The following is a 57,671-nucleotide window of genomic DNA, read 5'->3' as shown; positions in this document are numbered from 1 at the left end:
AGACCAGCTCGCCGAGGTGCTCGCCTTCGTGGCTGAGGCTGTAGCTCACCGAGTGGTGGCCACGGTGGCCGAACTCCAGGCGCAGGTCACTGGTTTCGTGGCGATATTGCAGGGCATCCAGGGGGACCAGGCGCTGGATCTCACGGAAAAACACCGCGAGGATACGCTGCGGTTCCAGGCTGGTCTGCAATTGCATCCCCAGTTGCTGGCGAAGTTGTGCGACGGTCGTCGGGCGGTGAGGTACGAGTGATGGCTGACCAAAGCCCAGGCGTTGCAATTTTGCACTGTCGAAGTCAATTGCGTTGGTCTGGGTGGGGGTTTTCATAAGCAAACGGCCTCTAAGCACTTAGCTGTCTTACAGGCTGGATGAGAGTGGCAAATGCCAGGCGTCTTACTGTTCCTTCAGTTCCGTAAAACATTGGAAACAGTTTAGACCGCTTTACTGGGGGTTTATAACCCCTGGGCACTGCCGCACGTCTTGTCATCGCTTGACCTGCTTGGAAGGTGTTAGAGCGAGATTCGTGCCATTTCGTTTAAATAAATAAAAAACCTTACAAATCAAAGACCGTTTTTACAGTAAAAAAACGGTCGTTAAGCACTGACGTCAGTTATTTGGCTGATTGCACCAGCGTGTTGTGGTCAATCTGGTCGATGGACGTGACACCGGTCAACGTCATGGCCACGCGCATTTCCTTGGCGAAGATGTCCAGCAGGTTCTCTACCCCGTGTTGCCCGTCGGCGGCCAGTGCATAGGCGGTGGCGCGTCCGAGCAGGCACGCCTTGGCGCCGAGGGCGAGCATGCGCACCACGTCCAGCCCGGAACGGATGCCGGAGTCCACCAGCACCGTCAGGTCATCGCCCACGACATCGGCAATTGGTGGCAGAGCCTTGGCGGTGGACAGCACACCGTCCAGCTGACGGCCGCCATGGTTGGAAACCACGATGCCATCGGCGCCGAAACTCACTGCGTCCCTGGCGTCCTGAGGATCGAGGATGCCCTTGATAATCATCGGGCCTTTCCAGAAGTCGCGGATCCACTCCAGGTCTTTCCAACTGATGGAGGGGTCGAAGTTATTGGCCAGCCAGCCGATGTAATCTTCCAGGTGAGTGGGTTTGCCGAGGTACCTGGAGATATTGCCCAGGTCGTGGGGGCGGCCCATGAGCCCTACGTCGAACGCCCATTGCGGCTTGGTGACGGCTTGCAACATGCGCCGCTGCGCCGCGAACGGCCCGGACATGCCCGAGTGGGCATCGCGGTAGCGCGCACCGGGCGTGGGCATGTCCACGGTGAACACCAGGGTGGTGACCCCCGCCGCCTGGGCCCGCTCCAGGGCATTGCGCATAAAGCCCCGGTCCTTGAGCACATACAGCTGGAACCAGATTGACTGCGGGCTCTGCGACGCCACTTCTTCAATCGAACACACCGACACTGTCGACAGGCAGAAGGGGATGCCCTTGTTCGCCGCCGCCTTTGCCGCTTGTACTTCGCCGCGCCGCGCATACATGCCGGTCAAGCCGACAGGGCTGAGGATGACCGGCATGTCCAGGGCCTGGCCGAACAGCGTTGTCTTGAGGCTCAGGTTATCGACATTGCGCAGCACGCGTTGGCGCAGGCTGATCTCGGCCAGGTCCGAACTGTTCGCGCGCATCGTGTGCTCGGCGTAGGCACCGCCGTCGATGTAGTCGAACAGGAAGCGCGGCAGCTTGCGTTTGGCCGCTGCGCGGTAGTCGGAGGCGGACGAGATGATCATTAAGCGTGTCTCCACAAGGCTGGGCGGGTCAGGATAGGCAAATATCTGTCATGATAAAAACAACTTTTATCGCTAGATACCAGTCGCTAAAGGAATACCCATGAACTTGAGAACGTTGCGCACGTTCGTCGAAGTGGTGCGCCAGGGCGGATTCTCCCAGGCCGCCGACGTGGTGGCCTTGACCCAATCCACGGTGAGCAAGGCGGTCAAGACCCTGGAGGAAGAACTCGGCATGCCGCTGCTCGATCGCCTGGGTCACCGCAACGAACTCACCGCTGCGGGTGAGATCGCCTACCGCCGCGCCCTGGTACTGCTCGCCGAACACCATGACCTGGTCGCCGAGATCAACGACCTGCGCGGCCTCAAGCGCGGCGTGTTGCGCATCGGCCTGCCACCGGTGGGGTGCGGGGTGTTGTTTGCGACGATGTTTGCCACCTATCGCAGTCGTTATCCGGACATCGACATCGAACTCACCGAATACGGTAGCAAGAGATTGCGCGAGTGCCTGGAAGCGGGGGAGGTCGACCTCGCTGCGTTGCTGCTGCCGGTGGATGCAGGTTTCGATTATCAGCCCGTGCGCAACGAACCGCTGATGGCCGTACTGCCCAAGGGCCACCCCCTGGCCCAGCGTCAACGCATCGACTTCGCCGACCTGGCGGACTCGCCGTTCATCCTGTTCGAAGCCGGCTTCGCCCTGAACGCCAAGATCCTCGCCGCCTGCGAGCGCAAAGGCGTGATACCCCGCGTGGCGGCGCGCAGCGGGCAGATCGACTTCATCGTCGACCTGGTCGCCGCCGGCCTCGGCGTCGCCTTCCTGCCCCGCATGCTGGCGCACAAGCATCAACACGCAGGCATCGCCCTGATCCCTCTCGACGAACCCCACACCGACTGGCACATCGCCCTGGCCTGGCGCGCCAGCGCCCACCTGCCCCCCGCCGTGCGCGCCTGGCTGGACCTGGCCAAGGAGCAGCAGCTTTCAGCCGGTCATCCGGATTAATCGTCAAGGCCGTCAGGGAAAGCTTGACTTCTCCTTTTCAATCAGTAACATACGGCGCATTCCGCGATAGCTCAGTTGGTAGAGCAAATGACTGTTAATCATTGGGTCCCTGGTTCGAGTCCAGGTCGTGGAGCCAGATAGGGAAAAGCCTGCAGCGATGCAGGCTTTTTTTTGCCTTGGATTTTTCCGGGGCGATCAAAGCGCGCAGCGTGACCCGCATGAATGCATCTCAAATCCTACGATTCCGAGGTCAATATCATGAAAGTCACTGCGGTCGTTTCAACCAAAGGCGGGCCGGGTAAAACTGCGGTTGGCGTCAATCTGGGCGCGTTCTGCGCCGATGATGGGGTATACCTCACTGGCCGCACTCCTCTAAAAAAGGCAATCAGCCAATAGCACCACCATTGAGCGGTTTTCTCCCATAAAAAACTGCCGGCTAAGCCAGAGGCGCGAATTTACCTCCCAATTGCGTTGCCAAGTACGGACCTGAATTGCATGTTCACGATTTCTGTTAAGTAATTGATGTTAAAGGCCTTAATTTTTCAGACTACAAGTGATCGTGTGTCACCACTGAAACAAAGTTGTACATTTAATTGACGCCACTAAAACGCCACCATAAGATCGCCGCCAAGTGATGGCACAAAGCCATGTAGAGGGATCTAGAAATGTGGCGTTCGGCACACCGGACCAGGCTCAGTCTGCTGTCCGCTTTTTTTTGCCTGGGCTTTGCTGGGACAGCTCAAGGCGCTACCCCGCAGAACACGCCCGGCGTTACTGATCTGATCCGTGACCGCCAGGATCGCCTGCTCGAAGAGCAACAACGCCGACTCGAAGAACTCAAGGACCTGCCCGGCAAAGCTGCTACGCCTACCAAGCCGACAGCGCCCGCCGACACGCGCTGCTTTGCGATCAACACCATCGAACTTGCCGGCGCCGATGCCTTGTCCGATGGCGAGCGCGCCAGTCTGATCAAACCCTATATCGGCCAATGCCTCGGCGTGGCGCAGCTCAATGATCTGCTCAAAGTCATCACCGATCACTACCTCGCCAAAGGCCTGGTCACCAGTCGCGCCTATCTGCCGCAGCAAAACCTCGCCAGCGGAAACCTCAAGGTACAAGTGGTGGAAGGCCGGCTGGAAAGCTTGAAGGGCGCCGAAGGCAGCGGCATCACCGGCCGCCAGCTGTTTATGAGCTTCCCAGGCAAACCAGGCGATTTGCTCAACCTGCGCGAAATCGAGCAGATGGTCGACCAACTGAACCGTCTGCCCTCCAACCAGGCCCAGATGGAATTGGCCCCCGGCAAGGAAGTCGGCGGCAGCGACGTGCTGGTCAAAAACACCCCGCAAAAACCTTGGCGCGTCGGCCTGTCCCGCCACAACGGTGGCCAGCGCGCCACCGGCGAACAGCAGTGGGGCGCCAGCCTGGATTGGGACAACCCGCTGGGCCTGGCCGACCAACTCTCCCTGCGTGGCGGCCACGATGCCGTCAGCGACCACCAAAAAACCTCGCGCAATTCGATGCTCAATTACAACCTGCCATTTGGCTGGTGGAACCTCAATTACAGCTACAGCGAAACCGAATACCGCTCGCTGGCCCAGGCCAGCGGTTTCAACTTCAAGCAGTCCGGCGACAGCCAGAACCATCAACTGCGCCTGGAACGGGTGATTCGCCGCGACGCCCTGAGCAAAACCTCCCTCAGCACCGGCGTGGCGTACCTGCGCACCAACAACTTCATCGAAGACAGCAAGCTCGCGTTGAGCAGTAACCGCCTCAGCGAAACCCAGTTCGGCATCAACCATGGTCGACGTATCGGCGGCTCATTCCTCAACATCGACCTGGGCATGCAGGACGGCATTGGCGCATTCGACGCCCAGGCCAACCACAATCCGCGCCCCGGCCAGGCCGATGCGCGCTACCGCAAATACACCGCGACCCTGAGCTACCTGTACCCGTTCAAGCTGTGGGGCGAGTCGTTCAGTTTCAGCAGCCTGATGACCGGCCAGCGCAGCGAAGACGTGCTGTTCAGCCCCCAGCGCATGAGCCTGGGCGGGCAGTCATCGATACGTGGTTACAAGGATCAAAGCCTGGCCGGCGATAGCGGCGGCTACTGGCGCAACGACCTGCGCTGGAGCCGCCCGGTGACCATCGCGTGGTTGCAGCCGGTGTTCAATGAATACGGCACCAGCCTTGGTTATGACCAAGGCGTGATCAGCCATGGCCGCTACAACGCCGAACAGCACGGACGCATGAGCAGCAACTCCGTGGAGTTGTTCGCGCGCGGCCAGAACGTCGCCGCCACGGTGACCTTTGCACACTCTTTGGAACGCCCGGGGCCGATCACTGAACGTGAAGCGCCGGTCTATTTTCGCCTGGATTTCTTCCTTTAAATTTTTACCGCCCCTTGGGCATCGAGACATCACATGGACGTTCGCCAGTTCGCCTTTCTTGCGCGCCAACCTTCTGCGGCCTTGAAAACGCGCTCCACTTTCCTGGGACTGCCCAAGCGCGGCTTGGCGTTGATCCTGGCCAACGCGATGTTCTGGCAGCCGTTGCTGGCGCAGGCGGATGGGATTGTGGTCAGCGCGCCGGGGACTACGCTGGGCCAGGCGGGCAATGGCGTACCCATCGTCAATATCGCGGCGCCCAATGGCAGCGGGTTGTCCCATAACCAGTTCCAGGATTACAACGTCGGCCAGCAGGGCGTCATCCTCAACAACGCCACCAGCCGCACCCAGTCGACCCAGTTGGGCGGGATTATCCTCGGCAACCAGAACCTCAACGGCACAGCAGCCAGCGTGATCCTCAACGAGGTCAACGGCGGCAGTCCGAGTCAGTTGCGCGGGTACACCGAGGTGGCTGGGCAGTCGGCCCACGTGATCGTGGCCAACCCGTATGGCATCACCTGCAATGGCTGCGGTTTTATCAATACCCCGCAAGCCACGTTGACCACCGGTAAAGCAGTGATCGAAAACGGCCAGGTCAATCGTTACCAAGTCGACGGAGGCAGCGTCGCCATCGAAGGTGCGGGCCTTAATGCCAACAACATCGATCGCTTCGAAATCATCACCCGCTCGGCCAAGCTCAATGCGGAGATCCAGGCCAAGAACCTGACGATCATTGCCGGCGCTAATGACGTTGACGCCAAGACGCTCAAGGCCACCGCGCGTGCCGCCGACCCGGCGACTGCACCGCAACTGGCGATCGACTCTTCGTCCCTGGGTGGGATGTATGCCGGGGCGATCAAGCTGGTCAGCAGTGAAGCTGGGGTCGGGGTAAAGCTTGACGGGAAAATGGCCGCCAGCGCGGGCGATATTCAGATCGCCGCCAATGGCGACCTGACCGTTGCGCAACTCGCTGCCACTGACGCAGTGACCGTCAAAGCTGCCAGTACCGATATGCAGGGCACGGTTTACGGCAGTAGCGTGAACTTGCAGGCCCGCGATGCGCTGAGTATCCAGCAAAACATCGCGGCTCGTGACCAGATCGTGCTTCGTACCCAGGGGCGGTTGACCAACAACGCGATCATCGAAGCGGGCGTCAACGACGACAACACCCGCAATACCACGGGCGATATCAAGATCCGCGCCCAGGACATGCATAACAACGGCAGTGTGGTTGCCAGCCATGACGTGCGTGTTTCGGTGGATCAAGCCCTGGATAACATCGGCGGTATTGTCAGCGCGCAACGTCTCGCGAAAATTACCGCAGGTACGCTGGATAACCGCAATGGCGGCAAGGTGCTCAGCGCTGATAAGGCCCGCATCAACGCAGATAATCTCCTCAATGCCCAAGGCAAAATTTATAGCCAGGGCGACTTGCGCATTGTCAGCGCAGACCTGGATAACCGCGGCGGTGCAATCGCCAGCAAGGTAAGTATCCGGCTGACTGGCGGCAGACTCAACAACAGCGACAACGGCAGCTTGATCGGCGAGCAAACGCTCACTATCAAAGCCGATCAGGTGCTTAACCAACTGGGCCTGATCTCTGGGTTGCAGGGCCTTGAAGTCAAAGGCGGCAAGCTCGACAACAGCAACCACGGCAAGCTCTCCAGCCTCAACGGCGAAGTCAGCGTCAAGCTCAGCGGCGATCTGGACAACAGCAACGCAGGCGCGCTGGTTAGCCAAAAAGCGCTGATGGTCAGTGCGGACAACATCGATAACCGGCAGGGTAGCCTGTCCAGCGGAGCAGGACAGACGCTCACCGTCAACGGTGTGTTGGATAACAGCGACAAGGGCCAGATGGACAGCGCAGAGACGCTGGTCGCCGCCGCCATGACGCTGCGCAACGTCAGCGGCGCCATCAGCTCCCAACTCGGCCTGACCGTCACCGGTACCGATGTGGACAACACTGCCGGCAGCATCGCGACCAACGCAGAGGCCACCCTTGATCTGCTGGGCACCCTGACCAACACCAAGGGCACAGTCGCCAGTGTGGGAGACCTGCTGCTCAAGCGAGCCGATCAGGTCGATAACCAGGGCGGTCAGCTCGCCAGCCAGAGCATGATGACGCTGCTTATCGGTGGCCTGGACAACCGTAACGGCGGCACAGTCGCCGCCAACGGTCAGCTTCTGTTGACGGCCACCGGCAAGGTGCAGAATGACAACGACGGTCTGATCTACAGCAAGAACGCAAACCTCAACCTGCATGTCGCCAGCGTGGAGAACAGCAACGGCACGCTGCAAAGCCAAACGACGCTGGTGCTTGAAACCAAAGGTGATGTCGACAACCTCGACGGCAAAATCATCGCCCAGGACGGCGAACTGAGCGTTACCGCCGACAACGTGGATAACCGTGGCGGCACGCTGTCCAGCCTGAAAAACGCCTTCACCGCACGCCTTGTTGGCGTACTCAAGAACGGTTACGACCTCGACGGCAAAGGCGGCACGGTCCAGGCGAGCGCGCTTGATTTGCGCGCGCTGGCAGGTATCAACAGCAACGGCGGACGCATCGCTGCACAAGATGGTGACGCGCTGATCGACACCCGAACTGCTGACTTCGATAACCGCAAGGGTGGGCTCTATGCAAAGCAGGGCGTGATCGTCACCGGCAACAACTTCGACAACAGCGGCGATAAAGGTGGCCAAATCTCCGGCCAGATAATCGACCTGACCCTCGACGGTGATTTGAACAACCGACTCGGCATTATCGAAAGCGACAGTACCCTAACGATCACAGCGGCCAGCATCGACAACCAGACCGGCAAACTGCGCGCACTCGGCAACAGTGGCATCACCCGCTTCCAGATTGGTGGGCGGCTGAATAACCAGAGCGGCATGCTGGAGACGGCAAACAACGATATCAACCTCACGACCGGCAGTTTGCTGAACACTGGCGGTAGCATCGTGCATGCCGGCAAAGGCAACTTTGGTGTGGCCAGCAGCGATGTAATGAACGCCGGCGGCAGCTTCACCACGGGCGGTGACCTGACTCTGGATGCCGAAAGCTGGACCAACAGCGGGGTCATTCAGGCCGGCACGCTCAACGTCAACATTAAGGACTTCACACAAACCGCTACCGGGCAATTGTTGGCGTCGACGGCGTTTGTCGGTACAGGCGACACCTGGGTCAATGACGGCGTGATCGGCAGCGACGGGACGCTGGGCCTGAAGTTGACCGGTGGCTACTCGGGCAGCGGCCGGATGAGCAGCCTGGCCGAGCTGAAAGTGGCTGCCTCTCAGCTGGACCTCGGCGCTACCGCCAGTATCACGGGCGGCGGTAAAACCGATATCAATGTCATCGGCCAGTTGAATAACTACGGCCGATTGACCTCTGGCAGCGATATGACCGTGACTGCCACGGGCCTCGCCAACTACGGGGCCCTGGCGGCCTCGCAAGACCTGGTCATCAACGCTGAGACACTCCTTAACGATCAGGCCGAAGACGGCAGCCGCGGCTTCATATTCAGCGGTCGGAATATGAGCCTCCAGGCGAACAGCATCAAAAACCGCTACGCCGACATCTACAGCATTGGCAATCTTATCGTCACAGGCAGAGCGCCAGGCAGCTCAGCCCAACGCCTGGAAAACCGCTCCGGCAGCATCGAGGCCGGCGGCGACATCAACGTCGACGCCGCAAACTTCGCTAACCAGCGCGACAAATTCAGCATGGAGCAGGTGGTCGTAGGCGGCTTCATGACCATGTCCTGCGTACAACACTGTGACGGCCCTCAAAGCCCACGTGTGCGTGGCCCGGTATTCATTTACAAAACAGTTGAAAGCACCGTGAGCGTTGACTCACCCATGGCCACATTTGTGTCTGGGCACAACCTCACGGTTAACAGCACAAGCGTCCTCAACCAATACAGCCTGCTGTCGGCGGCAAACGACCTATCCATCACCAGCACCAACATCACCAACCAGGCGGCTCTTTCCGCATCGGGCACATCCGGTCACGAGGTGGGCGCCGGCAACTGGGTTTCGGGGAGTGACTTTTACCGGTTGATGAGCGATGTACGCACCTACAACAACCAGCATCCGAGTTCGGGGCCGTTTGATCCCGTGGCGTTTGGCCAACTGGTCGCGAAGTTTGATCCTTCCTTGTTTTATGGCATCAACGACCCTGTGACGGTACAGGCCGATGGCAAAGCGGCTGCACCGGCCATCATCCAGGCTGGCGGCGCCTCCAAAGTCTCAGCAAGTAACGACATCAGCAATCTGGTGGTTCAGAAAACCACGACGGCCGTTGAGGAGCGGTCAGTGAACACCAGCGTTTTCAGCGTGACCCAACCTTCAACCGTCTTGCTCAACCGCCAGTTGCCGCCGGACCTGGCAGAACTGCAAGTTGACCCAACTGCGTTGCCGGGTTTCAGCCTGCCGACGGGTCAAAACGGCTTGTTCCGACTAAACGCCCAGGACACCTCGGGTGCGGCCGTCAGCCAAATCGTGGGCGTGCAAGGCCTCCCTAACAGCGTGACGGCGGTCAAGCCGCCGAAGTACCTGATCGAAACCAACCCCGCACTCACCGACCTCAAGCAATTCATGAATTCGGACTACTTGCTCACACGCCTTGGCTACGACCCCGATACCAGCGCCAAGCGCCTCGGTGACGGGCTCTACGAACAACGCTTGGTACAGCAAGCTGTGGTCGCTCGCACCGGCCAAGCCTTCATCGATGGCCAGACCTCCAATGAGGATCAGTTCAAGTACCTGATGAACAACGCGATCGCGAGTAAGAATGAACTCAATCTCGCAGTTGGTGTGACCCTGACGTCGCAACAGGTCGCGGCGCTGACTCACGACATAGTCTGGCTTGAAGAACATGAGGTTAATGGCGAGAAGGTGCTGGTGCCGGTGTTGTACATGGCGCAGGCCAATAATCGGCTGGCACCTAATGGGGCGCTGATTCAAGGCACCGATGTGACGATGATCGCCGGCAAGAACCTGACCAATGCCGGTACATTAAAAGCCACCAATAACCTGTCTGCCGTTGCTGGCCAGGACATGGTCAGCAGCGGGCTGGTGCAGGCGGGTGGTCGATTGGATCTGTTGGCCAGCAAGGACCTCACCAACAAGGCGGGCGGCGTTATCGCCGGTAAGGATGTGGCGTTAACGGCGCTTACAGGCGATGTAACAAACGAGCGCACGGTGACTTCGTCGCAGATTGCTTACGGAAAAGATCAGGTTCGTAACGATTACGTCGACAGCGCGGCTCGCGTCGAGTCGGCCAACGACCTGAATATTTCGGCGGGGCGAGATATCAATAACATCGGTGGCGCACTGCAAAGTGGGCGTGACGTGATCTTGGGCGCCAGTCGGGACGTGAACATCGCTTCCGCGCAGGCCACCAATAGTCTGGGTCGCGGCGTCAACCGCAACAGCAGCAGCACTACTCAGTACAGCGCCAGTATCAGTGCCGGGAGGGACGTTTCGGTTCAGGCTGGCCGCGATGTTACGGTTGTTGCGGGCGACATCGATGCTGAGCGGGATATCGCCATGGTCGGGGCGGGTGACGTAACTATTGCTTCAGCCGCAGATGAAAACCATTTTCTCTTCAAAAGTAAAAAGCTGACGATTCAGGAGGACCACGTCCGGCAGGTCGCGAGCAGTATAAGCGCTGGTGGGAATGTGGCCGTGACGGCCGGTAAAGACATGGCGGTGATCTCCAGCAGCATTACTGCTGGCAAGGAAGCGTATCTCGCAGCGGGTAACAAACTTGGAGTTTTCGCCGCTCAGAACAGTGATTACTCCCTTTACGATGAAAAGAGCAAAGGCTCTTTCGGCGCCAAGAAAACCAAGCGTGACGAAGTCACGCAAGTTACCAATATCAGTAGTCAGATCACCTCTGGCGGCGACATGGTGCTCGCCAGCGGTGGAAACCAGCGCTATCAGGCAGCGAAGCTCAACAGCGGCGAAGACCTGATTATCAACAGTGGCGGTTCAGTGACCTTCGAGGCAGTCAAGGATCTGCATCAGGAGAGCCACGAGAAGAGCAGTACTAGCCTGGCTTGGACATCGATGTCGACCAAAAGCGCGACCGATGAAACATTGCGTCAGAGCCAGATCACCGCGAAGGGAGAACTGGTGATCAATGCTGTTGAAGGCCTACACATTGACGTGAAACAGGTCGATCAGGAAACCGTTAGCCAGGCCATTGATGCGATGGTCAAGGCCGATCCAGCTCTTGCGTGGATGAAGGAGGCAGAGAAGCGCGGTGACGTGGACTGGCGCATGGTCAAGGAGGTGCACGAGTCCTTCAAGTACAGCCATTCCGGGCTGGGAGCTGGTGCTCAGGTAATCCTTGCCATCGCTCTATCTCTGGTAATGGGGCCAGCAGGTCTTGGGCTTAGTCCTATGCAGGCAGCAGTGGCTGTCAGTCTATCCAGCACAGCAATCAACAGTACGATTTCCAACAAGGGCAACCTGGGTATCGCGCTCAAGGATACTTTCAGCGGCAGTAGCCTGAAAAATGCTGCTATCGCAGGTGTTACGGCAGGTCTTATCGATTATGCAGACACCAAATGGTTTTCCGGCACTAGCGGAGCGGCGAATGGTGGATCGAAAGTCATCAGCACTGGGCCGTTGCAGAACCCAGGTTATGCTTCCAGTATGCTCAGCCCGGAAAACTGGGCGGATACCCTATTGCGCAGCGGCACTCATGCCCTGATCAATAGTGGTGTGTCTACTGCTATCAATGGTGGAAGTTTTGGCTCGAACCTAGGAGATGCGTTGATCGGTGAGGGCATCGATCTTGGCGCCGCTTTAGGTAACAAGGCAATTGGTGATTTGGCGGCGGGCCTGGAAGTAGCGCCTAAGATTGCTGAGAAGCTGATCCTGCATGCGGCGTTGGGCGGTTTGATCGCCAAGGCTCGCGGTGATAGTTTTGCCAGCGGAGCCATCGCAGGCGGTGTGGCTGAGGGCCTGACGCCTATTGCGAATGGTCTACTGTCAGAGTTCGTCAGCTCCCGCTTTGATGCGACTGACTTGAGCGCCGCAGGAAGCCAACTGAAAATCGGCACAGCGCAGATCATTGGATTGATTGCGGCCGGTGTGGCGGGTGGAAATCCAGCGACGGGCAGCCTGATTGGTGGGACGGCGGAGAAGTACAATGACCAAGGGTTCCACCTTGATCCTACGGATCAGTCTGATGACAACGGAATGTCGATGCAGCAGTCGGTATCCGACATTGACAAGCTCAAGAAAAATATTTCTCTGCTGATACTGACTGGCCTCTTCCCAGAGTTTTTCTTGGAGGAGGGAGCCGCCGGCAGCGTTGGCTTCCTGTCAAAAATAAAGGGAATGTTCAGTGAGTCTGCTGAGGGAGAAGCATTAGCTGGAGGGGGCACAAGCGCCGGGAAAGGCGGAGCTATTGAGGCTGGTACCGATGCCCAAGTCACTGGGAGCTCCGCAACGGCTGCTGCCAATGCGGGAAAACGAGCGCAGGAAATTGCTGAAGAAATAGCTGACGGTCATGCATTTGATAAGCATGTGGTTGATCAAGAAGAATATAAAGACCTTGGGATAACTACACGTGAGGAGTTTTCGAAGCATATTAAAGAAGTTGTTAGCAAGCCTACGTCGTCTCGCGAACTGAGTGGAGGAAGAAGTGCCTTTTGGGATGAGGCTAGTGGTACAGTTGTTATCAGAAACCCCAACGCTGTTGATGGTGGAACCGCATTTCGTCCTACCGGTGGGCGTGCATATTTTGATAATTTGAAGTGAGAATAATGAAAATCATTGAATCTGTATCTAATCAGACTAGCATCAGTATCGAACGTGAGGAGCTTTTGCTCATTTATGCGGCTCTGAATGAAATATGTAATGGTATAGAAGTTTTTGAGTTTGAAACTCGAATCGGGGTTAATAGGGAACGAGCTTTAGACTTTATGAGTGAGGTTGGAGTACTGCTTGATCAGATTGAAGAGTGAACAGAGTAAGGGGTTGACCCTCCGCTTCCTCGATTCTTCTTAAGAAAAATTAAGAAGTTGGAGTTATGGGAGAAGCCTGCACGAGTCGGCAACTTGGTTTGCACCACATAAAACTAAGATCCCGAACCCATGCAGGCCATTCGATTTTTACACTGAGCGTACGCCCAAGCACTGTAAGCTTCCGGAAATGCCGTCTTGTGCAGCTAAGCCGGTTGCCATCGATGCGGCAACAACTCCCCACTCTCACTCGCCCGCTGCGTCGGCAGGCGAGTAAGAACATCCTTCAGATAAGCATACGCATCGTGACCGTTGAGCTTGGCCGACTGGATCAAACTCATTAGAGCAGCAGCGCGTTGGCCACTGCGTAGTGACGCGGCGAACAGCCAGTTTTTTCTTCCAAGAGCCCAAGGTCGAACTTGCTGCTCGATATGGTTGTTGTCTATGGGCACCGTGCCGTCGTTCAGATAACGGCTCAACGCAGCCCTACGTTTTAGGCTGTAATCCAAGGCTTTGGTAATCCCCAAACCTTCATGCAAAAGCTCGCGCTGGGCGGTCATCCAGGCATGAAACGCGTCCATCAGGGGCGCTGCTTTTTCCTGACGTATTCGTCGCCGGACATCCGGTTCCAAATCGCGGACTTCGCGTTCAATTTCATATAGGGCCGCGATGTACCGCAACGCTTGCTCGGCGAGCACGCTTTTATTGGTGATGTGCAGATCATAAAACTTTCGGCGGGCGTGGGTCATGCAACCGATTTCAGTGACGCCAAGTGCAAAACTGGCTTTGTAACCACTGTAATCATCACAGACCAATTTGCCTTTCCAGTCGCCGAGGAAGTTGCGGGCATACTCGCCCGAGCGGCCAGGGCTGAAGTCGTACACCACCGCACTGATCTCAGCGAAGGCAGTCGTGGCATAGCCCCAAACATAAGCACGATGGGTCTTCTTCTCGCCCGGTGCGAGCATCTGCACCGGCGTTTCATCGACATGCACCACGTTGTGCTCAAGCACGACGTCGCGCAGAGCATCCACCAGTGGCTGCAATTGCACACCGCAAGCGCCGACCCAACTGGCCAGCGTTGATCGAGGAATTGCGAGACCGGCTCGCCCGAAGATTTGCTCCTGGCGGTACAGCGGCAAATGATCGGCGTATTTCACGATCATCACCTGAGCCAGCAGCCCGGCAGTCGGGATGCCTTTGTCGATAACTTGCGCCGGCACCGGCTCTTGAATCAAGGTTTCGCAGTTGTCGCAAACCCATTTGCCACGAATATGGCGTTCGACGCTGAACACGCCAGGCGTGTAATACAGCTAGCAAATGACTGTTAATCAGCCGTCGCTGTCGTCGTTCTATGCGCTATCGCATGAGGCGCGCGGTGGAACCTATCAACTGATCGCGAACAACGAGACCCGGGCCGACCAGGTCATTTCGCACACCTGCATTCCTAATCTCTCACTGATCCATTCCAATGGTTCGTTCAATCAGCTGACGCCACCGCTTACATCCGGTGATGCTCCAGCAAGAAGTCTACGAACAATCGCACCCGCGCCGGCATTGCCGAGCCGCCTACGAACACCGCATGAATCGGTTCCCGGTCGCCGGGGTTCCAGGCTTCCAGCAGCGGTATCAGGTCACCGCGCTGCAGATCCTCGCTCACGCTGAACTCGCCGATACGCGCAATGCCCGCACCTACTCGCGCAAGTTGTGCCAGCGCTTCACCACTGCTGCATTCGATGTTGCCGCAGACCTTCAGGGAGAACTCTCTTGCGTCGCGGATGAACGGCCAGTTGGGTTCGGCACGCCGGAAGTTGAAGCGCAGGCAGTTATGCCGTAGCAGGTCTTCCGGTTCGCGAGGGATGCCGTGGCGTTGCAGATACTCGGGCGATGCCACCACTACCTGGCCGGTGTCGCCGATCCTGCGCGCGGTCAGCGGGCTGTCGGGCAGATGGCCAAAACGTACCGCCACATCGGCCTGGCCGCCGAGAATATCGACCACTTCGTCGCCGAGGGTGAGGTCGACCAAGATGTTCGGATGGCGGGCGCTGAATGCCGCCACCAAGGGAACGATGGCCAGCCGCCCGTGGCCAAGGGCGGCACTGACCCGCAATCGGCCCCTGGGTACGCCCTGGTCGGCGATGGCTTCTTCCACCTCGGCCATATCGGCCAGGATACGCCGGGCGCCGCGCAGGAAAGCCTCGCCCTCGGCAGTGAAGCTGATCGCTCGGGTGGTGCGCAACAGCAGTCGGGTGCCAAGGCGCTGTTCGGTACGCGCGATGATCCGACTGACCGCCGAGGGTGTGAGCCCTAATGCACGCGCGGCAGCCGATAGGCTGCCTTCCTGCGCCACGGTGGCGAACACGAGCATGTCACCGGATCTGCCGTTGAAGTCCATTTGTGCCCCTTACGCATAGGTGATTGCCAAAAATGCTATCTACCGCCTTAAAACGCTGGATCGTAGCATTGGCAGCATAGATAAGGAGCCTTCCATGCGTATCAATCCACCACTTGTCGCACTTGCCATAGGTGCCTTTGGCATCGGTGTTACCGAGTTCGCCCCCATGGGCATGTTGCCGGGCATCGCTGCGGATCTCGGCGTTTCTATTCCCGCTGCGGGACTGTTGGTCAGTGCTTACGCCTTGGGTGTACTGCTCGGCGCGCCGCTGATGACCCTGACTACCGGCAGGATCCCCCGGCGCTATCTGCTGATCGGACTCATGGCGATTTTCACCCTGGGTAATCTGATGTCAGCCCTGGCGACCGATTACTACAGCCTCATGATCGCCAGGGTGGTGACCTCACTGAACCACGGTGCGTTCTTTGGCGTTGGCTCTATCGTTGCTGCCAGCGTGGTCGCCCCTGAGAAACGTGCCGGAGCGGTCGCGGCAATGTTTATGGGCCTCACCCTGGCGACCATTGGCGGTGTGCCGCTGGCCGCCTGGTTTGGCGAAATGTTCGGTTGGCGCACTGCATTCTGGGGCATTACCGGCCTCGGCGTGGTCGCCATGGCCGCGTTATGGTTCGCCCTGCCCAACCTGAAGGCGCCGCCAGGCGTCGGTGTAATGGCCGAAATTCGCGTACTGGGCCGTGGCCCGGTGCTGGGCGCGTTGGCCCTCACGGTAGTCGGCTCGGGCGCAATGTTTACCGTCTTCACCTACATCGCGCCGATCCTTAGCAGCGAGACCCACGCGTCCACCGCCTACATAACCGCCATGCTGGTTCTGTTCGGTGTGGGCCTGACACTGGGCAACATGTGGGGCGGCAAGGCCGCTGACCGCTCGATAGATCGCACACTGATCGTTTCGCTGAGCGTGCTGATTCTCGTCTTGCTGGCGTTTACGGTACTGATGCGTTGGCCGCTGCCGGCGGCCGTTGCCATCCTGATATGGGGTATCGCTAGTTTCGCCCTGGTGCCGCCGCTACAGATGCGCGTCATGGAAGCTGCCAAGGACGCGCCCAATCTGGCCTCGGCGGTGAACATCGGTGCGTTTAACTTCGGCAATGCGATTGGTGCGGCACTGGGCGGTGCGGTGATCAATGCAGGGCTAGGTTATCCGGCGATTTCCCTGGCTGGAGCGGCAGTGGCGGGGCTAGGGCTGCTGATGGTGCTGGGATTTGCCTGGCGTTCCAGAAAGATTGCAACTGCATTGGTGTGAGCTTGATGGGAGAGCCAGTCACTCAGTTGCTCCGTGACTTCCATTGTGATTTTGGCATGACCAAATTGGATGGCTGAATCGCCGAGTAACACACGCTTTGCTTGCCCGCGGGAGTACTTAGAGTGGAGCCCAATATAGCGTTTGAACAAGGAGTCTAAGGTCAGCGCCTACACCCTTTACCTTCCTCCCATGACGCCTCATTAATGAACGTAGCCTGGCAGGCTGGAGATGTCTACGGTGCCGGGGCGATTCAGAATGCTTGAATGAATCCCCCTCACAGCGACGTGAGGGCCGTCTTCATAGAGGTGCTGAGCCGCGTTTACATTCGAGGCTTTCACCTAAGCCACGGATCATCTCCATCAATGCCTTCACCCGCAGCGGCAAGTTTCCGGCCGGGTATACCGCGTGCATCTGTGGGCTCTCACCGCTGCTGGAGGTGAGCTTGTACTCAGGACACACCCGGAGCAGGCGCCCAGTTTCCACTTCGGGTTCCGCCATCCAATCCGCCAGGCGGGCGATCCCGACGCCCGCCAGGGCTGCCTGGAATACCGCCAGGCCGGAGCTGAACCGAAATTTTGGATGAACCCGAAAGCTGATGGCCTGCTCCTCACTGCGAAAATTCCACTCCTTGAGAATCCGCGGCGCCGTATGCAGGATCAGCGAATGCGCCTCCAGTGCCTCGATGGAGTCGGGCATGCCGTTGCGCTCCAGGTAGCCGGGGCTGGCATACAGGTAACGTGAGTAACTCCAGAGCGCAAAGCCGATCAAGTCGCTGGATTGTGGAAACGCACCGCGAATCGAGAAGTCCAGCTTGCTCTTGGCCGGGTCGATGATCTCATCGGTGAAAATCACATCGATGTTAACGTCTGGATAACGCTCGCAGTATTGCGCGATCAACCGGGGTAATACCCCGTGTCCGAGCACCTCGGGGGCGGAAAAACGGATCCAGCCGGAGGCCAGGCCGCTGAGGCCGGCCAGGTCTTCATCCACCTCACGTTGCAGATCGAGCATTTTGTACGCGTGGGGCAATAAGCATTCGCCCGCTTCGGTCAAGCTCACGGCATTGGACGAGCGATTGAACAACTTGAGCCCCACACTTTCCTCCAGGGCTTGAACGGCACGGGTCAGTGCGCTGGGGGAGCGCCCCAGCGTCCGTGCCGCGGCGACGAAGCTGCGCTTGCGAGCCACGGTCGCGAAGGCTTCAAGTTCCCCCAACATATTCAATGCCACTTTCCACCTCATTGCATTTTTCACAACGCGGCATTGCAACACAAAAAAGGCCCTTCCGTTAACCTTCCCGTTCAACCCACAAGGATGGTGCAAACAGGAGCGCAAGGACGTGTCGAAGCTGGATGAAGTAATCGGGAAAGCCGCAGCGTGTATTGATGAAGTCATTCATGAAAGGCTGGAAAAAAAATCAGTGACTTCGACCCGACGGGAGATACCGCAAATTCATCTGTCGCTGGAAGAACAACGCACACTTCAGGCCGGGCTGGCGTCGCTGGACGTGACCGATAGCGCCTCGGGTATCCGCCGCATGCCGGTCCTGGGGCGGTTGCTGGAAAGTGTCCTGGGCACCGAGAAAATCCAACAGCTGCGCAATTTTCCACAAGCCCGTGACGTGGCGATGATCGTCAGGGGGCTGCCGCTGGACCCGCAACTGCCTGCCACGCCCTATGACCTGGAGCCGGGTATCGAGAACCTGTCGATTCTGGCCGGGGCTATTTTGTCCGTGCTGCACACTCTGCAAACCCGTCCGCTGGCGTACGAGGGCGAAAGCACCGACACCGTGTTCCGTCACGTATCGCCCAAGCGCAAGCGAGAGACCGAAAAGAGCTCCTATGGCTCGCGCGCGGATCTGGACATGCATGTCGACAACCCTCACCTGCCTTTGACCTGCGAACCCGTCTCGCAGTTGTCGGCCTGTCCGGAGTACCTGTCCCTGACCGGCCTGCGCTGCGAGCTCGAGGTGCCGACGCGCATCGTCGCCATTGACGAGGTGCTGGCCATTCTGCCGGCCTACGTCGAAGAAGAACTGTCACGACCGAACTTCACCGTTCGCCGACCGGCCTCCTTCGGCAAGCAGGGGAATGTGCTGGAAAACGTCCCCTTGCTCTACAGAAGCGCAACCGATGGCTTGTATTGCCGCTATAACAAAGCGAGTGTCGAAGCGACCTGCGCCCCTGCGCAGTTTGCCCTCCAGCTGTTTGCCGCCGCCGCCAATCATCCCGATGTCGTGCACCACATCATGCTGCAACCAGGGGACATGCTGATCTTCAAGAACCAGCAAACCCTGCATGCCCGGGATGGTTTTACCCCCCGCTACGACGGCCGTGATCGCTGGATGTTGCGTGTCTTCGGGGTCAATGATCCGGCACGCGTGGTGCCGCTGGACCCTCATCAACCCTACATAGTCAGAGCCTGATTTCATGGTCGATATTGTCATCCTTTGCGTGTTCGCCTTCGCCGCCGGCCTGATCGATGCGGCGGTGGGCGGCGGCGGACTGATCCAGATTCCCGCGCTATTCAACGTGCTACCCACCGCTCAACCGGCGGCGCTGCTGGGTACCAATAAGGTCGCGGCCGCCTGCGGTACTGCATTCGCGGCCCGGTCCTTCGTGCGCAAGGTGGTGATCGACTGGGGACTTGTGATCCCCGCCGCCTGCGCGGCCTTTGTCATGGCCTTCTTCGGAGCCGCCACGGTGTCGTTCGTACCCCAGTCGATGATCCGGCCGGCGGTGCTGGTGTTGATTGTGCTGATGGCGATCTACACCTTCTGGAAAAAAGATTTCGGCGCCCTGCACAAACCCATGCGCATCGGTACCAAGGAAAAACTGCTGGCGATCGTCATCGGCGGCGCCATCGGTTTCTACGATGGTCTGTTCGGTCCCGGCACTGGCAGCTTCCTGATCTTCCTGTTTATCCGCTGCTTCGCCTTCGACTTTCTCCATGCCTCGGCATCGGCCAAGCTAGTGAACATCGCGACCAACGTAGCGGCACTGATATTCTTCATTCCGACGGGTAACGTGCTCTACCTGATCGCAATCCCCATGGCGGCATTCAACATCCTGGGCGCGCTCACCGGCACCTGGCTGGCGGTTCATAAAGGCGTGCCATTTGTCCGGGCTCTATTCCTGGTGTTACTGGTGATTCTGATCAGCAAGCTGTCCTACGACCTGTTCCTGTAAACCAGAGCAAAACTCCATGCATCCCATGTTCGATCGCCTCGTGGCATTACTCGATGCCCGCTCAGCCTCTTACCGGGTGTTGATGCACGATGCCGAGGGCCAGTCGGCGCGCGTCGCCGAAATCCGTGGCACCGAGCCCGGCCAAGGCGCGAAGGCCATGCTTTGCGCCCTCAAGGGTCAGGCCGGCCCCTATGCACTGGTGATACTGCCAGGCGACCAAAAGCTGGACATGAAGAAAGTCGGAGCGGCCCTGGGCGGGAAAAAAGCCGAGCTGGTGAAGGCCGAAATCGCCATGGAACTGACCGGGTGCCGGATCGGCGCCATCCCTCCTTTTGTTTTCGATGAGCGGATTCAATTGATCGTCGATCCGGCCTTGACCACAGGCTACGCCGAAATAGCCTTCAACGCGGGGCGGCTGGATGCGTCGATGGTGCTCGATACGCAGGACTATCTGGCGATCGCCATGCCTCGATTGCTGGATATCAGCCAGGCCTGAGCAGGCGTTTTCACAGGCGCTGCAAAAAAACGGATAGCCGCCTTGGCCTGTTATGCACTGTAACTGGCCGGTCTTCAGGCTCGAACGACGGGTCGGTCACGTCATTTCCAGAGCACCCGCATCAGGCATGAACCGGTGCGCTCATTCCCTGGCGTAGATTTGCGGGAATTCGTCGGGACCAGGCCGTCCTTTAGTCCATCCACCGTGCAGGTATTGCAGTCTGTGTCTATGCTGCAGTATGGGCGTCGAGACCCGCTACGAACCTGTCTCGACGCCGCACTCTCGCTGTCCGCAGTCCGGATTTTCACCATTACAGCATCAAAACAGCACAGCGGAATGTGCGTGAGCATGAGCTTGAACGCCTGAGCGATTCAGCCACTTATCGAATAGGGAAATAGGCTTGATGTGTCGGTAAAAAAAATTCTTTGCGTGGTCGGAACGCGTCCCGAAGCGATCAAAATGACCCCGGTCATTCTGGCCTTGAAGCAGCAGGGCTGGGTCGATGTGCGTGTGGTCGCCACGGCACAGCATCGCGACATGCTGGATCAGGTCCTGGCGTTTTTCGGCATCGAGCCCGATATCGACTTGGACGTCATGCGACCCAATCAAACCTTGGCCACCCTGACCGGGCAGTTATTGCTCAAGCTGGATGTTGTCCTGCTCGAAGAACGGCCCGATGCGGTTCTGGTGCAAGGCGATACCACCACGGTGATGGCCTGTGCCCTGGCCTGTTTTTATCGGCGTATACCGGTGGGGCATATTGAGGCCGGCCTGCGCACGTGGGATCTGCAGCATCCGTTCCCCGAGGAAGCCAACCGGGTCATTGCCGGTAAATTAGCGCACTGGCACTTCGCGGCAACGCAAGGCACTCGGCAAAACCTGCTGAAAGAAGGCGTAGCCAGTGGGGACATTTTCGTCACGGGCAACACGGTGATCGATGCCCTGCTCATGACCGCGGCCAGTGAGGTGGAGATCGGCCTTGATCTTGATCCGAGCAAGCGCCTGGTGCTGGTGACGGCCCATCGCAGGGAGCATTTTGGCGCGCCGTTTCTCGACATCTGCCGAGCGCTGCGCACCCTTGCCGAGAACAACCCTGGGGTTCAGTTTCTCTACCCTGTGCACCCGAACCCGAATATCCAGGGCGTCGCCCAGGCGTGCCTGGCAGGCATACCGAACTTCAGGCTGTGCGCGCCGCTGGGTTACGCGGCGTTCATCGCCGCCATGAAAGCGGCGTATTTCATCCTGACCGACTCGGGAGGCGTCCAGGAAGAGGCGCCGGCGCTGGGTAAGCCGGTGCTGGTCATGCGGGATGAAACCGAGCGCCCGGAAGCGGTGGAGCAGGGCAGCGTCAAGCTGGTGGGGGCCAACTATGAACGTATCATCGAGCAGGCGCAGCGCCTGCTTGACGATGAATCGGCCTACCGTGGCATGGTACGAGGTGTTTCGCCCTACGGCGATGGGCAGGCTGCAGGGCGTATCGTGAAGGTCCTGCGCGAGCACTTTTCTTGAAGCGCCTGGTATTTCTCTCGCCGTTGCCCTGGCACAGCTTCGCCCAGCGGCCGCACAAGTTTGTCAATTGGGTGCACAGCCGCACAGGGGCGTCGGTGCTCTGGGTCGATCCTTATCCCACGCGGCTGCCCAGATGGAGCGATCTCAAGGCGGCTGCGCCCTGCGCGCAAACGAGTCCACCCAGCGGTACGCCGCCATGGCTCACGTTGATCAAGCCTGGCGGTCTACCGATAGAACCTCTACCGGGCTCGGGCTGGGTGAACCGCTTTTGCTGGCGGCATGCATTGAGCAGGATCGATCAATTCACCCACGCCTCCCCAGCCTTGCTCGTGGTCGGCAAGCCCTCGGTCCTGGCACATCTGTTGTTGCAGCGGCTTCGTCACTGCGCGTCCTTGTATGACGCGATGGACGATTTCCCGGCGTTTTATACCGGCCTCTCGCGATCGGCCCTGGCGCGCCGTGAGCGGCTGATCGCCCAGCGCGTGGACGTCATCTGGACGTCGAGTTCCGTGCTCGACGCGCAGTGGCGGCGTTATCGCAACGAGGTGTGCCTGGTGCTGAACGGCCTGGACTTGGCGGCGATCTCTGCCGTAAAGCGGGCGTCGACGTCATCGAGTCGAAAGGTTTTTGGCTACGTGGGCACCCTGGCCACCTGGTTTGACTGGGCCTGGGTGGCGGCTTTGGCCGAAGCCAGGCCCAACGATGAAATTCGTTTGATGGGGCCGATCTTCGGCGCCGTGCCCGCGCACTTGCCTAGCAACGTAGTGGTGTTGCCTGCCGATAATCATGGCGCGGCGTTGGCCGCCATGGCCGAGTTCGACGTGGGCTTGATTCCTTTCAAAAAGACCCTGCTCACCGCGTCGGTCGATCCGATCAAGTACTACGAATACCGCGGCCTGGCATTGCCGGTGATCTCGACTGACTTCGGCGAGATGCATGGCCGTTCAGGGCTGCCGGGTGTTTTCATCAGTCACTCGCACAGCGATATTGCCGGGCTGGCCGAGGCCGCCTTGCAGTGTGAGCGCAATGCGGATCAAGCCCGTGCATTTGCACTGCAACACTCATGGGAAGCGCGTTTTGATGCGGCCACGCTTCATCCATGACTGCGACGTGATCGTCGTCAACTACAACGTCGGCACGCTGCTCGGCGAATGCGTGGCGTCGGCCTTAAGGGAAGGCGCGCGGCGGGTGATTGTGGTGGACAACGCCTCGAGTGACGGCAGCCTGGCGTACCTGGATGGGTGCCTGGCCGATACGCGCCTGAGCATCATCCGGAATCAGCGGAATATGGGCTTTGCCTCGGCCTGTAATACCGGTGTGGGGGTGTCGAGTGCCGGCGCATTGTTGTTCCTGAACCCGGATTGTGTCCTGCTGCCGGGCTCATTGCAGGGCATGATGGAAGCGCTGCACGCGGATGCCGCCACGGGCATGGTGGGGGGCTTTCTATGCAACCCCGATGGGTCCGAACAGCCGGGCGGGCGTCGGGTGTTTCCGACCCCCAGGAGAGCATTCGTCCGGGCTTTTGGCTTATCGCGCCTGGATGGAGTGTTTCCCACGCTGTGCGCCGACTTCCTGTTGCATCGTGAGCCGCTGCCCACCGAGCCCGCCGCGGTGGAAGCCATTTCCGGTGCCTGCATGCTGGTCAAGCGTGAAGCGTTGAAGTCTGTGGGCCTCTGGGACGAAGGCTATTTTCTGCATTGCGAGGATCTGGACTGGTGCATGCGCTTCAAGCTGAAACAGTGGCGCGTCGTGTTTGTTCCACAGGCGCGCGTCATGCACTGGCGGGGCGCCTGTAGCCGGAATCGACCGTTTTTCGTCGAGTGGCACAAACACCGAGGGATGGTGCGGTTCTACGCAAAGTTCTTCAGGGTCAACTACCCCAAGGGGTTGTGGTGGTGGGTGGTCCTGGGGGTGTGGCTGCGCTTCGGTTTGGTCTGCATCTACCATGGATTCAATTGGTTGCTGGGACGATCCCGGGGTGGGCATGCCTGAGGTCACGGTCGGTGTGCTGGGGGCCAGTAGCCTGGTAGGCCGCTGCCTGCTTGCGTTGCTTGTGCGCGAACAGTTCAAGGTCGTCGCTTTTTCCCGCCAGCCCCGGCACGGCAGCGACAGTGACACGGTCAGTTGGCAACGGCTTTCTGAGACGGGTGTAAGCGCGTATGCCGCGCCGATTCCCTACTGGATCTGCGTGGCACCGGTTTGGACGCTGCCGCAGCATTTTGCGCTGCTGCAGGCCTGCGGAGCGCGCAAAGTCGTGGCCTTGTCTTCCACCAGTCGCTTTAGCAAAAGCCACTCCGTCGACTCCGCAGAGCGGCGCCTCGCCAACCTGTTGGGCGATGCCGAGGCGCGTGTTGAGCAGTGGGCGCAGGACCACGGGGTGCACTGGGGCATCCTGCGTCCGACCTTGATCTACGGCCAGGGCCGCGACAAAAACATCACCGAGATCGCACGCTTTATTCGGCGCTTCGGCTTTTTCCCGCTGTTGGGTGGCGCGATGGGGCTGCGTCAACCCGTGCATGCCGAGGATGTGGCGAGCGCCTGTGTGCGTGCGTTGCAGGCACCCCAGGTGTGCCGCCATGCCTACAACCTCAGCGGCGCAGAAACATTGCCCTATCGGGAGATGGTCTCCCGCGTGTTCACCGCGCAGAAGCGCCGCCCGCGTTTTCTCACGGTGCCGCTCTGGGTGTTCCGGATGACGTTGTGGCTGTTGCGAGTACTGCCACGCTACCGCCATTGGTCGGCGGCGATGGCGCAGCGCATGAACCAGGACCTGGTGTTCGAGCATACCGAGGCTGCCCGGGATCTTGGCTTCGCGCCCAGGGGATTTTTATTGTCACAGGACGACCTGCGTTAGTTACTCATATTCATGGGGCTCCCACGGACCCCACTTGGCTTCATAGATCGCCTTGTTGCGCTCGAACAGGGCTTGGCGTTCATCCTGGTTCATGAGCGCGAACGATGCCGAAAGCTGGTGATGGATAAACACATCGCGGGCGCAGGCATTCACCAGGCCGGCGTGTTCGACACGTCGGCAGTAGTCGTCATCCTCGAAGAATCCACGGCCATAGACTTCGTCGAGCGGGCCGATTCGCGTGTAGGTACTGCGCGGCATCATCACGCAGAAGAACGCCAGGGTCGGCAGCCGGACCACCTCGCCAAGGTGGCGGCAGGTAAAGCGCCGAGCCGCTTGTGGCATGTCTGCGAGGTTGGTGTAGTCGATGTCGATCCTGGCCTGGTTGCCGATGTTGTTGGTCACCGGGCCAATCAGGCCAAGCTCGGGATTGCGTTGTAAATGCCGGCGCAAGGTACTCGCCCAGCCGCTGGTAACCTGCGTGTCGTTATTGAGCAGCACCAGGTACTCACCGTTGGCGATCGCCAGGCCCTGGTTGTTCGCGGCGGCGAAACCGCGGTTGTCGGTGTTGAGTACGATCGTCTGGCCGCTGTCGGCCGCCCATTGCGAGAGAAATTCAGCGGTGCCGTCACTGGATGCGTTGTCCACCACGATGATTTCCAGTTCAGGCCCCTCGCTGTCGTGCTCGAGGCTGTCCAGGCACGCCCGCGTCAGCGCCAGGTTGTTGTAGGTCACGACGATCACGCTGATGCATGCCGCGTGGTCGCGGCGTTCGGCCAGGGTGATGAGCGCATCGGCGCGGTGTGTCCAGGTTTGTCGGGCAGCGAACGCCTGACGCTGGGCAATCTGTTCGGTCGTCGCTGGCAGCAATGCCCGCGTGATTGCGGCAATGAACGCCGGGCCGTCGCGGCCAACCTGCACCAGGGAGCCGAATTGTTGCATTTCTGGCAGGTCGACCGAGACCACCGGTTTCCCGGCACTCAGGTACTCGTAGACCTTGACCGGGTTGGTAGCGAGCGTCAGTGCCGTGATGTGAAACGGCACGATGCCCACATCGAAGCCATGCAGGTAATAGGGCAGGGTGGCATAGGGCACTTCGCCGGTGAATTCTACGTTCGCATAGCCACTCAATTGCGCCCGCGCGCCCACCGTATCGGCGCCGATCAGCAGCACCACATGCTGTGGAAACGCCTCGGCGATGCGGGCGACGAGTGCCTGGTCGAACCAGTGTGCAATGGCGCCGTAGTAGCCAATCACCTTACGTTGCAAGCGATCCCGGTAGATCGAGACAGGTGGGGTGCAGAACTGGGTGAAGTCGGCGGCATTGCGCAGGATGGCGCGAGTTTCATTGGCCTGGGCCGGCCATTGCTCGGCCAACCAATCGGAGGTGAACAGCCGAACGTCCGCGTTGCGCACCAGCCGTTGCTCCAGCTGCAGGATGCTTGGGCCGTTGTCGCCGAAGCCTTGATGATGGTCCATGCAATCGTAGATCAATCGGCTGTTGGGTAATTCACCGGCGATGTCGCACCAGAAAGGGTGCTGCACCAGTGAAATGACCCGGGCTGAGCCGGCCCAGAGGAGTACCTCGCCAATACTGCAGCACAACTGCCGAACCTGCGCGGCGTCAGGCGCTGCGGTGTAGATAAACGGTGCACCACGGGCAAACAGCTTGACCTGGAACAACCGCTGGGTCTGGTCCAGCGACTCGAGTTCAAAGCCGGCCTGGGGGGCGTGTATCAATGAGGCCGACACATAGATGACCCGCCGCCCGGTGGCGCCCAGTACCTGGGCCAGTTGCTGCGGGCGCTGGTGGCGCAAGTCCCAGTCGATAGCGCCCCAGATAATGTAATCCGCCAGTCCGGCCTGTTGTGGCTGAGGCGCAGGCTGAGACGACGGCGCTGGGTCGGCGAAGGTTTTCATCGGTTGCAGTACGCCGCGCAATGCGCGCGCAGCGGGCAGCAGTGCACGTCGGTAGATGACTGCCAGGAGTTTTTTCGCGCTGGCCGGCAACGGCAGCCGGTGATACACCGCGCGCCAGCGCTGCCGGCCAGATGGGCGTCGCTCGATCAGCATGGGCGGGGCGACCTCATCCTGACATTTTCGGCGATGCGGCGACCACCACAAAGTCGCTTTTCAGCGTGCCCGACTCGATCAGCCCGTCTTCGATGTCGAACAACATCTGCAGCACCCTGAGGGACTGCGGGTTGTCCGCGGTGAAGTTGCCGGCGATACCGTGCAGCAGAAACTGCAGCAGCGAACCGCCGCAGAGGTTCAGCGCACGCACATCAAAGTGCTCCTGCACCACCTGCAGAATATCTGCCGAACGCACGGCTTCCGACGGGTCGACTTTCACCACCTCGGCGGGGTCGGGCAGTGGCACGACCTGTTGAACCTGGCCGTATGAACCCTTCACGAATGAGCGGCGCAAATGCTCGGGAATCAAGCCGAACGCATGGCTGATGGCCGCCCTTTGCTGGGCATCAAAGGCAAAGTGATTGGCCCCGACATATTCATTGAAAAACAGCCAGCCGCCGGGTTTCAGGCTATGGCGAACCCGCTGGCAGACCACTTCCAGCTCGCGGATATGGTGCAGTGAGCCATTGAACCAGACTGCGTCGTAGTGATTGCCTGGCAGGTCAGTGCGTTCGATATCACACAGGGCGTACTGGATCGTCGACGCGCCCATCGCCAGCGCCTCGGCTCTGGCCACCTCGAGGGCGGCAGGCGCTATATCCACGCCGTCACAGTGCTCGAACGCCTTGAGCCTGTAGAGTTCGCGCTCCAGGGTGCCGGTGCCGCAGCCGATGCTCAGCATCCGTGTGCCTGGCGCCGGGTTGCCGAGAAACTCCTTCAGGCAGTACTGCACCCAGCCCGGATGGCCGCTGCCCGCCGTTGCCTTGTGCTGATGGCGGCGTTGTACGGTCGGTACCGCCAGCCAATAGACATCCGCAGAAAAGGCGTCGGAGCCGGCCATGTTTTCTGACCAGTGATCCGCTGTGACTTGCTTGTCGGCGCCGATCCCTTCGCGCTTGCCGTTGAGCTTGTGCATGATTCGCTTGAACACGGTGTCTTCCTTTGGTTGGTCAAGGGTTACCCGATTTGCGCTGCGGTTCAGGGCGCGTCCATGTGCCCCATTTGCTTTCAAAGTACGCCTGGTTCTTGTCCCACAGCGCTTGATACTCGCCGCTGGCAATCAGCTTCTTGAAGGACGCCTGCCCGTAGTGGTGGATAAAGGCATCCTCGGCACACACGGTCCTGAGGCCGGCCGCCTGGATGCGCCGGCTGTAGTCATCGTCTTCGAACATGCCGATGCCGAACGCCTCATCCAGCCAACCGATGCGTTCCAGCACCTCGCGGCGCATGGCCACGCAGAACATGGCGAGCATGCTGATATCGAAGGTGCGACCGCGATGCCGCGCGACGTGTTGATCGGCGAAGGCCTCCATGTGTTCGAGGCCGACGTAGTCGACGAGCACTTTCGCTTCGTTGCCTACCGAGTTGGTCATCGGGCCGACCAGGCCAATCTGCGGGTCTTGCAGGTGGCGCAGCAACGGGTCGACCCAGCCCTTGGGCACCACGGTATCGTTGTTGAGCAGCACCAGGTATTCCCCGGCCGCCAGGCGCAGCCCCTGGTTATTCGCGGCGGCGAAGCCCAGGTTGCGGTCATTGAGCACCAGAGTGACGTTCGCGTGGGTGCGGCCCAGGTAACGCAGGTAGTTGCGCGTGTCGTCCGAGGACGCATTGTCGACAATGATCAGTTCGTAATCGGGGTACGTGGTGTTGCGCAACAGGCTTTGGATGCAGCCCTGGGTCAGTTCGACATTGTTATAGGTGACGATCACGATCGACACTTTCGGGTGCAAGGACTTCAGCGCACTGAGGTTGGCGTCGAAGCGGTGGCGCCAGTCATTGGCGCTGGCGAGTGCCACGCGCCGGCTGGCGGCCTGGGTATCGGTTTCGTTCAGGGCGCGCTCGATCTGCTCGATGAAGGCCTGCGGTTCGCTGGCGAAATACACGAAATCCGCGTAGATCTGCATTTCTTCCAGTGGCACCGACACCACCGGTTTGCCCGCGCTGATGAATTCGTAGAACTTCACCGGGTCGACCGCATGGGTCACGTTATACAGGCGAAACGGGATCAGGCAGACATTGAAGTGGTAGAGGTACAACGGCATCTGTGCATAGGGCTTCCTGCCGAGTAAATGCACATTGGGCAGGCGGTCCAGCCCGGCCAGGTCCTTGACGAAAATGTCGCCGATCAACACAAAGTTCCAGTCCGGCCGCAGCCGGGCGATGCCCGCGATCAAGGGCAAATCGACCCATTCGGCCAGGGCACCGTAGAAGCCGATCAGCGGCCGCTCGATCTCCGCCATCAAGGGGTTGGGCACACAATTGCGCTCGAAGAACTCGACATCCACGCCATTGCGCAGCAACAGGCAGTTGCGGCTCATCGCGGCCCATTTTTCCTGCAGCAGCGCGGCGGTGACCGTCACCAGATCGGCGTCTCGGACCAGGGTGTGCTCTTCCTCCAGCAACGTCGCGCCGATCCCCGGAAAGCCCACCCAGTCATCCATGCAGTCGTACTGGATTTTCCAGCCGTGGGTGCCGCGCAACCGATGCGCGAGCGCAGACCAGAACGCCAGGTGCACCACGCTGACTGCGGTTTTTATGCGCCAATCCTTGGCCAGCGCATCGATTGCGTTGGCGTAGGTTTGCAGGTGTTTTTCCGACATGCGCTGGGTGTAGCAGTCTACGAACTCGTCGCGCTGCAATGTCACCTCGAATACCCCGGGTGCCACTTCCAAGGTGCTGTAGGCCTGGCCAGGCTCGGCGCTGCGGGAGGGCATGATGTAGAACACGCGGTGGCCGTGACGGGCGAACTGGCTCATCAACTGCTGGGGCCGCTGGAAGCGTGCGGCCCAGTCGATGTTGGCGAAGCAGAGGATGTCGAAGCGCGCCTCTGGTGATGCTGAATCAGCCGATGGCGACAGTGTTTTTTTCGATGCAGTGTGCAACGGCAGATATTGCCCGTGCAGGAAGTCGGGCGTGTCGGCTTCTGTGTGCGGCGCCCGATACCTCAACCAATGCAGCAGCGCCCGCAAGGGCTTGGTGATCCGCCACGAGCGGGTATTTTTCAACATGGCGATGTAGGCCAGCGCCGCGTCTCGCTCCCTGATGGCCGCATCGCGTTCCATGCGAACGCTTTCGCGCTCAAGGGTGGCCAGAGTGTCCTTATCCATGATGCCGTCCTTCATGAAAACCTTGTGTTGTGCTGTTCGCCGTAAGCGTGCAGAGGTGTCGGGTCGTTGTCCGGCCACATCGAGCTGGTAGAGCCGGGGCGGTAAAACGTCACCGTCACGCTGCGCCTGGAAGAACGACAACCCTCGACCACCCGTGAAACCGCATGCCAGGAGTTGTCGGCGCGCACCAGAATCGCCGAGTTGCCGACCTCGGGCGTCACTTGCGCGACGATATCGGTGGGCCTGGCAGAGCCGAGGATCTGCAGGCAGCCGCCATCGGCGGGGTCCCAGGTCTGATTGAAGTACAAAATGTGCGTGACCAGTTTGTCGTCCAGGTCCGGGTGCGGCCCGAGGTTGGCCCCGGGGCCGTAGTGGAACAGGTTGGCCTCCATGGGGACCTCGGTCACGTCCACCCCGGTCAGCGCGGAGAGGGCCTGGCGGTACTGCGGCGAACAGAGGCTGTGGGCCAGTGCCAGCCATTGCGGGCTCAAGGCTTGTGGATTGACCACTTCGTGGCTGCCCATGGCGATCAATTGCCGCGCCTCGTATTCGTAGTCCTTGGCCCCGCCGTAGCCGGAGACCGTCTTGAAGTGGTCGTGCGGGTAGGTTTCGGCCAGCGCCTTGGCATCGTCGGGGGTGTAGAGCGCACCGATTTGCGCCCAGGAAAAAGGCACGGTCTGCAGGCGGTGGGCCGTCAGTTTGCTCAGGTCAATCATGTCGAAGGGCTCCCAGCCATTTGTTCAGGGTTCGGCGCAGATGGCGCAATGGCGCCGTCAGCTTGAACGAGTTGGAGCGGTACAGCGTTTCCAGTGCCTGTTGATGTTGCTCGCGTTCGTGTTGCCGCTCGGCGGCCTGGCTTTCGAGGAGTGAGTGCAGGTCTTCGAGAACACCCGGCAAGGCTTGCCAGTAGCGGTTGAGCGCGGGCTGCGTGGGCCTGCGACCTTCGCGGATCAACTCGGCCACGCGGTCCCAATGTGCGTCGATCTGTACCATCGCGTCGGCGGTCACCTGGGACACCGGTTGCTTGCCCAGCTGTGCGCGAAACCACTGCGGATCAATCGGCTGGTCCCGGCGTAATTGGAATATTCGTCCATGGCTCGGCAGCGCAGTGTATTTGCCGGTGCCCAGGTCCGCCGAGCAGAAGATCGGCACACCAAAGGCCAATGCACTGATCGCCAGGTGGTAGCTGTGTCCGATTACTCCTTCGGCATGGGCGAGCAGTTCTGCCAGCAGCAGGGGCTCTGGCCAGAAGGGCAGGCAACGCGCGCGCGCAAGGCCGTCGCCCAGTACGGATTCGTGATCACCCAGTACTGGCCCTATGGGCAGCAGCAGCAGTTGCACGTCCTCGAACTGCCCGGCATGGGTTTGCCACAGCTGCAGGAAGCTGTTCAACCCCCACATCGCATGCACCACCAGATAGGGTTGGGTCAGGCCGGCGCTGCTGCACAGCTCCAGGAACGGGGCAGAAGGCGATTGAGGGTCGAGCAGGCGTGGCAGGCCAAAGGCCGTGTCGGGAAGCACCTCGACCTGGGCCGTCGGTGACAGTTGGGCCAGGGCCGATTGGGACAGCGCATCGCGTACCCTGATGTGCGGGCTGTGTTCGAGGGTCAGTTGCACCAGTGGTGCGGCCCACGGCGGGATGTCGTTGCAATGCATGCCCGGCGCATTCCAGATCAACGGGATGCCATGTTGCAGCGCGATCAGCGCGGGCGTCAGCCAGTAGCCGGTGGGGTGGTGAATGGCAGCATCCGGGGGGTAATAACCGCTTGCCACCAGCTTGTCGAAACGCACAATGAAACCACCGCCGATCAATACTCCATCCAACTGACCGGCGATGTCCGGCAAACGGCTCAGTGAGGTGACCTCGTACGGCCATTCGGACGGCGTTTTCCCGTGATAGGAAAACCGGTGCAGCGTTATCGTGCCCAGGCGCCGGGTCAATTCCGCCTCGGCGAGGATGGGAAACAGCAAGTCGCCATAATTGGCGACATCGAATGTGCCGAAGATCCCGACCTGCCACTCTCGGCTCATTGCAGCACCCCCGGTTCATTCGTGTGAGGGGCAGGACCGGCCTCTATTCCCAGATCGACGAAACCAAGGAATTCCCGGGGGCCCGGCAAGGTGTCGAACGCCAGCAGCGCGACCTGCTTCTCGATAAGCTGCGCGGTTTCTTCGAGGTGGCCATTCATCAGTTTCAGCGTGATGTGGTACTTGCCCGCCGCAAGGTTGGCGGGGAAGCGGACGTTGAGCGTCGCCTTGCGCCAGCCCTCGTGCGCTGCCTCCAGGTGCAGCGGCAGGTTGGCGCCGCCGATCACCAGCAGCCGGGCCTCCTGGATCGTCACGCTGAGGGTCGGCAGCTCGATGCTTTCGCGTACCCGGGTTTCGATGCGCAGCTGGATGGTCTCGCCATACACAAAGCTTGAATACAGGCTGTCCGTGTTGGTAAAGCAGGCCGCAACGATATGCCCCTCATCGGTGCCAAAGGCGATGCCTGCCTGTTGGGCAAGAAACGCCTTGGGGGCGACCGCCACCGCGCCGCCGCTGGCCCAGCGACGCTGTTCGTCACGCATCTCCAGCAGGTAGAGTTCGGCCATTTCTTCGGGAGAGCCACTGGCACGCACCTGGCCTTCGCGCAGGTAAATCACTCGATTGCAAAAGCGCTTGACCATGGCCATGTCATGGGACACGAACAGCAGCGTCGTGCCTTGCTGGGTGAGTGCTTCCAGCCGATTGAGGCACTTGAACTGGAAGGACGCGTCGCCCACTGCCAGGGCTTCATCGACGATCAGGATGTCGGGGTCCACGCACACCGCGACGGCGAAGGCCAGTCGCACCAGCATGCCGCTTGAGTAGGTCTTGGTGGGTTGGTCGATGAAGTCGCCAATATTGGCAAAGTCGGTGATCTGGGCAAAACGGGCGTCGATTTCCGCGTGACTGAGCCCCAATACCGCACCGTTCATATAGACGTTTTCACGCCCGGTGAAATCGTGATTGAAGCCCGAGCCCAGCTCCAGCAACGCCGCCACGCGGCCATGGCTCTCAATGCTGCCGGAGGTGGCACTGAGCGTGCCGCAGATCAGTTGCAGCAGCGTCGATTTGCCGCTGCCGTTGCGACCGATGATCCCTACCGTTTCACCTTTGCACAGTTGCAGCGACACGTCCCGCAGTGCCCAGAATTCTCGATAGAACTGCTTTTGCCCGCGAGACAACAGCTGCCACAGGCGATCCCTGGGCGTGTCGTAGATGTGATAGCTCTTACTCAGGTGGGCCGTTTGTACGGCGATGTCAGAGCACATCGGCAAATCCTTTGCGGGCTTTCTGGAACCAGGTGAACCCCAGCCAGGCGATACCCCCGGCCACCAGCAGGCCGCAGGCCCAGGTGAAAGGGTCCGGTATCACGCCCCAGAACAGCACGTCACGGGCCTGTTCGACCACCAGGGTGAGCGGGTTGAGGTGAAGGATGCCCTGGTAGGCCGGCGGAAATGCGCTGGTCGGGTAAAAAATCGCCGAGACAAACATCAATGCCGTGGTCAGCACGCCCACCACCTGGCCGACATCACGCAGGTAAACCCCCAGCGCTGCCAATAGCCAGGTGACTCCCAGTGTGAAGAGCGCCAGCGGCAATAACACCAGGGGCAGCAACACACTGGTCAGGGGCGGCCAGCCGAAAAACACCAGGTGGAAGACCAGCCAGATCACCAGGCTGGCCAGGGTGTGGAACAACACGGCGCCCAGCACCACCCACGGCAGGATCTCGAGGGGGAACACGACTTTCTTGACGTAGTTGGCATTGGCGATGATCAGGCCCGGCGCACGCCCCACGCATTCGGCGAACACGTTGAACACCAGCAGGCCGGCAAATACCAGCAGCGCGAACTCGGTGCGCGAACCGTCGCCCGCGGGCCAGCGCAGCTTGAACATCACGCTGAACACGAAGGTGTAGACCAGCAACATGAATAGCGGGTTAAGGAACGACCACAACAGCCCCATGATGGAGCCTCGATAACGCCCAATCACTTCCCGCTGGACCATGGAAAACAACAACTCCCTGTGTCGCCACGGGCTGGAAAACATCCCTGCCCGCGCGTTTGTTTCACTCATGCAGCGATTCCCATTGCCAGTGCAGTGCGCCCATGAGTCTAGTCAACAATTGTCGTTTCGCTATGTGGCGTTGAGTGATTGTTCGACCTAGGGGGATGCTCATTGCGTCAGCCTGTCTGCACGCAATCACAGCAGCGGATAAATTTTTTTGCTGGCGCTGCTTGAAATTTTTTCCCCTGAACCTACTTAGGTTTTACGCGATGCCGAATACGGGTCGCGTGTCAAATCACTTGGAGAAAACTCAGGAGATTTTGCAATGGCTACTACTCTTTCGTTGGCCCCACTGTTCCGTCATTCCGTCGGCTTTGACCGCTTCAATGACCTTTTTGAATCGGCGCTTCGCAGCGAGGCCGGTACCACCTACCCACCTCACAACGTCGAGAAGCACGGTGAAGATCACTACCGGATCGTCATCGCGGCGGCAGGCCTGGTGGAGGATGACCTGGAGATCCAGGTGGAAAAAGGCGTGTTGACCGTCGCCGGCGGCAAGCGCGAACACGATGAGGGCATCACCTACCTGCACCAGGGCATCGCCCAGCGCGCGTTCCGTTTGTCGTTCCGCCTGGTCGACCACATTGAAGTGCAGGGCGCACAACTCGCCAACGGGTTGCTGAGCATCGACCTGCTCAGGGTGGTACCGGAGGAAGCCAAGCCTAAGCGCATTGCGATTGGCGGTGCTGCCAAGGCCGAGGTGAAATCCATCAGCGAGCAGTAAGGCTGGAATGAATAAAGGCGCTCTTCGGAGCGCCTTTATTCGATGTGGCGAGGTCAAAATGTGGCGCCTTTGTAGTGAGCGGGCTTGCCCCAATGCCGGTCAGTTAAAGAGGAACACTGTACCTGTGGCGAGCGGGCTTGCCCCGCGTTGGGCTGCGCAGCAGCCCCAAAACCAGGCGAAGAGGAGTGCCTGATACACCGCATTCGTCTTCATCAGGGGCGCTTCGCACCCCAACGCGGGGCAAGCCCGCTCGCCACAGAAGCCCAGCAGCCACTTCATTCCATCTGCACATTTTGCGCTTTCTGCTGCCGCCCAGCCCGCCCCTCACGCCCCTCCCACTTGGCAATCACCAACGGCGCCAGCGCATTGCCCAGCACATTCAGCGCCGTGGTCGGCATCTCCATCAAGCGATACACCCCAGCGATAAACGCGATGCCTTCCAACGGCAAACCCGCGCTGGCCAGGGTGGCCGAGAGGATCACGAACATGAATCCCGGTACTCCGGCGGCCCCCTTGGAGGTGAGCACCATGGTCACCACCAGCAAGGCCTGATCGCCCAGGCTCAGGTCGATGCCGTACAACTGCGCGACGAACAGGGTGCCGATGCCGAGGAACAGGGAAGCGCCGTCGAGGTTGAACGAGTAACCCACCGGCACCACAAAGCTCACCAGCGAAGGAGGTACGCCGTAGGTTTCGAGTTTTTTCATCAGTTGCGGCATCACCGCCGCCGAGCTGGCGGTGGAGAAGGCCAGCACCAACTCATCCTTGATATGGCGCATCAGCGCGAACAGGTTGATCCCGCACACGCGCGCCACCAGGTTGAGCACCACCAGCACAAAGAACGCGATGGCCACATAGCTGACCATGATCAGCTTGGCCAACGGCAGCAATGAGCTGAAGCCGAAGTTGGCCACGGTCACGGCGATCATGCCGAACACGCCGATGGGCGAGTAGGCCATGATCATCGAGGTGACCTTGAACATCGCGTCGCTGACCCCACGCAACAGCGCGATCACCGGGTCCTTGCGCTCGGCGGGCAGGCGCGCCACGCCCAGGCCGAACATCACCGCAAAAAACAGCACCGACAACAGGCTGCCCTGGGCCATGGCGTTGACCACGTTGTCGGGGATGATGCCGACGATGATCTGCCCCAGGCTATGACCGGCGCCGTTGCTGGTGGGCAGGGTGATATTCGCCGCGTGCAGGCTGGACAGTTCAGTGCCGGCGCCGGGCTTGAGCAGGTTGCCCATGACCAGGCCGATGATGATCGCCAGGGTGGTGATGCAGAAAAAATAGCCCAGGGATTTGACCCCGATACGGCCCAGGGATTTGCCGTCACCGTGGCCGGCAATGCCCACCACCATGCAGGCAAACACGATAGGCACCACGATCATCTTCATCAGCTTGATAAAGATATCGCCCGCCGGTTGCAGGAGATTGTCCACCAGCCACGGTCGGGACTCGGGAAAGCGGTGCAGCAGGGCACCAATGGCGATACCGGCGAGCAAGCCGATCATGATTTGCCAGACCAGCGCGATACGGGGCGTGTGCATGGGAATGCCTCATTTGAGATCAATGATTTTTAAGTTGTTGTTCTAGGCAGTCAAAAGGCGACCGTCCGCTGGTCGCCGGGTGTTACGGGTGGCCGTCAGCGCAGGTCATGGCATGCGTCTTTGAGGCGACGGCACCCTTCTTCGATCACGTCCAGGGCGCTTGCGAACGACAGGCGCACATACGGCGACATGCCGTAGGCCGCGCCGCTGACCGTGGCCAGGCCGTAGTCGCGCAGCAGGTAGTCCACCAGTTGGGTGTCGCTGTCGAGGCGATCACCCTGGGGGGTGAGCTTGCCCATCAGGCCGCTGACGTTGGCGAACACATAAAACGCGCCATCGGGCGGGATGATGCCCAGGCCTGGAATACCCGCCAGTCGCTCCAGCATCAGGGCACGACGCTGCCGGTATTCTTCGCGCATCGCCGCAATAGGCGCCTGGTCACCGGCGAATGCAGCCACGGCGGCTGCCTGGCTCACTGAGCTGGGGCAGGTAGTGGTCTGCGACAGCAGCTTGGCGATGGCCGCGATCAGCCACGCCGGCCCGGCGCCAAAGCCCAGGCGCCAACCGGTCATCGCATAGCCCTTGGACGCGCCGTTGACGATCAGCGTGCGTGGCTTGAGGTCGGGCGCCAGGCGTGTCAGCGGCACATGTTGGGCGTCGCCGTAGACGAAGTGTTCGTAGATCTCATCGGCCATGACCAGCACATGGGGGTGGCGGCGCAGCACCTGCGCCAGGGCCAGCAGCTCGGCTTCGCTGTACACCGCGCCGCTGGGGTTGTTCGGGCTGTTGAGGATCACCCATTTGGTGCGTGGGGTGATCGCCTCTTCGAGGGCGGCGGGCGACAGCTTGAAACCCAGGCTTTCATCGCCCGGGATGATCACCGGCGTGGCATCGTTGAGCCGTGCGATGTCCGGGTACGAGACCCAATACGGCGTGTGCACGATGACTTCATCGCCGCGATTCAAGGTGGCGGCCAGGGCGTGATAAATGATGTGCTTGCCGCCGCAACCGGCGACGACTTCGTCCAGGCCATACACCAGATCATTGTCGCGCTGCAGTTTCAGGCAGATGGCCTGGCGCAGCGCGAGGGTGCCGGTGGTGGCGGTGTAATGGGTGTCACCGCTGTGCATCGCCAGGCTGGCGGCCTCGAGAATGTGCGCCGGGGTGTCGAAGTCCGGCTCGCCCACGGTGAAGTTGACGATGTCGCGGCCCTGGGCGCGCAACTCGGTGACCAGGGCGTTGGCGGCGATGCTGGGGGAGGGGGCGATGCCCAGGACGCGGTCCGACAAAAATGCAGTGCTCATCTCGGACTCCTTCACGCCAGGCCGGCGTTGTTGAGGGCCTTGTCGATCCAGCTCTGGCGCACCGCACCGCTGGCGATCTCTGCCTTGACCGCTTCTTCATGTTCGGCATGTTGTGCGGCACGGCGCAGCACTTCGGCGGCGTCGGCCTGGGAGAACGCGACCAGGCCGTCTTCATCACCCACCAGCAGGTCGCCGGGGTTGATCACCATGCCGCCGATGGACACCGGCACGTTCACTTCGCCGGGGCCGGTCTTGTACGGGCCGGTATGCACCACGGCGCGGGCGTAGCAGGGGGTGTCCTCAAAGCTGGCGACATCGCGAATCGCGCCGTCGATCACAAACCCCACGCAACCGCGCTGTTGGGCATACAGCTTGATCAACTCGCCGATCACCGCGTTGTTGGTGTCGCCCTGGCCGTCCACCACCAGCACATGGCCGGGTTGCAGCAGGCTCATGGCCTTGTAGATCAGCAGGTTGTCACCGGGGCGGGTCTTGACCGTGATCGCCGTACCCACCAGCTTGCCGCTGCGGTTGTAGCGGGTCAGGCCACGGGCGCCGATATGGCGGCCTAGGTTGTCGCTGATATGCGGGGTGACGACATGGGCAAACGCCTCGACCAGTTCGGCCGGCGCCATGGGCGCGTTGGGAAGGATGCGTGAACCGGGCAAGGACATGGCAAATCTCCAGAATTGTTGGATAGCGATGGGCTATGGCCGGATCTTAGGAGTGATGACGGGAGAGTTTTAGCGATATTTTATGATGTGATAGCATCGCTTTTTTTCATGAGTTGGCCGCCATGATCACCTTCAAGCAAATCGATGCGCTGTATTGGATCGCCGAACTCGGCAGCTTCGAAGCGGCGGCGAACAAGCTGAACATGTCTCAGTCGGCCATCTCCAAGCGCATCCAGGAGCTGGAAGACACCTTCGACGTCGAGATTTTCGACCGCAGCAAGCGCAACGCCCGGCTGACGGAGAAGGGCGGTGAGCTGCTCGACTATGCCCGCGACCTGCTCGACAGCCGCGACCAACTGCTCGAACGGGTCAGCGCCCGCGAGGTGCTGGTGCGCCGTTTTCGCCTCGGCGTCACCGAACTCACCGCCTTGACCTGGCTGCCGGCGCTGGTGGAAGCGTTGCGCCAGGCCTACCCCAAGGTGCAGATCGAACCGTCAGTGGAACTGAGCAGCGAACTGTTTCGCAAGCTGGAAAGCGACCAACTCGACCTGGTGATTGTGCCGGACGTCTACAGCGACCCGCGCTTCCACAGCACCGTCCTGCAAAGCGTGGAAAACGCCTGGATCTGCGCGCCTGGCCTGATCCCGCACCCCGACCCAGTCAGCCTGGAAGTGCTGGCCGATTACACCGTGCTGACCCAGGGTTCGCAGTCGGGCACCGGCCTGATCTACGAGCGTTGGCTGGCCGCGCACAATGTGCAGATGCCGCGCACCCTCACCAGCCATAACCTGCTGGTGCAGGTGGGGTTGGCGCTGTCGGGGATCGGCGTGAGTTATTTGCCCAAGGCGTGTTTGTCGCACCTGATCGAGCACGGTGCATTACGCGCGCTGGTCACGCAGCCGGAGTTGCCGAATATCCAGTATGTAGCGTTGCATCGCGTGGATCGACAGTTCGGCTTGAACCAGGACGTGGCGCGGATGGCGCAGGTGTGCTGCGATTTTTCGCGATTGTTGTTTTAGAGCAAGTGTGGCGCGATGCTAGTGTATTGGTGCGGTTGAACACCCTTTAAAGAGGCTCACAGGTATGGCATTCACCACCCTGATACTGGATGCACCCGGCCCGCCGTTGCTGTTCGAGGAAGTCGACCGATTCCTTGAGTTGGGCCTGGTCGTTACCCTGAATCTCTACTATTTCACCGATAAACACAGTATCCGCGAGCATTATGGCGAGCGCATCCGGTACACCGAGATCAATGGCCACGACAGGCACGCTTTCATCGACGCCGTGACCCAGGCCGGGGGGTATAGCGTGTTCAAGACGCGCCTGAATATTCCCATTGAGCGCGAGCTGATCCGCGCCGCTGCATCACCGGCCCTGCCAACGCCGCTGCGCGCCATCGCCCAGGCGGGTACAGGCGTTAACCATATCGACCGGCAAGAGGCTGAACGGTGGGGCGTGAGCGTACTCAACACACCGGGCTCCAACGCGGCGGCGGTGGCCGAATACGTCATCGCCCAGGCGTTGTTTTTATCCAGGGACCTGGACCACTACAACGCCGAAACGCATAACGGTCGCTGGGCCAAGGGCACCCTGGCGCCAGGCCGCGAATTCGGTGAACTCACGCTCGGGTTGGTCGGTACCGGCAGCATTGCCCAAGCCGTCGCACGCAAAGCGGGATCGCTCGGTATCAAGGTCATCGCCAGCGGTTCAGAGCGTTTTACGCAGCAGGTCGCGCACAGCCTTGGGCTTGAGCGACGGCAAACCCTCGAGCAATTGCTGGGGGAGGCCGACGTGGTGTCTATCCACGTACCGCTGACACCGCTGACCCAAGGCCTGTTCAGCCTTGCCCAGTTCAGGCAGATGCGCCAAGGCTCGATACTGATCAATACCGCTCGCGGCGGCATCGTCGACGAAGCCCAGTTGGCAAGCTTCATGACCGCGTTTCCCAGGCATATAAAAGCGGTTGCCATCGATACCTTTGTCCACGAAAAAGACCGCTTTGACTCGCCACTGGCAGGCATCGGCAACGCCCAACTGACACCGCATATCGCCGGCAGCACGACGACGGCGATCCGTAAGGCTTCACGGCAGATTGTCGACAAGATCCACGCGCTCAGCCTGGCTGCGGACCCAGGCTGAACATTGCCGAGCCGCTGCCGGTGCGCCTTACCAGCGATACGTCAACGAACTGACCAACTGTCGCTCATCGCCATAGCGGCAAATCGCGAATTCGCAGTAGGTGTAGCGCTTGTTGGTGACGTTATTGGCGTTCAGCGCGACTTCCCAATGCGGGTCGATCTCGTAGCTGGCGCGGGCGTCGTACAGGGTATAAGCGGGCATCGATGACGGCACGCCGGAGGCCTGGGTAGTGCCTTTGTAGCGGGCGCCGCCGCCGATGCGCAGTTGCGGGATGCCGAGCGCCGCCAGGCGGTAATCGGCCCAGAGGGCGGCCTGGTGGTAGGGGGTGTCTTCGCTGCGCTGGCCGATTTCGCTGGCGATATCGCTTTTGGTGATGCGTGCGTCGATGTAGGCGTAGGACGAGATCAGGCTGAGGTTGGGGGTGACTTCGGTCTTGGCTTCCAACTCGAAACCACGGGAGCGCACTTCGCCGACCTGTACCGAGAAATTGAGGTCGGTGCGGTCCTGGCTCAACACGTTGCGCTGTTCCAACTGGTACACCGCCGCACTCAGCAGCGTGGCGCTGCCTTCGGGTTGATAGCGGATACCGATCTCATATTGCTTGCCCTCGGTGGGCACAAAGCTTTGCTCTGCCTTGTTGGCGCCGGCCACCGGGAAGAACGATTCGCTGTAGCTGATGTAGGGCGCCAGGCCGTTGTCGGCCTTGTACACCAGGCCCGCGCGCCAGGTGGTGGCTTCATCGCTTTTGCCGCTGTCGGCGCCATTGCGGAACAGTTCGGTGTGCTGGTCCGCCCAATCATGACGGCCACCGAGCAGCAGTATCCAACGTTCGTCGAACTTGATCTGGTCCTGGAAGTAGATGCCTTTTTGCAGAGTATCGATCTGCGAGCCACGGTCGGTCGCGGGGTTTTTATTGACCACCACCGGCTGGCCGTAGTTGTAGGTCGCCAGGTTCAGCGACGGTGCGTTGCCACGGAAGTTGTGCGAATCGTAACTGGTGTCGTAGCCATCGAAACCCAGCAGGAAGGTGTGCTGCCAGTCGCCGAACTGCCATTTGCTCTCGATATTGGTGTCGCTGGCCAGGCCTCGCGAGCGTTCCTGGCGGTCGCTGTATTGGCGTCGCAGCAGGCCGGTGGTTTGTGCGGTGCCGATGTTGGTGCCGGCGATGTTGACTTGCAGGTAACGCCAGGTCACATCCGACTGGTAGTAACGCAGCTTGTTGCTGATGCGCGTGTGTTCATCGAAGCGATGTTCGAACTCATAGCCCAGCGCCGACATCTCGCCGTTCATTTCGTCGTAGTCCGGCTCGCCGATAAAGTCGTGGCGGCCGATCTGGAACCGGCCTTCGCCGACGCCTTTGGTCAACTGATAGGGCAGGGGCGCGGAGAAGCCGGTTTCGGTCTTCTGGTAGAACGACAGCAGGGTCAGCGAAGTGTCGTCGTCGGGCCGCCAGGTCAGGGCCGGGGCCACGTAGATCTTATCGTTGTTGATATGGTCGGCGGCGGTGTCGCTCTTGCGATCGAGCAGGGTCAGGCGGTAGCTCAAGGTGTCGCTGTCGCCCAACGGGCCGGTGAAGTCCGCGGACAGTTGCTTGCGGTCGTTCTGCCCGGCTTGCAGGTTGATCTCGTGGTAGGGCGTCTGGCTGGGGCGCTTGCTCACGGTATTGATCAGGCCGCCCGGCGACAGCTGGCCATACAGCACCGACGCCGCGCCGCGAATCACTTCCGCACGTTCCAGGCCATAGGGTTCCTGCACGCCGTCGTAGGAGTTGTTCTGCAAGCGCAGGCCGTCGCGCAGGGAGCCGCCGGTGGCCGATTCCACATCGAAGCCGCGAATGCGGAAGCGGTCCGAGGTGCGGTTGAAGCTGGTGGGTTGGCTGGTGAAGCCCGGGGTCAGGTCGAGGGTCTGCGACAGGGTTTCCGATTGGCGGTCGCGGATCTCGTCGCTGGTGACCACCGACAGCGATTGTGGGGTTTCGATGATCGGCGTGTCGGTCTTGGTGGCGCTGAGGTTGCGCGTGGCGACATAGCCCTGGACGTGATCGGTGCTGCTCTCTTCGATCCGTCCGGTGATCGACGTGGGCCCCAGTTCCAAGGAGCCTGTGGTGTCGATCGGCACCAGCACGTAGCCATTGGCGCCTTGCACCGCCCGCAAGCCACTGCCGCGCAGCAACTGGGCAAAACCCTGGGCCACCGGGAAGTCGCCTTGCAGGCCGGTGGTGTTGAGGCCGGCGACGGTTGTGCTGTCGAACAACAGCGCCACATGGGCCTGCTGGGCGAACAGATTCAGCGCAGGTCCCAGGGGGCCGGCGGCAATGGCATAACGCGCCGCCTCCTGCGCCGCCACCGGGCTGCACACGCCTAAGCTCAGCGCAGCCAGGCTGGCCAGGTTGATCGCCAGGGCGAGGGGTATGGGAGAACGCTTGAGGTGGCGGGGCATGGAAGAAATTCCTGTTATTGAGGTGCTTTCTTCCTTGACGGGGCAGGCGTGAAAAGCGGAACCCGGCAGGCGAAACTATTTTTCCAGGCGTTCGACCTGCAACCACAACGGGCTGAATGCGCGGATACGCACCGGCAGGCCGTCGGCAATCAATTGCAGGGCGCGCCGCGGGTTATCCAGCGGCAACACCGCGGACACGCGCAGGTCGGCCAACTGCTGGCGATCGAACTGCACGTGGCCGCCGTACTGGCGCGCGAGTTCGTCGAGTACCTCCGGTAACGGCCGGTCCTGCACCACCAATTGATGGTGTTTCCAGGCGTCGTCCGTGGCGCGTGGGTCGATCTTGCCCAACAGCGTGACCGCGTCCGGGGTGATGCGTGCCTGTTCGCCGGCGCTGACCTGGACGGCGTCATGCCGGCTGGCGTCGGTGGCGGCGACGGTGGATTCGAGCATACCCAGCAGTGTGCCCGGTGCTTCGCGCTTGACCGTGAAGCGCGTGCCGAGGGCACGCATCTGGCCGTCGTCGGTCACCACCGTAAACGGCCGCGTCGCATCATGGGCCACTTGCACGAGGATTTCGCCGCGTAGCAAGCGCACCTGGCGCTGCTGGCCGTTGAAAGTCAGGTCGACGGCGCTGTTGCCGCCGAGGGTCAATTGCGAGCCATCTTCCAGGTCGACCCGCTGCCATTGCGCCGGGGCGGTGCGCTGGTCGGCCAGCCAGTAACCGGGCGGGTAGGTTCGCAGTGCCAGGGCCACCGGCAACGCCAGCAACAGGCCCAGCAACACGCGGCCGGCCGGGTTGCGCCGACGTACCCGTGCCGCTTCCAGCGCGGCCTGCACCGGCGCCTGTTGCGGGCGCAACGCCTGCAAACGCCCGACAAAACCCTGCAAGCGCTCAAACGCCGCCACGTGCCGTGGGTCGGCGGCCTTCCAGCGTTCGAATTGCTGTTGCTCGCGCTCGCTGAGGTTGCCTTCATTCAGGCGAATCACCCAGTTGGCGGCCTGCTGGTCGAGGTCGCTGCTCATACGTCCAACGCGTGGTTGCAGTGCATCAGTGCGTTCATCAAATGCTTGCGCACCATGCGCTCGGAAATCCCCAGGCGGCTGGCGATGTCGCTTTGGCGCAGGCCTTCGAGGAAGTACAGCAGGAACGCCTGCCGCGCATTCAGGGCCAGGCCGTCGAGCACGAAGGCGATCTGCTCCAGCGCTTCCAGGGTGACGAGGATCTGTTCCGGCGACTGTTGGCATTGCTCCATCATCTCGACGGTCTGCGCCAGTTCCCGCAGGTAGGCCTCTTCCAACCGGCGGCGGCGTGCGCGGTCGATAATCAGGTGGCGCGCCGTTGTGGTGAGAAACGCCCGGGGCTCGCGCATGCCACCGAGGGCATCGCGGGAGGCGAGGATTCGCACAAACGTATCGTGGGAAAGATCCGCGGCGTTATGGGGGCAACCCAGCTTTTTGCGCAGCCAGCCGAACAGCCAGCCATGGTGCTCGGTGTAGAGCGCATGGACAGCCTGGTTCAAGGGAAGGTTGCTTGCCGACATGGAAGGATACGTCTGCGGATAAGAATTATTCGCAAGATTAGCGGTGTGCCATCAGCGAAAGCAAGCGTGGCCCGCAGGGAGCGCCGTATTTATATCGCCGGGGCTGAACATCCGCTGGGTTATCCCCCCCATGGAGAGCGGTTATTTCGAAGGTGTGCTACGGGGAGGTACCGTTGACGCGGCAACATCCCAGCTCATCAGCAACTGGCTGATCGCCGCGTCGAGGGTGGCATGGGGCACGTTGTCCCGCGCCAAGATCGACACCCCCTGCAAAAAACTGTCAAACACACTCGCCATCACGGCGGGCTGGGTCTGTTGCGGCAACTGGCCCAACCGAACCGCGCGCTCCACGCACGCCACAATCCCCGCCCGCGTACGCAGGCGCGACTGGGTCAACCCGTCGGCCACCCGCGCATTTTCCGGGCTGGGCGCACTCATCACGCCCAGCGCCACCATGCAGCCTTTGGGGTGCCCGTCTTCGCATTGCATGCGCGCCGACTGGCGCAGCGCGGTTTCGACGGCCTGGCGCGGGGGCAGGGTGTTGTCCCACAGGCATTCGGTGACCTGGGCGTAGGTCGCCAGGTAGCGCTGCACACACTCGTCGAACAACGCCTCCTTGGAGCCGAACGCCGCGTAGAAACTCGGCGCGGAGATCCCGCCACCCAAGCCCGCCTTGAGTTGAGCCAGGGAAGTGGCGTCGTAGCCATGCTGCCAAAACAGGTGCATGGCCTGTTCCACGGCGTGTTCGCGGTCGAAGGTGCGGGGGCGGCCCATTTGTGCCATGTCAGGTCTCCGGTGGGAAAGCGAGATAAATACTAGTCGATACATAAGTCGTTGACAACGCGCACCAATCGCCCGCAACATTTATATCGATCAGTATCTATGTCTTGCCCAAGGAGTTTCCCGTGACCCCCTCACTCACTTTATCGGCCGCCTCCGAGCGCCTGCCCATCGGTGCCTTGCTCGCCCTGGCGATGACGGGCTTCATCTGTATCGTCACCGAAACCCTGCCCGCCGGCCTGTTGCCGTTGATCAGCGATGGCCTGGCGATTTCGCCGTCGATGGCCGGGCAGATGGTCACCGCGTATGCGCTGGGCTCGGTGCTGGCGGTGATCCCCATGACCATCGCCACCCGTGGCTGGCGCCGGCGCAATGTGCTGCTGCTGACCATCGTCGGTTTCCTGCTGTTCAACTCGATCACTGCGTTGTCGTCCCACTATGGCGTGACGCTGGTGGCGCGCTTCTTTGCCGGGGTGGCGGCGGGGTTGGCCTGGAGCCTGCTGGCCGGTTACGCCCGGCGCATGGTTGCGCCCCACCAACAGGGCAAGGCACTGGCGCTGGCGATGGTCGGCACGCCGATTGCGCTGTCGTTGGGAGTGCCGCTGGGCACCTGGCTCGGTGGCCTGTTGGGCTGGCGCACCACCTTCGGCCTGATGTCGGCGGTGAGCCTGATACTGATCGCCTGGGTGCTGGTAAAAGTCCCGGACTACGCGCCGCAGCCCGCCCATCAACGCCTGTCGCTGGGCAAGGTGCTGACCACGCCGGGCGTGCGCCCTGTGCTGGCGGTGGTGATCAGTTGGATGCTGGCGCACAACATTCTGTACACCTACATCGCACCGTTCGTGGCGCCGGCCGGTTTGGCCGAGCGCGTGGACCTGGTGTTGCTGGTCTTCGGGATCGCTGCGCTGGCGGGGATTTGGCTCACGGCCAGGCTGGTTGAGCCGTTATTGCGCAACACCGTGCTGGCAAGCCTGGCGAGCTTTGCGCTCATCAGCCTGGTGTTCGGCTTACTGGGAACGATGCCGCAGGTGATTTACCTCGGCGTGGCGGTCTGGGGCCTGAGCTTCGGCGGCGCCGCGACCTTGCTGCAAACCGCCCTGGCGGATGCGGCGGGAGAGGGCGCGGATGTGGCGCTGTCGCTGAACGTGGTGGCGTGGAACAGCGCGATTGCCGGCAGCGGCGTGGTCGGTGGCGTGCTGCTGGACACCTGGGGCGTGGGCGCATTTGCGTGGGCGATGCTGCTGTTGGTGGCCGTGTCGTTTGCCATTGCCTGGGTGGCCAGCGCCCATGGCTTCAAGCCGGGCGCGCGGGGTGCGGGAAAGCCGGCGTCGCTCGGGCACTAATCTGACATCTGCTAGTCCATAATCCTCGAAATATCATTCACTTGGCTCCGTACGCGGAGCCTGCCGCTTCACTTTCCTTCGAAGATTCAATCCATGTACCTACGCAACATTGCAGTTGGGCTATCGGCCTTTATCCTGTTTTCGGCCGGGGCACATGCCCGTGGTGCGATAGACCTTTATTCCACTCAGGAACGGCAGTTGTCGTTCGACAGCTGTGCCGATGTATTCCCTGGCGCGACGCCGATCAAAACCGCAACCATTCCCGCCAGCATGAAACCCCTGGCGCTGTGCTCCGACCATTTCGCCGTGCTGTATTCGCAAACCAGCAAGACGCCGCTGGTGGTGGTCGAGCGCCTCAACGCCCGCCAGCTCAAGGACGCCAAAGGCGAGGAACGGACCAACCATTTCTACGCGGACCCGCGCATTCCCAAGGGCGCGCGGGCCGAGTTGAGCGACTACCATGGCCAGCAACCGGCCATGGATCGCGGCCATCAATCCCCGGCCGCCGATGCCCCCGATGCCAAGGCCATGGCCCAGTCGTTTGCGCTGTCGAACATGGTGCCTCAGGACCCCACCAACAACCGCAAGATCTGGAACAAGGTCGAGGCCGACGTGCGCAAGTTCGCGGTGCGCGCGGGCGGTGACGTGTATGTGTTCACCGGGCCGCTGTTCGACCCGGGCTACAGCACCATCGGCGCCAACAAGGTCTGGGTGCCGACGCGCCTGTTCAAGCTTGTGTACGACGCCTCCAGCCAGCGCGCCTGGGCCTACGTGCTGCCCAACGCCGAAACGCGTATCCAGAAGCCGATGGACTACGACACCTTCGTGAAAAGCACCGGGCTCAAATTGCTGGGTAACCTTCCGGTATCGGGGTCGGTGGGGCGCTCCTGATCAAGCGGCTTACCTGGCTTTTTTCAACGCTTTCAAGCGTTGGGTTGCACGTTGCACGGCGGCCATTTTCTCGGGGCGTTTCATGCGTTTCCACTTGCGGATCTCGTCCTTGCTGCGGCCACAGCTGACGCACAGGTCGCCGCTGAGCTGGCAGGTGGAGACGCAGGGGTTTTCGATGTCTTTAGCCAAGGGGTCACCTGGGGGGGTAAAGGCTTACGCCGAACGAAACTCAATGGTGAGGTGGCTCACTTCATGCACCGCCTTGAGACGCTCGCGAAGGGTGTCGGCATCCGTGGTCGCCTGGCCGAGCACACTCACGATCGCTGCGTGGGCGTCGGGGCCCACGCGCCACACGTGCAGGTCGGTAATCCTGGCGTCGCCGGGTTGCTCGACCAACTCGCGGATCTCGGCGGCGACGTGCTCATCGGTTTGATCCAACAGCACACCGGCGGTCACCCCCATCAGGCTCCAGGCCCAGCGCGCGATCACGATGGCACCGACGATACCCATCACCGGGTCCAGCCACACCCAGCCCAGGTAACGCCCGGCCAGCAAGGCGGCGATGGCGAGGACCGAGGTCAGCGCATCGGCGAGCACATGCACATAGGCGGATTTGAGGTTGTTGTCGCTGCCGTGGTGGTGCTCGTGATCGTGCTCATGGCTGTGACCGTGGCCCAGCAACAGCGCACTGACGATATTCACCACCAGGCCCACGACGGCAATCAGGGTGGCGGTACCGAACTGCACCTCGGTGGGTTTCAGCAGGCGGATCACCGACTCGACGCCAATGCCCAGGGCCACCAGCGCCAGGATCAGCGCCGAGGCGAAGCCACCCAGGTCGCCCACCTTGCCGGTGCCGAAGCTGTAGCGCGGGCTGCGCGCATGGCGTTTGGCATAGGCATAGGCTGCGGCGGCAATGCCCAAGGCACCGGCATGGGTCGCCATATGAAAACCGTCGGCCAGCAGGGCCATGGAGCCGGTGAGGTAGCCGGCGGCAATTTCCGCCACCATCATCACCACCGTCAGCATCACCACCCACAGGGTGCGCCTGGCGTTCTCGTCGTGGGCGGCGCCGAGGAACACATGGTCGTGGGCGTGGTGGGTCGTGGGCGTCATTTGGCGTAGCGCCGGATGGCTTCGAGCAGTTCTTCGACGCCCTTGCTGCGTTCTTCCTCGCTGAGGGAGGGATCGGCCACGTGCGCCCTGGCGTGTTCTTCGATGATTTCTTCCATCAAGCCGTTGATGGCGCCGCGCGTAGCGGCCACCAGGTGCAGGGTCTTGGCGCAGTCGGCGTCCGACGCCAGGGCTTTTTCCACCGCCTGAATCTGCCCGGCGATGCGCTTGACCCGTTTTATCAGGCTGTCTTTGTTGGCTGCGATATGGCCCACGGTATACCCCCCCTACCTATAGTGCGGCGGAGTGTGTCATACCCCACCCCCCTATACAAGGTGACCGCAGCGAGAGGCTGTTGTGTAGCCAACTGGGACCCTGTGGTGAGCGGGCTTGTCCCGCGTTGGGCTGCGCAGCAGCCCCAAAACCAGGCGCGGAGGAGTACCTGATACACCGCATTCATCTTCATCAGGGGCGCTTCGCACCCCAACGCGGGACAAGCCCGCTCACCACAGGAATTCGGTCAGCCTGAAATTGTTTATGCAAGACTCAAGACTTTTTTTTAAGTTTTAATCCTTAAAAATCAATTGGTTATGTTGAATTTTAGATGGGTTATCGAGCCCTGGCGAGGCTGCGCTGGCGGTGGCATCGCTTGCATCTACGTTGCCTGACACATCGCTATCGCAGCCTCGCTGAAGATCGACAACGCCCACAGGTTATACTCGCCCCTTCGCAATCACCCCTTCAAATCAAACCGAGATACCCCATGAGCACCTCTCTTTCCCTCACCCCTGCGCGCAAGCCTGTCGCGCCGCTGGTGGCCTTTGTCATCCTGGTGCTGGGCGCCCTGTTCCTGCAAAACAGCGTCGGTTCGCGCCAGGTGCTGTTGCTGGTGGTTGGCGCCGCGCTGGGCTTGACCCTTTACCACGCTGCCTTCGGCTTCACCTCTGCCTGGCGCGTGTTTATCAATGATCGCCGTGGCGCTGGCCTGCGGGCGCAGATGGTGATGCTCGCGCTGGCGGTGCTGCTGTTTTTCCCGGCGCTGGGGGCGGGCACGTTGTTCGGGCAACCGGTGGTCGGGCTGGTGGCGCCGGCCGGGGTGTCGGTGGTGTTCGGCGCGTTTATTTTCGGCATCGGCATGCAGTTGGGCGGCGGGTGTGCCTCGGGCACGCTGTTCACGGTGGGCGGCGGTAATGCGCGCATGCTGGTGACGCTGTTGTTCTTTATCTGCGGCTCGCTGATCGCCACCCACCATGTGGACTGGTGGTTTGCATTGCCGGCGTTCCCGGCGGTGTCCATCGTCAAGAGCTTCGGCGTAGTGCCCGCGTTGCTCGCCAGCCTGGCCATGTTTGCGCTCATCGCGGCCGTCACCGTGAGCCTGGAAAAGCGCCGCCACGGCCAGCTTGAAGAAGGCGTGACCAGCGAACACCAAGGCCTGCGCCGCTTCCTGCGTGGGCCATGGCCGTTGGTATGGGGCGCGATTGGTTTGGCGTTGCTCAACTACGCCACCCTGGCGCTGGCCGGGCGGCCGTGGGGGATTACCTCGGCCTTCGCGCTGTGGGGCGCCAAGGTGGCAAACGGGTTGGGTGTGGACGTGGCCAGCTGGGCGTTCTGGCAAATGCCGGGCAACGCCAAGGCCCTGGCTGCGCCGGTGTGGGAAGACATCACCAGCGTCATGGACATCGGTATCGTCCTCGGTGCGCTGTTGGCCGCCGGCCTGGCCGGACGCTTTGCCCCCAGCCTGAAGATCCCGGCCCGCTCGCTGCTGGCCGCAGTGATCGGCGGCCTGCTGCTCGGCTACGGCTCGCGCCTGGCCTACGGCTGCAACATCGGCGCGTACTTCAGCGGCATCGCCTCGGGCAGCCTGCATGGCTGGGTGTGGCTGGTGGCGGCGTTTATCGGCAACGGCGTGGGCGTGCGCCTGCGGCCGTTTTTCTTTGCCGGTGAGCGCCGGCCCGAAGCGCTGAGCGGTTGCTGAGTTAACCCTCGGGGGACATGTCTGGCGCCTGGGCGGCCTCAGCCGCCAGCTTTTCCCGCTCGGCCTTGCTGATGTACTTATCCTTGGATTTCGGTGCCAATTTGGCGCTGGCCTTTTTGGCTTTGGCCTTGAACAGCTGTTGCAGTTTTTTCTGGCGATTCATAGGTTGTACCCGGGTTGGACAGGCCGCGATGATACCAGCTTAAAAATGGCGACAGCTCCCCACGTAGCCGCCGCACAGGCCTAGCCAGGCTGGGTCGCCAGGCTATTACTGACGTTGCGCCCCAACACCAGCACGGTGACAAAACCGCAGCCCAGCAGCGCCGTGGCCAGGCTCAACAGCACCGAGCTGCCCAACTGGTCGACGATCCGCCCACCGAAGAACGAGCCCAAGGCAATGATTACTTGGAACAAGGCCACAAACAGCGGCATGCCGCGTTCGACATCCTTGGGCGCCACCACAAACATCCAGATACTGGCACAGGCCGGGAAGGCGCCGAAGGCGAAGCCCCACAGCCCGATCAGCATCGCTGCGCCGGTCATGCCGGTGGCGAAGTGGGGGAACAGCGCGGTGCTGGTGCCGATCATCAGCGCCACCAGCAACAGGGTGTGACGCACGCTGCGGTTGGCGGCGAAACCGGCAAAGATATTGCCGAACACCCCGGCCACGCCGAAGAGCAGCAACAGCGAACCAATCGTCGGCCCGTCGAAGCCGGAACTGTATTTGAAGAACGGCGCGACATAGGTATAGGCCGCAAAGTGCGCCAGGCCGATCAACAGCACCGCGATCAACCCGATCCGCGCCTGTGGGTTGATAAACAACGCCGGCAGGTCACTGATGCGAATGGCCTTCTCCGGGGTGAGCCGCGGCAGCAGGAACACCTGCGCCAGCAGCACCGGCACGCCCAGCAACGCAGTGACCAGGAACGTCATGCGCCAGCCCATCAGGCCGCTGAGCCAGGTACCGACGGGCACGCCGAGCACGGTGGCCAGGGTCACGCCCATCATGATGATCGAGGTGGCCTTCGCGACGCCCACGCCCTTGGGCGCCAACCGCCCACTGAGGGCAATGGCCGTGGCCCAGAACCCGCCGATGCTGATGCCCAGCAATACGCGGCCGAACAGCAGCAGGTTGAAGTCACTGGCAAAGGCCACGACCGAGTTGGCGATGATCATGATCAGCGTCAGGCCGATCAGCAGGTAACGACGGTCCATGGCACCAATGCTCACCGACAGGAACGGCGCGGCGAGGGCAGCCATGATGCCCGGCAGCGTCACCATCAGCCCGGCGCGACCGGCACTGATACCGAGGTCGGCGGCGACGTCGTTGAGTACACCCACCGGCAGGAATTCACTGGTCACCAGGGCGAAGGCGCCCACCGCGACCGAGAGAATCGCCAGCCACTGCTGTTTGACGCTTTGTTGATTATGTTCGGGACGGCCGCTGGGGGCCTGGAGGGCGCTTGGCATGATGCTGGGTTCCAAGGGGGGATGTCGCCTGAGGCCAGGCGAGGGTGAAAAATTAGAAGGTTATTATAGGAATCGGGCTCGGCAACGCTAGGCGAGAGGTTCGATAGTAATCATCAGTGCTATCGATGTGATGGGGGCAGCCTGCCTGGCAGGGTGTGGCTGGTGGTGGCGTTTTTCTTTGCCGGTGAGCGCCAGCCGGTCATCGGGCAGGCTCGATGCTCACCGCGTCAAAGGCTGACGGGGCCAGGCGCTTGCGCCGCAACCGGCCGGCGTTGGACAAACGTTGCCTTGACCCTTTTGGAGAACAGTATGTAGGGGACCCAGATCGAGGTGGACACCAATCCGCGGACGGTTTCCTTGGTCGTGTTGTAGTCGAATATGGGTTCATCCACCAGAACAAGCGAGCTGAACCATGCATCAAGTGGAACGTAAACAGCCGAGGCAATGAGCGTGACGATATAAACCTTGGGGAATAAATAATGTTCGCAGAAGAACAGGTAAACCAAATAACCAAAGGCCGCGATAAAGACTGCATTGACGAGGGTTTCTGAAATCAGGATCGCGCCCCACAGGGCGTTAGTCATCGTCGGGCCGGATGAGGTGAGGGTACTAAACGCGCCATCTGCGAATATCGGGTAATACACCGCGATAAGGGCATAACCCAGACGCGCCAAGGCTATAAACAGGCCCAACCCAACCACGATCAGCCAACCGCCCAGTCCCTTCAGTGGTTTACTTTCTTGCATGTTCGCTCCGCCGTTCAATAAAGTTAAAACGATAAATAGTCAGCCGTGCTGCTGAATCACCGCCCTATACCAAGCAAGCACAATCACGCCGGCTCAATACTCCTCGCCAGCCCTGTCGCCCATGCAGCGGTCATCTTTTCCCCAACAACATCAAACTCCGGGTGGGTGCTTCGATACTCCGAAAGCTCCACCATTGCACGGCTCATACCGCTGTGGACTCTGGCGAGCAATTCATTGCAACGGGCTTCTGTCAAACTGCACGAACTGCGCCCGAACTGGACCAGCATCTTACGTTTTGGCCAAGCCTTTGAACCGCCGAGCAACAGACCCATAATGTCGTTGACTTGATACACCGTGGTCGTCACAAGGTCGTAAGCTGGCGCGAGCCAAATATCGGCGTCTTCTGCGCAGTTCTCATAGAGCAGGCCGAAATTCTTCAAGTGCCCGTCTCCATTTTGTATGCCGGCGCAGAGCGCCACCATCATAAAAAAGTCCTCAAGTGCCTTGGTCACAAGAGAAGGAGAGACGTAAGTCTTGATCAACTTCGCGCAACCCTGGTAGCTACCGTCGTACTTTTTATCTGTCCCCCATCCGGATAAAACGCACATATCTTCAAAACCAAGGTAGGCGCTTTCACCGATGTCGAACCGTTTGACCACCAGAAACTTACCCTGCTGACTCAACTGGCATTCAGGCACTTCAAGGCCTGTATGAAATGCCGCGCGCATGCAGAAAAACTCATTGGCGGCCAGTTGCGCGAAGTCTGAATCATTGAAGGCCTTCACCAAGTGCGTAGCGCCACGATGGGTGAGACGCGCAACGTCAGGATTCGTATCGTCAACGTTGCGCACCAGTACCTTCGGCTGAACGCCCGAAACGCCTGAGTAGGCTGCGTAGGTTTTCATCAGGTCGTCGAACAGATCTTTCGCCCCGTCATACACGAGCAGCTCGGAGAGTTTTATTTCAGGTAGTAATTCATCCGCAGTGGCTCGGGCGACGCTGATGCGGCCCAGTTGATGGGGGCCGACGATACCCAGCAATGTGAAGTCATCAAAGCCTCGCACTGACTTGCTGAAACGTCGCACAAGCTCCGCTTTCAGGTGGCCTTCGGGGAGATGCATCTCAAACAGGGGATGGATGCCATACGCCCAGATGTAGCTCTCCAGGCGCACCGGCATGGTCAGGGAAACCGCGTTCTTTTCGGTGACTGCCGGGTTATACGAAAACACCGAATCGCGCTGGTTTTCTTCGCCGCGCCCGAGTATTCCGGCAGGCACGCCGCTGGTGCCGATGTGCAGCCGATCGCTTGGTCTAGTCATGGACGTTTTCTGCTTTCAGTTCATCCAGCGTTTTGCGTCGACGCTTAGGTGTCGCGGTTAACTCGTACCCTAACCCTTCAAGGATCGCAGCCACCTTGCGAATTCCCACTTCGGGGATGGTGTTGTTCTCGATTCCGGAGATGGTTGCACGACTCATACCGTGCCGAAGTGCGAGCTGGCTTTGGGAAAGGCCAGCTGCCTTTCGCAGGTTTTTGATCAGGAAACCTAAATCGTCCACAGTGTTTGCATCCTATGCAATGCATTTGTGAGGGTTAATACACTTATGCATCGTATTTGATTCGTTTTTTCTTGAATAGCCTTTTCTTTAGTTAGGCGCTTTGCGCCCCAAAAACTCACTGATCAGCCCCACCACCTGCTGCTGAATCACCGCCCGTGGCCGAGCCCCCTCACCATCGCGGCAAATCATGCCGTCGCCCGGCGAACTCTCCTCAATCAACGCCATGCCGCCCGGCTTGCAGATCGACATAAAGCTGAAGTGGGTGGCGTCGCTGATCTCCACATACTTCGTCGTTGCTTCAGGCAGGCGCTTGACCATGTCGGCGGACTCCAGCTGCGGGTCCATATCCTCCGACGGCACGCCCCCCGCAATCACCAGCGCCGGTACCGGCAGCGCAGCCAGGCTGGCGTCGGTGAAGCCGCGCGACAGGCCCAGGTCCAGGGACACGATGGCGGTGACGCGCTTGTCGCTCAAATCCGCCGCCAAGCGCGCTTTACCTTCTGGCGTGCCAGCGGGATTCATCTCCTGATAGCCGATGCAGCCGCCGAGCTTGGGGTGGGCGCTGCAGTCGCGGCTGAACAGCTCGGGGTCGAAGCGCGCCCCGGCGATTTCCAGCACGGTCCAGCCGCCAAGGGAATGGCCCACGGCGGCAATCTGGCCATTCGCGACCGCGCCAAATGGCTTCGGCTGGGCCAATACCGCGTCGATCACGCGGCTCAGGTCGGCCGGGCGTTGCCATAACTGCGCGGCGGTTTGCAGGTTGCGATCCTTGGTGGTGGTGCCGGGGTGGTTGACCGCCGCCACGATGTAGCCCTGATGCGCCAACGCACTGGCCAGCCACACCTGCTTGCCCCAGTTACCGCCATACCCGTGGGAGAGCACCACCAGCGGATGCTCACCGGCAGCCGGCGGGGCGTCGGGTACGGCGAGGGCACCGATGAACACCGCGTTGTCGGCGATCAGGGTGGGTTTGGCGGTGGTGGTGGCGGGGTACCAGACGACCAGTTCGAGTGGTCGGTTTTCTTGCGTATCGGGCAGGGTGACGGTCTTGAAGCCGACGGGGTTTTCGGCGGCGAAGGCGGGAGCGGTCAGGCACAGCAATAGCAGGGCGGCGAGGGCGCTTTTCACGGTTGTTATCGTCCTTGATATGAGCGACGCATCATGCACTGAATTCCCCGTTCAGTGCCATGAGCCCCGCGCCGTTTTTTTACCTGCTGCTAGCGCCTACGCATGGGTGAGCCCGGTCAACGTATCGGCAATGGTCTTGGTCCGTTGCGCCGTGCCTTCGGTGGCGCGGCTCGACGCCTCCAGCACATCCAGCATCTCCCGCAGCGCACCCACCCCGGTGGACTGGTCTTCAATCTGCTGGGCCACCCGCTGGATCTCACTCGACAACAAGTCGATATCCACACCAATTTCCGCCGCATTCTTGCGCGTGATTTCCGCCAGCTTGCGCACCTCGTCTGCCACCACCGCAAAGCCGCGGCCGAGGTCGCCGGCGCGCGCGGCTTCAATGGCCGCGTTGAGCGCCAGCAAATTGGTTTGCCCGGCGATCTGCTGGATCACCTGCACAATCGACTGAATACGCAAACTCGACCCCGCCAGCGTACGTGCGCCCTGCACCGCGACATCCGCCTGGCTCGACAGCCCCTCCACCGTGGCCCCGGCCTGGGCAGACACGCTGTTCTGCTGGCCAATCGTGCCCACCAGTTCATCCATCGAGGCGTGCAACTCGCCGGAGTAATGCTTGAGCTGCGAAGCGATGTCCTCCTGCTGACGCTCGGCCTGGGCCAACACCAGGCCCAAGTCGGCCAGGCCCTCGAAGACTGGCAGGATATTGCGGTCCAGGCCTCGGGTATTCAGGGTGTCGGTGAAGTCATTGTTCTTGAACGCGGTAATCTGCTTGACCACCACATGGTTCAACCCCGCCAGCTTCTTCACCTGACGCCGTAGGAAAAACGCCTTGAACTCGCCGTAATGGGCGATGAAATTGTCCACGTACTCATCACTGAAACTCGCACCCTTGGCCACCCGAAAGAAGAAAATCGCCGTCAGCGTCTGGTTCAGGTTCAGGCCCAAAATCTCCCCGAAGGTCGAAAACCCCGCCAACGGCACATCTCCAAAAATGCCGGCCATGCTGCCCAGCTCGGAGCCGTTGTTCAGCCGGCGCAGAATGCAGTCATTCAAAATCCCCGCCACCGGCTGGCCACCCTTACCACGCAAGAACTGCTCATAGTCCAGGCGCGTCGCCTCACGCAACGGCGTACGCCGCACCATCACCAACTCCTCGCCCGGCGCCACGTCGCAAAACAACTGCACGATCTGCTGCTCATAATCGATACGCGCGATAGACCGCACAAACAACTCACTGCCCACCCGAATCGCAAACGAATAATCCGCCAGCTTCGACTCCAACGCCTGTGGCGCGCAACTGAACGCATCACACAGCGCCTGCACCATGCTCTTGATATTGCCGCTGCTGTCGATCACCTGGTCAATCGTGCGGTCCTCCACCGACGCGGTCAGCACACTGAAGGTCAAATCCGCCGCCTTGAAATTCTGGCTCTTGAACACCCCAAACCGCACATGGGCCGCCGTCTTCAAGAACACAATCTGCGCATGGTGCTGATAACTGCGCTGGCCGTCATGAATCAGCGTCTTCTGGAAATCCGACTTACCCCCGGCCGATCCCCCCACAAACAAACACGGAAACCGCCCCGACTCATACAGCGCCTCCATGAAAAACGACTCCGACGCCGACAACCCATCGAACACCACATACGCCAACGTATCGCGATGATCGATCGACGTACGTACCTGCACCCGCTTGATATTCGCCACCAACTTGGCAATCCGCTCCTGCATCCCCAGGCGAGTGCCGCCACCGCGAATGTCCTCACACTCCAACGGCACCATCACCACCTCGGCCGAAGCGATCAGACTGTCGTCGAACAACTGCAACACCACCCGGTCCCAACGCTCGCCCGTGGCGCAATACAGCGAACCGGGCGCATTGCAGAGCTCGCCGGAGGTGGTGCACAGGCTGAGGGTGGACTGGGGGAAACGGCGTTTGAGCTTGGCGGCGATGGCGTCGATGTCCAGATGGGGGGAGATGAAGCCGGTGATCAGGGTGGGGGTGATGCGTAGGGCGGTGAGGGCGGCGTCCAGGTTGTTGGCGGTGCTGGTGAGGGTGGTGGTGCCTTGGCGAGCGGGCCGGGATTTTTTCAGGAGGGAGAGTGGATTCATGGGGTGGGCTCGGTCGGGTGGGGATGCGGGGGT

The 57,671-nt window shown here is 60.8% G+C and carries 46 protein-coding genes, 1 tRNA gene and 2 pseudogenes (1 of these 49 running past the window's edge); 19 read left to right on the top strand and 30 right to left on the bottom strand.

All coding sequences use genetic code 11. The features are described 5' to 3' along the window. On the bottom strand, positions 1–325 hold the 5' portion of the coding sequence (locus BFQ01_RS01055) for a GGDEF domain-containing protein (RefSeq protein WP_065923911.1). 602 nt of this gene lie to the left of the window's left edge; only the first 325 of its 927 coding nucleotides appear in the window; it begins with the start codon at positions 323–325; its stop codon lies beyond the left edge, outside the window. 283 nt (positions 326–608) lie between these two features. After that, complete coding sequence (gene lldD / locus BFQ01_RS01050; protein ID WP_065923910.1) at positions 609–1,751, bottom strand: FMN-dependent L-lactate dehydrogenase LldD; 1,143 nt, start codon at positions 1,749–1,751, stop codon at positions 609–611. A 100-nt stretch (positions 1,752–1,851) separates the two neighbouring features. Here lldD and BFQ01_RS01045 point away from each other — a divergent pair, with 100 nt between their 5' ends. From BFQ01_RS01045 to BFQ01_RS01025, 5 genes are all read left to right on the top strand, one after another. Further along, on the top strand, positions 1,852–2,748 hold the full coding sequence (locus BFQ01_RS01045) for a LysR family transcriptional regulator (RefSeq protein ID WP_065923909.1): 897 nt from the start codon (positions 1,852–1,854) through the stop codon (positions 2,746–2,748). A 60-nt stretch (positions 2,749–2,808) separates the two neighbouring features. Continuing rightward, positions 2,809–2,884 (top strand) — tRNA-Asn (locus tag BFQ01_RS01040). Between the two features lie 529 nt (positions 2,885–3,413). After that, positions 3,414–5,135 (top strand): ShlB/FhaC/HecB family hemolysin secretion/activation protein, encoded by a 1,722-nt coding sequence (locus BFQ01_RS01035; RefSeq protein WP_065923908.1) that lies wholly within the window; start codon positions 3,414–3,416, stop codon positions 5,133–5,135. A 33-nt stretch (positions 5,136–5,168) separates the two neighbouring features. After that, positions 5,169–12,905, top strand: coding sequence for a two-partner secretion domain-containing protein (locus tag BFQ01_RS01030; RefSeq protein ID WP_141691226.1), 7,737 nt, complete (start codon positions 5,169–5,171; stop codon positions 12,903–12,905). Positions 12,906–12,910: 5 nt separating this feature from the next. Further along, the gene (locus tag BFQ01_RS01025; RefSeq protein ID WP_065923907.1) at positions 12,911–13,111 is read left to right on the top strand and encodes a hypothetical protein; all 201 of its coding nucleotides are present in this window, start codon (positions 12,911–12,913) and stop codon (positions 13,109–13,111) included. Between the two features lie 203 nt (positions 13,112–13,314). Here the strand turns inward: BFQ01_RS01025 and BFQ01_RS01020 are convergent. Together BFQ01_RS01020 and BFQ01_RS01015 are read right to left on the bottom strand one after the other, a co-directional pair. Further along, positions 13,315–14,421 (bottom strand): annotated as a pseudogene (locus BFQ01_RS01020) (IS66 family transposase); the annotation flags it as partial. 188 nt (positions 14,422–14,609) lie between these two features. Then, positions 14,610–15,503 carry a LysR family transcriptional regulator gene (locus BFQ01_RS01015; RefSeq protein ID WP_027603978.1) on the bottom strand — a complete coding sequence of 298 codons (894 nt, stop codon included), beginning with the start codon at positions 15,501–15,503 and terminating at the stop codon, positions 14,610–14,612. 94 nt (positions 15,504–15,597) lie between these two features. Here BFQ01_RS01015 and BFQ01_RS01010 point away from each other — a divergent pair, with 94 nt between their 5' ends. Continuing rightward, positions 15,598–16,764, top strand: coding sequence for an MFS transporter (locus BFQ01_RS01010; protein ID WP_027603979.1), 1,167 nt, complete (start codon positions 15,598–15,600; stop codon positions 16,762–16,764). Between the two features lie 297 nt (positions 16,765–17,061). Here BFQ01_RS01010 and BFQ01_RS01005 read toward each other — a convergent pair whose 3' ends face one another. Next, complete coding sequence (locus BFQ01_RS01005; RefSeq protein ID WP_027603980.1) at positions 17,062–17,994, bottom strand: LysR family transcriptional regulator; 933 nt, start codon at positions 17,992–17,994, stop codon at positions 17,062–17,064. A 109-nt stretch (positions 17,995–18,103) separates the two neighbouring features. Between BFQ01_RS01005 and BFQ01_RS01000 the strand changes: the two genes are divergently transcribed. From BFQ01_RS01000 to BFQ01_RS00970, 7 genes are all read left to right on the top strand, one after another. Then, entirely contained in the window at positions 18,104–19,189 is a 1,086-nt protein-coding gene (locus tag BFQ01_RS01000) for a TauD/TfdA family dioxygenase (protein WP_065923906.1), read from the top strand. Positions 19,190–19,193: 4 nt separating this feature from the next. Further along, positions 19,194–19,952, top strand: a complete 759-nt coding sequence (locus BFQ01_RS00995) for a sulfite exporter TauE/SafE family protein (protein WP_027603982.1) — start codon at positions 19,194–19,196, stop codon at positions 19,950–19,952. 16 nt (positions 19,953–19,968) lie between these two features. Continuing rightward, positions 19,969–20,448 carry a YbaK/prolyl-tRNA synthetase associated domain-containing protein gene (locus tag BFQ01_RS00990; RefSeq protein WP_083244830.1) on the top strand — a complete coding sequence of 160 codons (480 nt, stop codon included), beginning with the start codon at positions 19,969–19,971 and terminating at the stop codon, positions 20,446–20,448. A 405-nt stretch (positions 20,449–20,853) separates the two neighbouring features. Beyond that, a complete protein-coding gene (gene wecB, locus BFQ01_RS00985) occupies positions 20,854–21,957 on the top strand; it encodes a non-hydrolyzing UDP-N-acetylglucosamine 2-epimerase (protein ID WP_256097648.1) in 1,104 nt (367 codons plus the stop codon). Further along, positions 21,954–23,060 carry a glycosyl transferase gene (locus BFQ01_RS00980; RefSeq protein WP_065923904.1) on the top strand — a complete coding sequence of 369 codons (1,107 nt, stop codon included), beginning with the start codon at positions 21,954–21,956 and terminating at the stop codon, positions 23,058–23,060. The genes wecB and BFQ01_RS00980 overlap by 4 nt, the downstream gene beginning before the upstream one ends. Before the next feature lie 7 nt (positions 23,061–23,067). Continuing rightward, the gene (locus BFQ01_RS00975; protein ID WP_256097647.1) at positions 23,068–23,949 is read left to right on the top strand and encodes a glycosyltransferase family 2 protein; all 882 of its coding nucleotides are present in this window, start codon (positions 23,068–23,070) and stop codon (positions 23,947–23,949) included. Beyond that, complete coding sequence (locus tag BFQ01_RS00970) at positions 23,942–24,811, top strand: NAD(P)H-binding protein (RefSeq protein ID WP_065923902.1); 870 nt, start codon at positions 23,942–23,944, stop codon at positions 24,809–24,811. The genes BFQ01_RS00975 and BFQ01_RS00970 overlap by 8 nt, the downstream gene beginning before the upstream one ends. Here BFQ01_RS00970 and BFQ01_RS00965 read toward each other — a convergent pair whose 3' ends face one another. From BFQ01_RS00965 to BFQ01_RS00935, 7 genes are read right to left on the bottom strand one after another with little or no spacing between them, the layout of a single operon-like run. Then, entirely contained in the window at positions 24,812–26,881 is a 2,070-nt protein-coding gene (locus BFQ01_RS00965; protein ID WP_065923901.1) for a glycosyltransferase, read from the bottom strand. Between the two features lie 13 nt (positions 26,882–26,894). Next, a complete protein-coding gene (locus BFQ01_RS00960; protein WP_256097646.1) occupies positions 26,895–27,872 on the bottom strand; it encodes a class I SAM-dependent methyltransferase in 978 nt (325 codons plus the stop codon). Positions 27,873–27,891: 19 nt separating this feature from the next. After that, on the bottom strand, positions 27,892–30,048 hold the full coding sequence (locus BFQ01_RS00955) for a glycosyltransferase (protein ID WP_065923922.1): 2,157 nt from the start codon (positions 30,046–30,048) through the stop codon (positions 27,892–27,894). 11 nt (positions 30,049–30,059) lie between these two features. After that, positions 30,060–30,764 carry a 2OG-Fe(II) oxygenase family protein gene (locus BFQ01_RS00950; protein ID WP_065923900.1) on the bottom strand — a complete coding sequence of 235 codons (705 nt, stop codon included), beginning with the start codon at positions 30,762–30,764 and terminating at the stop codon, positions 30,060–30,062. Further along, the gene (locus tag BFQ01_RS00945) at positions 30,757–32,079 is read right to left on the bottom strand and encodes a polysaccharide pyruvyl transferase family protein (RefSeq protein WP_065923899.1); all 1,323 of its coding nucleotides are present in this window, start codon (positions 32,077–32,079) and stop codon (positions 30,757–30,759) included. Before BFQ01_RS00945 ends, BFQ01_RS00950 begins: the two co-directional genes overlap by 8 nt. After that, complete coding sequence (locus BFQ01_RS00940; RefSeq protein WP_065923898.1) at positions 32,076–33,344, bottom strand: ABC transporter ATP-binding protein; 1,269 nt, start codon at positions 33,342–33,344, stop codon at positions 32,076–32,078. Before BFQ01_RS00940 ends, BFQ01_RS00945 begins: the two co-directional genes overlap by 4 nt. Further along, entirely contained in the window at positions 33,334–34,149 is an 816-nt protein-coding gene (locus BFQ01_RS00935; protein WP_065923897.1) for an ABC transporter permease, read from the bottom strand. Before BFQ01_RS00935 ends, BFQ01_RS00940 begins: the two co-directional genes overlap by 11 nt. A gap of 256 nt (positions 34,150–34,405) precedes the next feature. Here BFQ01_RS00935 and BFQ01_RS00930 point away from each other — a divergent pair, with 256 nt between their 5' ends. Continuing rightward, the gene (locus tag BFQ01_RS00930) at positions 34,406–34,864 is read left to right on the top strand and encodes an Hsp20 family protein (protein WP_027603994.1); all 459 of its coding nucleotides are present in this window, start codon (positions 34,406–34,408) and stop codon (positions 34,862–34,864) included. 275 nt (positions 34,865–35,139) lie between these two features. On the opposite strand, the gene BFQ01_RS00920 is transcribed toward BFQ01_RS00930, so the two are convergent. The 3 genes from BFQ01_RS00920 to BFQ01_RS00910 all read right to left on the bottom strand — a co-directional run bounded on the left by BFQ01_RS00920 (position 35,140) and on the right by BFQ01_RS00910 (position 38,395). Next, on the bottom strand, positions 35,140–36,417 hold the full coding sequence (locus tag BFQ01_RS00920) for a cation:dicarboxylate symporter family transporter (protein ID WP_065923895.1): 1,278 nt from the start codon (positions 36,415–36,417) through the stop codon (positions 35,140–35,142). Positions 36,418–36,512: 95 nt separating this feature from the next. Further along, positions 36,513–37,721: a pyridoxal phosphate-dependent aminotransferase gene (locus tag BFQ01_RS00915; protein WP_065923894.1), complete on the bottom strand. Its 1,209-nt coding sequence runs from the start codon at positions 37,719–37,721 to the stop codon at positions 36,513–36,515. 11 nt (positions 37,722–37,732) lie between these two features. After that, positions 37,733–38,395: an RraA family protein gene (locus tag BFQ01_RS00910; protein WP_065923893.1), complete on the bottom strand. Its 663-nt coding sequence runs from the start codon at positions 38,393–38,395 to the stop codon at positions 37,733–37,735. A 122-nt stretch (positions 38,396–38,517) separates the two neighbouring features. Here BFQ01_RS00910 and BFQ01_RS00905 point away from each other — a divergent pair, with 122 nt between their 5' ends. Both BFQ01_RS00905 and BFQ01_RS00900 read left to right on the top strand, forming a co-directional pair. Continuing rightward, positions 38,518–39,414 (top strand): LysR family transcriptional regulator, encoded by an 897-nt coding sequence (locus BFQ01_RS00905; RefSeq protein ID WP_065923892.1) that lies wholly within the window; start codon positions 38,518–38,520, stop codon positions 39,412–39,414. Between the two features lie 64 nt (positions 39,415–39,478). After that, complete coding sequence (locus BFQ01_RS00900; protein ID WP_065923891.1) at positions 39,479–40,534, top strand: NAD(P)-dependent oxidoreductase; 1,056 nt, start codon at positions 39,479–39,481, stop codon at positions 40,532–40,534. 27 nt (positions 40,535–40,561) lie between these two features. Here BFQ01_RS00900 and BFQ01_RS00895 read toward each other — a convergent pair whose 3' ends face one another. The 4 genes from BFQ01_RS00895 to BFQ01_RS00880 form a co-directional block, all read right to left on the bottom strand. Then, complete coding sequence (locus BFQ01_RS00895) at positions 40,562–42,973, bottom strand: TonB-dependent siderophore receptor (protein ID WP_065923890.1); 2,412 nt, start codon at positions 42,971–42,973, stop codon at positions 40,562–40,564. A gap of 75 nt (positions 42,974–43,048) precedes the next feature. Further along, positions 43,049–43,999 carry a FecR family protein gene (locus tag BFQ01_RS00890; protein ID WP_065923889.1) on the bottom strand — a complete coding sequence of 317 codons (951 nt, stop codon included), beginning with the start codon at positions 43,997–43,999 and terminating at the stop codon, positions 43,049–43,051. Beyond that, the gene (locus BFQ01_RS00885; protein WP_065923888.1) at positions 43,996–44,517 is read right to left on the bottom strand and encodes a sigma-70 family RNA polymerase sigma factor; all 522 of its coding nucleotides are present in this window, start codon (positions 44,515–44,517) and stop codon (positions 43,996–43,998) included. The genes BFQ01_RS00890 and BFQ01_RS00885 overlap by 4 nt, the downstream gene beginning before the upstream one ends. Positions 44,518–44,658: 141 nt before the next feature. Next, the gene (locus tag BFQ01_RS00880) at positions 44,659–45,300 is read right to left on the bottom strand and encodes a TetR/AcrR family transcriptional regulator (RefSeq protein WP_065923887.1); all 642 of its coding nucleotides are present in this window, start codon (positions 45,298–45,300) and stop codon (positions 44,659–44,661) included. A gap of 122 nt (positions 45,301–45,422) precedes the next feature. On the opposite strand from BFQ01_RS00880, the gene BFQ01_RS00875 reads away from it, so the two are divergent. Both BFQ01_RS00875 and BFQ01_RS00870 read left to right on the top strand, forming a co-directional pair. Continuing rightward, positions 45,423–46,640: an MFS transporter gene (locus tag BFQ01_RS00875; protein WP_065923886.1), complete on the top strand. Its 1,218-nt coding sequence runs from the start codon at positions 45,423–45,425 to the stop codon at positions 46,638–46,640. A gap of 93 nt (positions 46,641–46,733) precedes the next feature. Then, positions 46,734–47,531, top strand: coding sequence for a DNA/RNA non-specific endonuclease (locus BFQ01_RS00870; protein WP_065923885.1), 798 nt, complete (start codon positions 46,734–46,736; stop codon positions 47,529–47,531). Positions 47,532–47,540: 9 nt separating this feature from the next. Here BFQ01_RS00870 and BFQ01_RS00865 read toward each other — a convergent pair whose 3' ends face one another. The 3 genes from BFQ01_RS00865 to BFQ01_RS00855 are packed head-to-tail and all read right to left on the bottom strand — an operon-like array spanning position 47,541 to position 48,919. After that, on the bottom strand, positions 47,541–47,720 hold the full coding sequence (locus BFQ01_RS00865; protein ID WP_027604002.1) for a DUF1289 domain-containing protein: 180 nt from the start codon (positions 47,718–47,720) through the stop codon (positions 47,541–47,543). Positions 47,721–47,744: 24 nt separating this feature from the next. Then, complete coding sequence (gene dmeF, locus BFQ01_RS00860; protein WP_065923884.1) at positions 47,745–48,647, bottom strand: CDF family Co(II)/Ni(II) efflux transporter DmeF; 903 nt, start codon at positions 48,645–48,647, stop codon at positions 47,745–47,747. Next, positions 48,644–48,919, bottom strand: coding sequence for a metal/formaldehyde-sensitive transcriptional repressor (locus BFQ01_RS00855; RefSeq protein ID WP_027604004.1), 276 nt, complete (start codon positions 48,917–48,919; stop codon positions 48,644–48,646). The genes dmeF and BFQ01_RS00855 overlap by 4 nt, the downstream gene beginning before the upstream one ends. A 488-nt stretch (positions 48,920–49,407) precedes the next feature. Between BFQ01_RS00855 and BFQ01_RS00850 the strand changes: the two genes are divergently transcribed. Further along, positions 49,408–50,619 carry a YeeE/YedE family protein gene (locus BFQ01_RS00850; RefSeq protein ID WP_065923883.1) on the top strand — a complete coding sequence of 404 codons (1,212 nt, stop codon included), beginning with the start codon at positions 49,408–49,410 and terminating at the stop codon, positions 50,617–50,619. 1 nt (position 50,620) lies between these two features. Here BFQ01_RS00850 and BFQ01_RS00845 read toward each other — a convergent pair whose 3' ends face one another. The 8 genes and pseudogenes from BFQ01_RS00845 to BFQ01_RS33230 all read right to left on the bottom strand — a co-directional run. Beyond that, positions 50,621–50,782, bottom strand: coding sequence for a DUF2986 domain-containing protein (locus BFQ01_RS00845; RefSeq protein ID WP_065923882.1), 162 nt, complete (start codon positions 50,780–50,782; stop codon positions 50,621–50,623). An 80-nt stretch (positions 50,783–50,862) separates the two neighbouring features. Next, on the bottom strand, positions 50,863–52,089 hold the full coding sequence (locus tag BFQ01_RS00840; protein WP_065923881.1) for an MFS transporter: 1,227 nt from the start codon (positions 52,087–52,089) through the stop codon (positions 50,863–50,865). 227 nt (positions 52,090–52,316) lie between these two features. Next, entirely contained in the window at positions 52,317–52,835 is a 519-nt protein-coding gene (locus BFQ01_RS00835; protein ID WP_065923880.1) for a DUF2569 domain-containing protein, read from the bottom strand. A gap of 83 nt (positions 52,836–52,918) precedes the next feature. Beyond that, entirely contained in the window at positions 52,919–54,154 is a 1,236-nt protein-coding gene (locus tag BFQ01_RS00830; RefSeq protein WP_065923879.1) for a type II toxin-antitoxin system HipA family toxin, read from the bottom strand. Continuing rightward, on the bottom strand, positions 54,147–54,392 hold the full coding sequence (locus BFQ01_RS00825) for a helix-turn-helix domain-containing protein (protein WP_027604011.1): 246 nt from the start codon (positions 54,390–54,392) through the stop codon (positions 54,147–54,149). Before BFQ01_RS00825 ends, BFQ01_RS00830 begins: the two co-directional genes overlap by 8 nt. Before the next feature lie 87 nt (positions 54,393–54,479). Continuing rightward, positions 54,480–55,520, bottom strand: coding sequence for an alpha/beta hydrolase family protein (locus tag BFQ01_RS00820; protein WP_065923878.1), 1,041 nt, complete (start codon positions 55,518–55,520; stop codon positions 54,480–54,482). Positions 55,521–55,616: 96 nt separating this feature from the next. Then, a complete protein-coding gene (locus tag BFQ01_RS33235; protein ID WP_370671240.1) occupies positions 55,617–56,111 on the bottom strand; it encodes a methyl-accepting chemotaxis protein in 495 nt (164 codons plus the stop codon). Positions 56,112–56,483: 372 nt separating this feature from the next. Further along, positions 56,484–57,638 (bottom strand): annotated as a pseudogene (locus tag BFQ01_RS33230) (FIST signal transduction protein); the annotation flags it as partial. Positions 57,639–57,671: the final 33 nt, after the last annotated feature.

It is taken from the genome of Pseudomonas sp. 8 R 14, from assembly GCF_900005955.1.
GTDB lineage: Bacteria > Pseudomonadota > Gammaproteobacteria > Pseudomonadales > Pseudomonadaceae > Aquipseudomonas > Aquipseudomonas marginalis.
The sequence above is the reverse complement of the archived record's forward strand: the minus strand, read 5'-3'. Positions and strand labels throughout refer to the sequence as shown.

Coding starts and splice junctions, on each gene's coding strand:
- BFQ01_RS00850 (WP_065923883.1), top strand. CDS start 49,408: ATGAGCACCTCTCTTTCCCTCACCCCTGCGCGCAAGCCTGTCGCGCCG.
- BFQ01_RS00920 (WP_065923895.1), bottom strand. CDS start 36,417: ATGCACACGCCCCGTATCGCGCTGGTCTGGCAAATCATGATCGGCTTG.
- dmeF (WP_065923884.1), bottom strand. CDS start 48,647: ATGACGCCCACGACCCACCACGCCCACGACCATGTGTTCCTCGGCGCC.
- BFQ01_RS33235 (WP_370671240.1), bottom strand. CDS start 56,111: ATGGATGAACTGGTGGGCACGATTGGCCAGCAGAACAGCGTGTCTGCC.
- BFQ01_RS01045 (WP_065923909.1), top strand. CDS start 1,852: ATGAACTTGAGAACGTTGCGCACGTTCGTCGAAGTGGTGCGCCAGGGC.
- BFQ01_RS00935 (WP_065923897.1), bottom strand. CDS start 34,149: ATGAGTGAAACAAACGCGCGGGCAGGGATGTTTTCCAGCCCGTGGCGA.
- BFQ01_RS00840 (WP_065923881.1), bottom strand. CDS start 52,089: ATGCCAAGCGCCCTCCAGGCCCCCAGCGGCCGTCCCGAACATAATCAA.
- BFQ01_RS01015 (WP_027603978.1), bottom strand. CDS start 15,503: ATGGACTTCAACGGCAGATCCGGTGACATGCTCGTGTTCGCCACCGTG.
- BFQ01_RS00870 (WP_065923885.1), top strand. CDS start 46,734: ATGTACCTACGCAACATTGCAGTTGGGCTATCGGCCTTTATCCTGTTT.
- BFQ01_RS01030 (WP_141691226.1), top strand. CDS start 5,169: ATGGACGTTCGCCAGTTCGCCTTTCTTGCGCGCCAACCTTCTGCGGCC.
- BFQ01_RS00895 (WP_065923890.1), bottom strand. CDS start 42,973: ATGCCCCGCCACCTCAAGCGTTCTCCCATACCCCTCGCCCTGGCGATC.
- BFQ01_RS00955 (WP_065923922.1), bottom strand. CDS start 30,048: ATGGATAAGGACACTCTGGCCACCCTTGAGCGCGAAAGCGTTCGCATG.
- BFQ01_RS00990 (WP_083244830.1), top strand. CDS start 19,969: ATGCATCCCATGTTCGATCGCCTCGTGGCATTACTCGATGCCCGCTCA.
- BFQ01_RS00880 (WP_065923887.1), bottom strand. CDS start 45,300: ATGGCACAAATGGGCCGCCCCCGCACCTTCGACCGCGAACACGCCGTG.
- BFQ01_RS00950 (WP_065923900.1), bottom strand. CDS start 30,764: ATGATTGACCTGAGCAAACTGACGGCCCACCGCCTGCAGACCGTGCCT.
- BFQ01_RS00965 (WP_065923901.1), bottom strand. CDS start 26,881: ATGCTGATCGAGCGACGCCCATCTGGCCGGCAGCGCTGGCGCGCGGTG.
- BFQ01_RS00830 (WP_065923879.1), bottom strand. CDS start 54,154: ATGACTAGACCAAGCGATCGGCTGCACATCGGCACCAGCGGCGTGCCT.
- BFQ01_RS00885 (WP_065923888.1), bottom strand. CDS start 44,517: ATGTCGGCAAGCAACCTTCCCTTGAACCAGGCTGTCCATGCGCTCTAC.
- BFQ01_RS01035 (WP_065923908.1), top strand. CDS start 3,414: ATGTGGCGTTCGGCACACCGGACCAGGCTCAGTCTGCTGTCCGCTTTT.
- BFQ01_RS00995 (WP_027603982.1), top strand. CDS start 19,194: ATGGTCGATATTGTCATCCTTTGCGTGTTCGCCTTCGCCGCCGGCCTG.
- BFQ01_RS00890 (WP_065923889.1), bottom strand. CDS start 43,999: ATGAGCAGCGACCTCGACCAGCAGGCCGCCAACTGGGTGATTCGCCTG.
- BFQ01_RS00845 (WP_065923882.1), bottom strand. CDS start 50,782: ATGAATCGCCAGAAAAAACTGCAACAGCTGTTCAAGGCCAAAGCCAAA.
- BFQ01_RS00930 (WP_027603994.1), top strand. CDS start 34,406: ATGGCTACTACTCTTTCGTTGGCCCCACTGTTCCGTCATTCCGTCGGC.
- BFQ01_RS00970 (WP_065923902.1), top strand. CDS start 23,942: ATGCCTGAGGTCACGGTCGGTGTGCTGGGGGCCAGTAGCCTGGTAGGC.
- BFQ01_RS00835 (WP_065923880.1), bottom strand. CDS start 52,835: ATGCAAGAAAGTAAACCACTGAAGGGACTGGGCGGTTGGCTGATCGTG.
- BFQ01_RS00940 (WP_065923898.1), bottom strand. CDS start 33,344: ATGTGCTCTGACATCGCCGTACAAACGGCCCACCTGAGTAAGAGCTAT.
- BFQ01_RS00910 (WP_065923893.1), bottom strand. CDS start 38,395: ATGTCCTTGCCCGGTTCACGCATCCTTCCCAACGCGCCCATGGCGCCG.
- BFQ01_RS00905 (WP_065923892.1), top strand. CDS start 38,518: ATGATCACCTTCAAGCAAATCGATGCGCTGTATTGGATCGCCGAACTC.
- BFQ01_RS01010 (WP_027603979.1), top strand. CDS start 15,598: ATGCGTATCAATCCACCACTTGTCGCACTTGCCATAGGTGCCTTTGGC.
- lldD (WP_065923910.1), bottom strand. CDS start 1,751: ATGATCATCTCGTCCGCCTCCGACTACCGCGCAGCGGCCAAACGCAAG.
- BFQ01_RS01025 (WP_065923907.1), top strand. CDS start 12,911: ATGAAAATCATTGAATCTGTATCTAATCAGACTAGCATCAGTATCGAA.
- BFQ01_RS00945 (WP_065923899.1), bottom strand. CDS start 32,079: ATGAGCCGAGAGTGGCAGGTCGGGATCTTCGGCACATTCGATGTCGCC.
- BFQ01_RS00915 (WP_065923894.1), bottom strand. CDS start 37,721: ATGAGCACTGCATTTTTGTCGGACCGCGTCCTGGGCATCGCCCCCTCC.
- BFQ01_RS00900 (WP_065923891.1), top strand. CDS start 39,479: ATGGCATTCACCACCCTGATACTGGATGCACCCGGCCCGCCGTTGCTG.